The sequence below is a fragment of the Pseudoxanthomonas sp. PXM04 genome, from assembly GCF_014851695.1.
In the GTDB taxonomy this organism is placed as follows: domain Bacteria; phylum Pseudomonadota; class Gammaproteobacteria; order Xanthomonadales; family Xanthomonadaceae; genus Pseudoxanthomonas_A; species Pseudoxanthomonas_A beigongshangi.
This window is the reverse complement of the sequence record NZ_JACVAG010000006.1, coordinates 339,854-381,510: the sequence shown is the minus strand read 5'-3', so window position 1 is coordinate 381,510 and position 41,657 is coordinate 339,854. Positions and strand designations below refer to the sequence as shown.

Annotated in this window: 39 protein-coding genes (1 of these 39 cut by a window edge); 22 read left to right on the top strand and 17 right to left on the bottom strand. The window is 64.5% G+C overall.

What is annotated here, in order from left to right; translation table 11 throughout:
* Positions 1-584: 584 nt before the first annotated feature.
* Positions 585-1,325, bottom strand: coding sequence for an anti-sigma factor (locus IB228_RS16355; protein ID WP_192199213.1), 741 nt, complete (start codon positions 1,323-1,325; stop codon positions 585-587).
* Entirely contained in the window at positions 1,322-1,831 is a 510-nt protein-coding gene (locus tag IB228_RS16350) for an RNA polymerase sigma factor (RefSeq protein WP_192199212.1), read from the bottom strand. Before IB228_RS16350 ends, IB228_RS16355 begins: the two co-directional genes overlap by 4 nt.
* A 137-nt stretch (positions 1,832-1,968) precedes the next feature.
* On the opposite strand from IB228_RS16350, the gene IB228_RS16345 reads away from it, so the two are divergent.
* Positions 1,969-3,066: a catalase family peroxidase gene (locus tag IB228_RS16345; protein WP_343227099.1), complete on the top strand. Its 1,098-nt coding sequence runs from the start codon at positions 1,969-1,971 to the stop codon at positions 3,064-3,066.
* Positions 3,063-3,626 (top strand): cytochrome b, encoded by a 564-nt coding sequence (locus tag IB228_RS16340; protein WP_192199211.1) that lies wholly within the window; start codon positions 3,063-3,065, stop codon positions 3,624-3,626. The genes IB228_RS16345 and IB228_RS16340 overlap by 4 nt, the downstream gene beginning before the upstream one ends.
* A 36-nt stretch (positions 3,627-3,662) precedes the next feature.
* Here IB228_RS16340 and IB228_RS16335 read toward each other — a convergent pair whose 3' ends face one another.
* The 4 genes from IB228_RS16335 to IB228_RS16320 form a co-directional block, all read right to left on the bottom strand.
* Entirely contained in the window at positions 3,663-4,172 is a 510-nt protein-coding gene (locus IB228_RS16335; RefSeq protein WP_192199210.1) for a hypothetical protein, read from the bottom strand.
* A complete protein-coding gene (locus IB228_RS16330; protein WP_192199209.1) occupies positions 4,117-4,527 on the bottom strand; it encodes a hypothetical protein in 411 nt (136 codons plus the stop codon). Before IB228_RS16330 ends, IB228_RS16335 begins: the two co-directional genes overlap by 56 nt.
* Positions 4,520-5,194, bottom strand: a complete 675-nt coding sequence (locus tag IB228_RS16325; protein WP_192199208.1) for a hypothetical protein — start codon at positions 5,192-5,194, stop codon at positions 4,520-4,522. The genes IB228_RS16330 and IB228_RS16325 overlap by 8 nt, the downstream gene beginning before the upstream one ends.
* Positions 5,195-5,307: 113 nt before the next feature.
* Positions 5,308-6,150: an N-acyl homoserine lactonase family protein gene (locus IB228_RS16320; protein WP_343227098.1), complete on the bottom strand. Its 843-nt coding sequence runs from the start codon at positions 6,148-6,150 to the stop codon at positions 5,308-5,310.
* A gap of 270 nt (positions 6,151-6,420) precedes the next feature.
* Between IB228_RS16320 and IB228_RS16315 the strand changes: the two genes are divergently transcribed.
* From IB228_RS16315 to IB228_RS16300, 4 genes are all read left to right on the top strand, one after another.
* Complete coding sequence (locus IB228_RS16315) at positions 6,421-7,161, top strand: RNA polymerase sigma factor (protein ID WP_192199206.1); 741 nt, start codon at positions 6,421-6,423, stop codon at positions 7,159-7,161.
* Positions 7,162-7,173: 12 nt separating this feature from the next.
* Complete coding sequence (locus IB228_RS16310; RefSeq protein WP_192199205.1) at positions 7,174-7,518, top strand: hypothetical protein; 345 nt, start codon at positions 7,174-7,176, stop codon at positions 7,516-7,518.
* Positions 7,515-7,988 (top strand): DUF2231 domain-containing protein, encoded by a 474-nt coding sequence (locus IB228_RS16305; protein ID WP_192199204.1) that lies wholly within the window; start codon positions 7,515-7,517, stop codon positions 7,986-7,988. The genes IB228_RS16310 and IB228_RS16305 overlap by 4 nt, the downstream gene beginning before the upstream one ends.
* A 73-nt stretch (positions 7,989-8,061) precedes the next feature.
* Positions 8,062-8,325, top strand: coding sequence for a DUF6522 family protein (locus tag IB228_RS16300; protein ID WP_192199203.1), 264 nt, complete (start codon positions 8,062-8,064; stop codon positions 8,323-8,325).
* Between the two features lie 45 nt (positions 8,326-8,370).
* Here IB228_RS16300 and IB228_RS16295 read toward each other — a convergent pair whose 3' ends face one another.
* Positions 8,371-11,475, bottom strand: a complete 3,105-nt coding sequence (locus IB228_RS16295) for a TonB-dependent receptor (RefSeq protein WP_192199202.1) — start codon at positions 11,473-11,475, stop codon at positions 8,371-8,373.
* Positions 11,476-11,953: 478 nt separating this feature from the next.
* Here IB228_RS16295 and IB228_RS16290 point away from each other — a divergent pair, with 478 nt between their 5' ends.
* Complete coding sequence (locus IB228_RS16290; protein ID WP_192199201.1) at positions 11,954-12,823, top strand: AraC family transcriptional regulator; 870 nt, start codon at positions 11,954-11,956, stop codon at positions 12,821-12,823.
* Between the two features lie 43 nt (positions 12,824-12,866).
* Complete coding sequence (locus IB228_RS16285) at positions 12,867-13,370, top strand: hypothetical protein (RefSeq protein WP_192199200.1); 504 nt, start codon at positions 12,867-12,869, stop codon at positions 13,368-13,370.
* 24 nt (positions 13,371-13,394) lie between these two features.
* On the opposite strand, the gene IB228_RS16280 is transcribed toward IB228_RS16285, so the two are convergent.
* Positions 13,395-13,886 (bottom strand): hypothetical protein, encoded by a 492-nt coding sequence (locus IB228_RS16280; RefSeq protein WP_192199199.1) that lies wholly within the window; start codon positions 13,884-13,886, stop codon positions 13,395-13,397.
* Positions 13,887-13,988: 102 nt separating this feature from the next.
* Between IB228_RS16280 and IB228_RS16275 the strand changes: the two genes are divergently transcribed.
* Positions 13,989-15,440, top strand: a complete 1,452-nt coding sequence (locus tag IB228_RS16275; RefSeq protein WP_192199198.1) for a PLP-dependent aminotransferase family protein — start codon at positions 13,989-13,991, stop codon at positions 15,438-15,440.
* Between the two features lie 23 nt (positions 15,441-15,463).
* Here IB228_RS16275 and IB228_RS16270 read toward each other — a convergent pair whose 3' ends face one another.
* Positions 15,464-16,129, bottom strand: coding sequence for a type II CAAX endopeptidase family protein (locus tag IB228_RS16270; protein WP_192199197.1), 666 nt, complete (start codon positions 16,127-16,129; stop codon positions 15,464-15,466).
* Between the two features lie 549 nt (positions 16,130-16,678).
* Here IB228_RS16270 and IB228_RS16265 point away from each other — a divergent pair.
* From IB228_RS16265 to IB228_RS16245, 5 genes are all read left to right on the top strand, one after another.
* Complete coding sequence (locus tag IB228_RS16265; RefSeq protein WP_192199196.1) at positions 16,679-17,794, top strand: fimbrial protein; 1,116 nt, start codon at positions 16,679-16,681, stop codon at positions 17,792-17,794.
* A gap of 386 nt (positions 17,795-18,180) precedes the next feature.
* Positions 18,181-19,353, top strand: a complete 1,173-nt coding sequence (locus IB228_RS16260) for an MFS transporter (RefSeq protein ID WP_192199195.1) — start codon at positions 18,181-18,183, stop codon at positions 19,351-19,353.
* Positions 19,354-20,013: 660 nt separating this feature from the next.
* On the top strand, positions 20,014-20,700 hold the full coding sequence (locus IB228_RS16255) for a hypothetical protein (RefSeq protein WP_192199194.1): 687 nt from the start codon (positions 20,014-20,016) through the stop codon (positions 20,698-20,700).
* Positions 20,701-20,933: 233 nt separating this feature from the next.
* Positions 20,934-21,686: a hypothetical protein gene (locus tag IB228_RS16250; protein ID WP_192199193.1), complete on the top strand. Its 753-nt coding sequence runs from the start codon at positions 20,934-20,936 to the stop codon at positions 21,684-21,686.
* A gap of 49 nt (positions 21,687-21,735) precedes the next feature.
* The gene (locus IB228_RS16245; protein ID WP_192199192.1) at positions 21,736-22,767 is read left to right on the top strand and encodes a TraB/GumN family protein; all 1,032 of its coding nucleotides are present in this window, start codon (positions 21,736-21,738) and stop codon (positions 22,765-22,767) included.
* Positions 22,768-23,597: 830 nt separating this feature from the next.
* On the opposite strand, the gene IB228_RS16240 is transcribed toward IB228_RS16245, so the two are convergent.
* Positions 23,598-24,443 carry an amidohydrolase family protein gene (locus tag IB228_RS16240; RefSeq protein WP_192199191.1) on the bottom strand — a complete coding sequence of 282 codons (846 nt, stop codon included), beginning with the start codon at positions 24,441-24,443 and terminating at the stop codon, positions 23,598-23,600.
* 293 nt (positions 24,444-24,736) lie between these two features.
* Here IB228_RS16240 and IB228_RS16235 point away from each other — a divergent pair, with 293 nt between their 5' ends.
* Complete coding sequence (locus tag IB228_RS16235; protein WP_192199190.1) at positions 24,737-25,171, top strand: GNAT family N-acetyltransferase; 435 nt, start codon at positions 24,737-24,739, stop codon at positions 25,169-25,171.
* 370 nt (positions 25,172-25,541) lie between these two features.
* Here the strand turns inward: IB228_RS16235 and IB228_RS16230 are convergent, their stop codons facing one another.
* The 4 genes from IB228_RS16230 to IB228_RS16215 all read right to left on the bottom strand — a co-directional run bounded on the left by IB228_RS16230 (position 25,542) and on the right by IB228_RS16215 (position 31,052).
* Positions 25,542-26,645, bottom strand: coding sequence for a GTP pyrophosphokinase (locus IB228_RS16230; protein ID WP_192199189.1), 1,104 nt, complete (start codon positions 26,643-26,645; stop codon positions 25,542-25,544).
* A gap of 129 nt (positions 26,646-26,774) precedes the next feature.
* Complete coding sequence (locus IB228_RS16225; protein ID WP_183644974.1) at positions 26,775-27,641, bottom strand: NrdJb; 867 nt, start codon at positions 27,639-27,641, stop codon at positions 26,775-26,777.
* 118 nt (positions 27,642-27,759) lie between these two features.
* Positions 27,760-28,359 carry a hypothetical protein gene (locus IB228_RS16220; protein ID WP_192199188.1) on the bottom strand — a complete coding sequence of 200 codons (600 nt, stop codon included), beginning with the start codon at positions 28,357-28,359 and terminating at the stop codon, positions 27,760-27,762.
* Between the two features lie 539 nt (positions 28,360-28,898).
* Positions 28,899-31,052 (bottom strand): adenosylcobalamin-dependent ribonucleoside-diphosphate reductase, encoded by a 2,154-nt coding sequence (locus IB228_RS16215; RefSeq protein WP_192199187.1) that lies wholly within the window; start codon positions 31,050-31,052, stop codon positions 28,899-28,901.
* A gap of 534 nt (positions 31,053-31,586) precedes the next feature.
* Here IB228_RS16215 and IB228_RS16210 point away from each other — a divergent pair.
* The 7 genes from IB228_RS16210 (at position 31,587) to IB228_RS16180 (ending at position 38,790) form a co-directional block, all read left to right on the top strand.
* Complete coding sequence (locus tag IB228_RS16210; RefSeq protein ID WP_192199234.1) at positions 31,587-33,044, top strand: Do family serine endopeptidase; 1,458 nt, start codon at positions 31,587-31,589, stop codon at positions 33,042-33,044.
* Between the two features lie 239 nt (positions 33,045-33,283).
* Positions 33,284-33,649 carry a hypothetical protein gene (locus tag IB228_RS16205; protein WP_141454151.1) on the top strand — a complete coding sequence of 122 codons (366 nt, stop codon included), beginning with the start codon at positions 33,284-33,286 and terminating at the stop codon, positions 33,647-33,649.
* A 9-nt stretch (positions 33,650-33,658) separates the two neighbouring features.
* Positions 33,659-34,135: a phage holin family protein gene (locus IB228_RS16200; protein ID WP_183644965.1), complete on the top strand. Its 477-nt coding sequence runs from the start codon at positions 33,659-33,661 to the stop codon at positions 34,133-34,135.
* On the top strand, positions 34,132-34,569 hold the full coding sequence (locus tag IB228_RS16195) for a protein sip-5 (RefSeq protein WP_183644963.1): 438 nt from the start codon (positions 34,132-34,134) through the stop codon (positions 34,567-34,569). Before IB228_RS16200 ends, IB228_RS16195 begins: the two co-directional genes overlap by 4 nt.
* A gap of 836 nt (positions 34,570-35,405) precedes the next feature.
* Positions 35,406-36,506 carry an AI-2E family transporter gene (locus IB228_RS16190; RefSeq protein WP_183644960.1) on the top strand — a complete coding sequence of 367 codons (1,101 nt, stop codon included), beginning with the start codon at positions 35,406-35,408 and terminating at the stop codon, positions 36,504-36,506.
* Between the two features lie 182 nt (positions 36,507-36,688).
* Entirely contained in the window at positions 36,689-37,426 is a 738-nt protein-coding gene (locus tag IB228_RS16185; RefSeq protein WP_183644957.1) for an HAD-IA family hydrolase, read from the top strand.
* The gene (locus tag IB228_RS16180) at positions 37,423-38,790 is read left to right on the top strand and encodes a leucyl aminopeptidase family protein (RefSeq protein WP_192199186.1); all 1,368 of its coding nucleotides are present in this window, start codon (positions 37,423-37,425) and stop codon (positions 38,788-38,790) included. Before IB228_RS16185 ends, IB228_RS16180 begins: the two co-directional genes overlap by 4 nt.
* On the opposite strand, the gene IB228_RS16175 is transcribed toward IB228_RS16180, so the two are convergent.
* The 3 genes from IB228_RS16175 to IB228_RS16165 form a co-directional block, all read right to left on the bottom strand.
* Positions 38,781-40,487, bottom strand: coding sequence for a diguanylate cyclase (locus tag IB228_RS16175; RefSeq protein WP_318288443.1), 1,707 nt, complete (start codon positions 40,485-40,487; stop codon positions 38,781-38,783). The two genes, IB228_RS16180 and IB228_RS16175, sit on opposite strands and share 10 nt — an antisense overlap.
* Before the next feature lie 243 nt (positions 40,488-40,730).
* A complete protein-coding gene (locus tag IB228_RS16170; protein ID WP_192199185.1) occupies positions 40,731-41,333 on the bottom strand; it encodes a response regulator transcription factor in 603 nt (200 codons plus the stop codon).
* Positions 41,334-41,380: 47 nt separating this feature from the next.
* A protein-coding gene (locus IB228_RS16165; RefSeq protein ID WP_192199184.1) for a sensor histidine kinase crosses the window boundary here: on the bottom strand, positions 41,381-41,657 show its end. It continues 899 nt past the right edge of the window; the window shows 277 of its 1,176 coding nt (coding positions 900-1,176); its start codon lies off the right edge, out of view; its stop codon occupies positions 41,381-41,383.

The window sequence follows — 41,657 nt, the reverse complement described above, 5'->3', positions numbered from 1 at the left end:
CCCCGTCACCCGCTTCGCGGCTGCCCGCCCCCTTCTCCGAAGGGGGCTGAAGAGCCAGTGCCCTCCACAACGATGCATTTTTTTTACCTCCCCCTTTGAAAAAGGGGGACCGAGGGGGATTCGCTCTTGGCGCAAAAAGCAAATCCCCCGTCACCCGCTTCGCGGCTGCCCGCCCCCTTCTCCGAAGGGGGCTGAAGAGCCAGTGCCCTCCACAACGATGCATTTTTTTTACCTCCCCCTTTGAAAAAGGGGGACCGAGGGGGATTCGCTCTTGGCGCAAAAAGCAAATCCCCCGTCACCCGCTTCGCGGCTGCCCGCCCCCTTCTCCGAAGGGGGCTGAAGAGCCAGTGCCCTCCACAACGATGCAGTTTTTTTACCTCCCCCTTTGAAAAAGGGGGACCGAGGGGATTCGCTCTTGGCGCCAAAAGCAAATCCCCCGTCACCCGCTTCGCGGCTGCCCGCCCCCTTCTCCGAAGGGGGCTGAAGAGCATGCGATCTCCACGACCACGCAGTTTTTTACCTCCCCCTTTTTTAAAGGGGGATTGAGGGGGATTTGCCTTTGGCGCAGGCCCCCAACCCAAACTTCACCCACCCCGCAACAACGGCGCAATCTCGCGCATCCGCAACTGCGTGGCCGGCCCCACCAGCGCGAACGCGGTGTCGCCTTCGGCCCAGTACTGCGCCAGCAGGCGGCCGTCGCGGCGCTCGCCGGTGACGTTGCGCGGTGTGCGTGGACGCAGGTACAGGCCGATGCGCGCACCGTCCGCATCTTCGTAGACCAGCATCGCCGCGGCGCCTTCCGACGTGGACAGCAACCGGCCTGCACGCAGGCGGAAGCCCTGCGTACGCAAATCCGGCACCTCGCCGGCCGGGCCAAAATGCGTGCGCAGCCATCCCTGCAATGCATCCGGTGCGATCTCGCCCGTCATCGCATCGCCATCGCCGGCAAACAGGCGATACGCCGCCACCGCATCGGCCATCGGCAACTGTTCGCTGGCCAGCCGCGCATCGCGCCACTGCCAGCCCGCCATGCCACCCACGCCCAACGCCAGCAGGCAACTGGCGGCCATGCCCAGCCGCGCGCGTCGCCGGCGGCGCAGACCGGCACGCAACCGATGCGGCTGGAGCGCCGGTGGAACCGATGCCTCCAGATCGCGCGCCCAGCCTGCGCGCAGCGTCTCGGCGTCGCGCTTCCACGCGTCGATTCTGGCCTCCTGCCCGGGATGCTCGCGCAGCCATTGCCGCACCGCCTCGTGCCGTTCCGGCGCCAGCCGCCCATCGATATAGGCGTGCAGTTCCTCTTCGCTGGGAGACCATCGATTCATTTGAGTACCCTCAGGGTGCGCGCCGCCGGCGCGTCTTCATCGGTCAGCGTGCGCAGCCTTTCGCGCGCGCGTGACAGCCGCGACATCACCGTGCCCACCGGCAAGCCGAGCATGTCCGCCGCCTCGCGATAGCTGAAACCTTCCACGCTGACCAGCAGCAACAATGCACGGTGATCCGGCGGCAGGCGCGCGAACGCGGCCAGTACCGACCGTCCCTCGTGGATGCGTTCGGGCGAAGGCGCCATCTCGACCGGTTCGGCGCCAAACAGCTCCAGCGCCCGCTGCCAGCGCCGCGCGCGGCGATGCTCGGTGACGAACTGGCGGTAGACGATCGCGAACAGCCATGCCTGCAACGCCTCCTCGTCCCGGCGCGAATCCCAGCGCCGCAACGCCCGTTCCAGCGCCGCCTGCACGATGTCGTCCGCGCCATCGCCGGCCAGCGAGTGCGCGAAGCGCCGCAGCCGGGGCAGGAGCGCACTCAGGCGCGGGTCGTCGGAAGCATCCATCGTCATCGTTTCGGAACGGGTCGTGGGGTAAGACGCACCCGAGGCCCGGATTATTCCATCCGTCTCCGGAAAAAGATTCGGGAATAAATCCGCCGCCAGCGGCGTCTGATCCCCAGTCCCGTCACCAGGAGCCCGCCGTGCAAAGTCCTTCCCCGCCGCCTTCCCGGGCCAATGCCCGTCGTTGGTGGCCGCTGCTGGCCATCGGCGCGATCGCCGCGGCGCTGGCCGCCGCGTTCGCCTGGACCGCCGGCTGGCTGGGCGGCGCCTCCCGCCTGACCGCATCCGCGATGACCAACGCCATCGAAGCCGGCGGCCCGCCGCATCCCGGCTTCCGCCGCGCCCACGCCAAAGGTGTGTGCGTGACCGGTGTGTTCCGCAGTTCCGGCCAGGCCGCCGCGCTGTCGTCGGCGCGGGTGTTCCGCCAGGCGGAGACGCCGGTGCTGGGCCGCATGTCGATCGGCGGCGGCGATCCGCACGGCGCCGATGCACAGGCGCGCGTGCGCAGCATGGCGCTGCTGCTGCGCACCGACGACGGCCAGCAATGGCGCACCGCGATGAACAGCTTCCCGTTCTTCGTGGTCGCCACGCCGGAAGGCTTTCACGCGCAGACGCTTGCCGCGCGGCCGGATCCCGCCACCGGCAAACCGGATCCCGCGCGCATGGCCGCCTTCGTCGAACGCTATCCGGAAGCGCGCAGGTTCCAGGCCTGGGCCAAGTCGGCGCTGTGGTCGAACAGTTGGGGCAACACCCAGTACAACGGCGTCAATGCTTTCCGCTTCATCGCCGAAGACGGCAGTGAACACGCGGTGCGCTGGTCGATGCGCCCGCATCTTCCGTTCGCGCCATTGAGTCCGGAACAGCGCAAGCAGGCCGATGCCGATTTCCTCGCCGAGGACCTCGCCCAACGACTCGCGCAAGGACCGCTGCAATGGGATCTCGTGCTGACGCTCGCCGAACCAGGCGACCCGGTGAACGATCCCTCGCAGCCCTGGCCCGAAAACCGGCGGCAGGTCGTCGCCGGCACCCTCTCGCTGACCGCCGCCCAGCCGCAGGCCACCGGCGCCTGCCGCGACATCAACTACGACCCGCTGATCCTGCCGACCGGCATCCGTGGCTCGGACGATCCGATCCTGGCGGCGCGCTCGGCGGTGTATTCGCAATCGTTCAATCGCCGCGAACGCGAGATCGGCCGCGGCCAGGCGCCCGAAGCCAGCGGCAAGGGAGGTGCCCGATGAACCGCCCTGCTTCCTTCGACCTGATCGCGCGCGTGCTGCACTGGACCATGGCGCTGATGATCCTGGCGATGCTGTTCATCGGCGTGGCGATGGTCGCCTCGGTTTCGCAGCGGCCCTGGCTGATCGCCCTGCACCGTCCGCTCGGCGCGGCGATCCTGCTGCTGGCGATCTGGCGATTGATCCACCGCCTGCGTCACCGCCCGCCGCCGCTGCCGGCGGATCTGCCGCGCTGGCAGGCCATGGCCGCACTCGCCTCGCATTGGCTGCTGTACGCGCTGATGCTGGCAATGCCTCTCGTCGGTTGGGCCATGCTGTCGGCGGGCCACTATCCGATCGTGCTGTTCGGCGGCGTGCAATTACCACCGTTGCTGGCGCCGGATCCCGCCGTCTATGCCTGGCTGCGCGATGCGCACGGCTGGGGCGCCCGCCTGCTGTTCGCCACCGTGTTGCTGCACCTGTCGGCCGCGCTGTATCACGCCTGGGTGCGGCGCGACGGCGTGTTCGCGAGCATGGCGGGAACGCGCAAACAAGCTCCGGCCGAACCGGACGGCGACAGGTGATGCAACCTCGTGGAGGCGGCGAAACGCCGCCTCCCCTCAGGGCCGGACCTTCTTCCATTCCTCGAACTCGACCCGCTTTCCGTCCTTCCACCGCTCCAATCGCCAGACGTCACCTTCCACGCGATAGCGGAACGAGTACACGCCACTGTCCTCCGCAGGAAAGGAGCGCTGCATCAGCGTTTCGGTGTACTGCCCATCCCCGGCCGCGTACCTGCCAGCCCCACCCGCCCAGAACTTGTCATCGGACTGCATGGTGAAGGAAAACCGGCCATCGGCCAGTACCTTCTGCCCGTTGAACTTCATCTCCGCATAGCTCTTCGTCTGCCCGTCCTCGGTGACGTACTCGCCGCCCTGGAGTTCCCAGGCGCCTTCGAGGGACTTGTCGGCGGCGTGCGCGGGGGTGATGGCGAGCAGGATGGTCACGAAGAAAACACATGCCGCCGTAATCTTGTCTGCCATTTTCATCAAACCTTGGAAGAATGGAAGTTCGTCAAGACGCTCCGAATGCGCGCTGCATACCCGCACGATCGCCTTGCAGCGCAGCACGCATGCGCTCCTCGGTCAGCGGCCTGACGATCCATTTCAGATCCAGCCCGCTCCATCGATTGGCCAGCAACGGAACGACCAGGAAATAGGAGGGGCCTGGTCCGACGCAGTACCAGAAAGCGTCCGACGGCTGCGCGCCGACCTGGCGCCCCTCCCACATGGCACTCATGTACTTCTGCCGCTTGCTGACCACTGTCACGCGTTCTCCACTGACGCGGCCTTCAGGAGTATCAAACTCCAGTGCGGAAAACGACTCTTCCAGCAAGCGCTTGGCCTGCGCACGTCTCCGGATGGCAGCCCAGATGGCCAGTGCAACCATTGCCAGAAGCAGCACGGTTCCCCAGGAATCAGTCATGCCCCCCTCCTTTCCTCTCGATGGCGTTGGTCAGCAGTGTGTCGTAGAGATCCACACGGATTTTCATCAGTGCGCCAGCAGTGGAAATCAAATACAGCAGTACGACAAACGCCCCCAACATGGCCAGCCATCCAGGAATGGCGAGAAGGCTTTTCTGGTTCATCAGCAACAGGAACAGCGCCGCAGCAACCGGCAGAAAACCCAGTCGGGAGAAGCCTCCGGAAAGCAGCCCCAATTTCGTATCCAGTTGCTGCCGCCACAGAGATGTCATGCGCCGATGCTCAACCAGCTGGCTCTTGGGAAAAGTAACCAGCCAGTCCGTCAGTTCACGAAAGTGATCGACATCGTAGTCCAGTTGCGCGGCTTGCTCGCTCTTCCAGTTCCTGACGCTTCGAAGGACCACCCACAACGAACGCAGGATGAAGGGCGCCCAACCGGCAATCGCCGTGCAGGTTCCCGCCTGCGCCAGATACACCATCCACATCTGCGGACGGATGAACTGTACCAGCACCGAGGGGGTCAGCCCGACAATAACGCCGACGCTACCCAGCACATTCAGCCACAACACCCAACGAGGGGTGTTGAGAACCGCAGCGGGTCCGTCGGGAACTGCCGCCAGACGTCGTTCCATTGCTGCCAGCGAAAAGTTCCCGGTCGATTCGGCCATCCTGCCTCTCCCCGTTTCCTCAACGCATTATGCCGCTAGGCACTGGGGGGTCAAATCAAGCTACAAGGAGCGGTTTCCGGGCAGTTGTTCTACGGACGCACAGAGTCACGCCCCTACTCCGCCGCCTCCGGAAACATTGGCAACTTCCCCACATCCGCTTCCTCGTGCTGGATGATCAGCGTCGCCTTGAGGTTCCTCGCAAGACTGGCGAAGCGATCCATCGAAGCCAGCGACTGCGCGCGATCGGTATTGAACGAGGGCACGCCACGGGTATCGAGGTTCTCGTGCAAATGCACCACATCGCCGGACAGCAGCACCGGGCCACGCCTGGGCAGGTTCACCAGCAGGCCGTGGTGGCCCGGCGTGTGTCCGGGCAGATCCAGCATCACCACGCTGCCGTCGCCGAACACATCCAGATCCCCGCGCACCTTCTCCACCTTCGCGTCCTTGCCCAGCCACGGCGCGAACCGCCTGGTCCGCTCCTCATGGCCCGGCGTGCCCAATACCGCGTAGTCGCCCGCGCCGATCAGCAGCGTGGCCTGCGGAAACTCCGCCGCCTGGCCGATGTGATCGAAGTGGTAGTGGCTGATGCCCACCTTCGAGATCTGCGCCGGCTTCACGTCGATCTGCGCCAGCTGGTCCACCACGGTTTTCGCCAGCGCGGTGGAATCCTCCTTGCCCTGCGTCAACGGCTTGCCCAGATACTCGCGCGACAAGCCGGTATCCCACAGCAGGTAGTCGTTGCCGTGGCGGATCAGGTAGCAGCTGCCGACGAACAGCTTGCTCTGTCCCACGTAGGCGCGGGTATCGGACATCTCGTCCAGGTTGTAGGTCCACAGCTGCCCGCAATCCAGCCGCCACAGGCGCAGCTCGACCGGAGCCGAAGGTTCGGCGGCAGCCAGAGGCAACGACAACGCGAACAGCGCGAAAGCGAACCGGCGGAGACGTGCGTTCACGAGGCCTCTCGGGCAGGGAGTGCGATGGCGCGCAGTATGCCTTGGCATGGGGATTTCCGTCGCAGCCCCGGGTCAGGTGCCGGTGGAAGATGTACTGCAGCGACGCCGCTGCCGTACCGGCTCTCGGTGGGCGGAACGCCTCTCCGCGACCCGACCTCCCTCCACACTCCCATCCGGTCCCTGGGCGCAGAATGCCGCTGGCTTCCTGGCGCCCGTGCCGCGGGAACCTCGCCGCCCCTGCCGCATCCGATGGGTAAGAGAGGAGATCGCATGAGCCCTGTTCATACGCCACTGGCCGTGGACTATGCCGCCCTGGACGATGCCGCCCTGGTCGCCCTGGTCCAGCGTGGCGACCGCGACGCGTTCCGCCAGGTCATGCGGCGCTGCAACCAGCGCCTGTTCCGGGTCGCGCGCGGCGTGGTCAACGACGACGCCGAAGCCGAGGACGTGGTCCAGGAGGCCTATGTGCACGCGTACGAGAAGATTGAGGGTTTCCGTGGCGAGGCTTCGCTGCTCACCTGGCTGACCCGCATCGTGCTCAACGCCGCCTATGGACGCCTGCGCCAGCGCCGCGCGACGGTGGGCGTGGAACAGATCGAGGCCGCGCAGCACGACGAGCGGGTGGTGGTGTTCCCTTCCCGCTTTGGCCACGAGGATCCCGCCGCGGCCGCCACCCGCGCGCAGATCCGCGTCCTGGTCGAGCGCGCCATCGACGGGCTGCCCGAACCGTTCCGCGTCGTGTTCGTCCTGCGCGAAATCGAGGAGTGCACGGTCGAGGAAACCGCCGCCGCGCTCGACCTGCGCGAGGAAACCGTGAAGACCCGGCTGCATCGCGCTCGCCGGCAACTGCGGGCGGCCCTGCGCGACACCCTGGCGACAACCCTCACCGATGCTTTTCCCTTCCTCGGTTCCCGCTGCGAACGCATGACCGACGAAGTGCTGAGGCGGCTGGATCCGTCACCGGCCGAACCTTCCCGCTCCCACCTGCCCGATAGCCCGCCCGCCATCTGAAGGGAGAACACCATGTTGATCACCGCCTTGATCGTCTTCGCCATCGCCGCCATGGGCGGCCTGTTCCTGGCCAGCCGCGTGCTGCGCGGGCATCTCGCCCCATGGGCGATCTCCATCCTGCACGCCCTGCTCGGCGCCAGCGGATTGATCCTGCTGATTCTCACCGTGGTCCAGGGCGACGCCTCCGCACGGGTCACCGCCGCCCTGGCCATCCTCATCCTCGCCGCGCTCGGCGGCTTTTTCCTGGCCTCGCTCCACCTGCGCGGCCGGGTTGCGCCCAAGGCGGTGGTGTTCGTGCACGCCGGCGTCGCCGTCGCTGGTTTCCTCACCCTGTTGAGTGCCGTGCTGGCGGTATGAAACATCCGCTGCATCCCGCGCTGGTGCACTTCCCCATCGCCTGTTGGACATTGGCCACGCTCGCCGATTTCGGCGGCCGGTGGTGGGGCGAGCCGGCCTGGCAGTTCGCCGGCGGCCTGCTGCTGGTCGGCGCGATCAGCGCGCTCGCCACGATGGCGGCCGGATTCGTCGAACTGATGAAGATTCCCAACGACAGCCCCGCCCTGCGCGTGGCCAACCGCCATCTGCTGATGGCGCTGATCGCCTGGAGCAGCTACACCGCCAGTCTGATGCTGCGTTTGCACGGCAAGACCCTGCACCCGCCCGACGCGCTCGCGCTGGCCCTGAGCATGATCGGTTTCCTGGCCCTGTGCGTGACCGGATGGCTGGGCGGCAGCCTGGTCTACACGCATGGCGTGGGCGTGCAACGCGAGGGAAGCGATGAATCGCATGCGCGCGGACTCCCGCCATCGCACCACAAGCCCGGCTAGCCGCCGGCCTTGATGCAGGTCAAGACCCGCCACCTCGTCTCCGGGCGACAATGCGTCTCGCCCGGAGCCGACCATGACCACCCTGCCCCTGTCCTTCCAGCCCACCCGCATCAACACGCCCATCGAAGTGGACGCCACGGCGGTGGCGCGCGAACTGGGCCTGGACGTGGCGGTGTTCCGCAAATTGATGGACGCCGAAAAGATCACCGTGCTGTGCGAGCGCGGCACCGGCGAGGACGAGGGCACCTGGCGGGTCAGCTTCTATCACGCCGGCCATCGCGCCCGCTTCGTGGTGGATGCGCAGGGCCGGATTCTCGACACGCCCGCGGCGTCCTGAGAAGCACGGCCGTCCGAAGACGGCCATGCCCTGATCTTCGCCTGATCAGAAGTCGTACTGCACCATGAAGCGCACCGAGCGCGGAGTCTGGAACGAGAGCGGCAACAGATAGGTGTCCACCGGGATGCCGGTGGATCCGTCCTCGGCGCTCTCGCTGACCGAGGTGACCTTCTGCTCGTTGAACACGTTGAACACGTCCACCTTGAACTGCAATCCCTTCGCCCATGCCGGCGCGTAGCGCAGATTGAGGTCCAGCTGGCGCGTCCACGGCAGGCGTCCCTTGGTGCCGCGCGGAAACGCCTGCACCGGATTGGCCGGGTTGCCGTCCGGTCCCAGCGCCTGGCCGGCCTCGGTGGTGCCGCAACGCATGAACGACGAACCGTAGGGATGGAAGCCGGTCCTGCTCGGCCACGGCGCGTACACGCCGAAGCAGTTGAGCGGCCGTCCGGATTGCACCACCAGATTGGCGCCGATCGACCACTCCTCGTTGAACTCGTAGTTGCCGAACAGTTTCAGGCTGTGACGGCGGTCGTTGGGCAGGTAACCGTAGGTATCCGTGGTCAGCTCGATGTAGTCGAAGTCCTGGGTGGTGTTGGTGTTCGCCTGGCCGATGTCGGACTTCACCCCGCCTTCGGTGTTGCCGCGGCTGCGGCCATAGGTGTACGAACCCTGGAAGAAGAAGTTGTCCCAGCTTCCATCCATGAACAGCTCGATGGCGCTGTACGACCGCTTCGCCTCCGGTGATAGACGCGAGCCTTCCACCCGCACCGGGGTGAGGTTGCCGTCGCCGTACAGATCGGTCAGGAACACCGCGTCCTTGCCCGGATTGAAGATGCGGCAATACGGGAATCCTGCGCCCGGCAGCGCCGCGGCGCGACCCTGCGCGTCGAGCCAGCCATCTTCTTCGTCCAGATGGAAACCGGCCGATTCCAGGATGGCGGTGTAGTCGCAGTTGTCGTCGATGGCCGCCTTCAGCTTGCGGTAGATGCCACGCACGCCAAGATTCAGGTGCTCGGTCAGTGCCGCCTGGAAGCCGAGGATGAACTCGTCCTGGTACATCGGGTCCAGGTCCTTGGCCGCGATGGTCCGCGGATTCTTCGGTTCGCCGAACTCGCCGTTGATGTAGGTCAGGTCGCCTTCCGGCGTCAATCCGACGGGCGCGCCGGTGATCGGATCGACATCGGTGAAGCGGAACTCCTGGCGGGTGAACACCGAGGCAGAGGCGCCGCGCGTGGCGACGTCGGCGGTCAGCGGCAGCGCATAGCGGCCGGCGTTTCCGAAGATCTTCAGGGTGGAATCGCCGTTGACGTCCCAGGAGAAGCCCAGGCGCGGTCCCAGCTGGTTGCTTACCTTCACGAAGCTGTTGCCGAAACCGTCGCGGTTGTCGAAGGTGTCCCAGCGCAGGCCCAGGTAGGCGATGAAGGTGTCCGTGACGTTCCAACTGTCCTGGAGGTAGAAGGCGCGCTGCTTGATTTCGTTGGACGAGCCCTGGTTGACGATCTGCTCGCGCACGACGTCGTATTCGTCGCCCGTCTCCGGCTGCCCATCCGGGCCGTTGTTGGTCGCATACCGCCAGGTCCGGCCGCCTTCGATCGACGTGCCGGCCACGGACTCGTAGTTGTCGATGTCGATGCCGAACTGCAGGCGGTGGGTCGCCAGCTGCCATTCCGCATCCACCCGGAACTGGTGGCGGGTGTCCTCGTTGTTGGCGCCCTGGATCGCGCCGCCGGTGATGTTGCAGGTGCTGACGTAGGGCAGGCCGCCATTGGTCAGATCGCGGCGGTACTGCGGACGCGCGTCCACGATCAACGGGCAGCCGCTGGCAGGCTGGTCGAGGTTGCCGCCGTAGCGCACATCCCGTCCGTCGGCGGTGCGCAGATGCTGGGCGCGCGAGGACTTGCCCAGGCCGGCCAGCGCCGACAGGGTGAAGTTGTCGGTCAGGTAGCCGGTGTACTTGAGGATGTAGTTGTCGCCGCCGGCCTCCTGGAAGTTGGTGCCGATCAGCGCCTGCCGATCCAGCCGGCCCACGGTATTTCCGTACACTGCGGTCTCGACTTCCCGCTTGTCCGAAATGCCGGTGAATTCCAGCAGGTGGCTGTCGGTGATCTGCCAGTCCAGCTTGACCACCCAGTTCGGCGTCTTGGTGACCGCGCTGGTATTGGTGCTGGCCACCACACTGTTCCAGGTATCGGCTTCCTCGCGCTCGTACTGGATCAGGCCGTAGGCGAACAGGCGATCCTGGATCAGCGCGCCGCTGGCCCAGACCGAGGCGGTGGCCTGCCATTCCTTGTCGCGCGAATTGTCTTCCTGCACCCGTCCCAGGCTGCCAGGCACCAGCGGATTGGAATAGTGGACGTTCTCGGTTTCCTCGCGCAGCGACTTGGGTTCGTAAAAGATGTTGGCGCCGGCATGGAACTCGTTGCTGCCGCGCTTGGTGATCTGGTTGAGCACACCGCCAAGCGAACGACCGAACTCGGCGCCGTAGCCGCCGGTCTTGACCTGCTGTTCGGCAATCGCCTCGAACGGCACCTGGGTGAAGTTCAGTCCGCGAAAGGTGTTGGTGATGTTGAAGCCGTTGACGTAGTACTGGTTCTCGGCCACCGACGAACCGCCGAACGAGGCCAGGTTGCCGAACGCCGCATCGCCGCGCACCGTGCCCGGTGCCAGCAGCGCCACGCTGGTGGCATCGCGCGCCACCGGAATCCGCGCGATCTGTTCGGCGGTCAGGATGGTGGTGGACTCCACCGAGGACACGTCGATCGGATTGACCGCGCTGGACCCGACCACGGTGACCGCATCCAACGTGGTCGCGCTTCCGCCGCCGCTGGCGACGAGATCGGCGGTGGTCGCCGTGCCCACGCTGACGCTGACCGTGCGGCTCGCGCCGCCGGCGGTGGTCACCGTGTACTGGCCGGTCGGCAGAGCCGAGAAGCGGTAGCTGCCGTCGCTGCCCACGGTCACGCTGCGACTGAAGCCGGTGGCCGGATTGGTGATGGTGACGGTTTCACCGGCGGTGGCGCGTCCGGTGATGGCGCCGGACGTATTCGATTGCGCATGCACGCCGCCGACGAAGCACACGCCCAGCGCGGTGCTCAGGGCGGTGCGTTTCAGTCCCCGGTAAAAGCGGTGCATGTTTCGGTTGATGCTCATGGTTCGCACTCTCTGGTTCTCCTGCAGATCAAGGATCACGACCACGCGCCGGGCGCGTGATGCGGCGAATCAGGTGCCGGTCTCCCCCACGCCTGACGCGAGGAGGCTAACGATTCGTTTACTTTCGGGATGTGCGGAAATTGAGTTTTGTGGCGCGTCCACTAGCGGATGAGCCCGGTTCGGGTGCGGTCGCTTCCGCGCACCTGCGCAACCGGCGCATACGATTTGCGCGACGACGGCACAACGCGCGTCGATGCAGGGCCGCAGTATTCAGGCCGCCGGAACCCCGCTCTCTCTGCTCCGGCCTGAAGGCCACGACCGCGATTCGTGGCCTTCTTTTTTCCCTTGCTTCGCGAGAAAGGGATTGGCCTCCTCGCCGGCCGCGCGATTGGCTCTCGGTGAAGCACGCGCCAGCTCCTAGGGTGTGGCCGTTGCCGGCGGGCATCCCCGCATGCGCCGGCACGGAGAGAGAATCGCCATGTTCGAACTCGTCCCGCACCGGCTGCGCCAGTTCGGCCAGCTGGATCTGCATCGCGAAACCGCGCACGGATTGCACGTCGTGCTGGCCCAGGGACGGGGCAGCGGACTCATCGTGCCCGCGCAATGGATGAGCCTGTGCTGGGCCATGCGCGGCGATCTCCGCCTGCAATCCGGTGAACTGGAATGGCACCTCGGCGCGGGCCACGGCCAGGCCTGGGGCGATGGCGTGCTTCGCTGTCGCAGCGCCCGGCCGCAGGCGTGGCTGGTCGTTGCCGGCGCGCGCCAGGCGTGGCCGGGGATGCCGCAACGACATGCCGAGGCCGGGCCGCTGCTGCCTTGGCAGGCGTGCATGCCGCGCGGCCTGGCCCACGGATTGATCGCGCTGGCCGCCCCGGCCCGCGACCGTCCACGTGAACCGGCGCAGGATGCCGCCTCCGTCGTGATGGAGAACATCGCGCACTGGCAATCGGATCTGCACGGCCTGCTTGCGCGCTGCGCGGGACGCACGCAGCCGCTGCGCCACCAGACCATGACCCGGCTGTTGCGTGTCCGCCATGCCATCCATTGCGACCCCGGCCAGCGCCTGGATCTGGACGCGCTTGCCCGGCTGGCCAACTACTCGCCCTGCCACCTGCTGCGCATGCATCGCCGGGTATTCGGCGAAACGCCCTTCGAATACGCGTCGCGCCTGCGGGACCGGCGCGCGCTGGAACTCATCCGCGGCACCGATCTGTCCATCCTCGACATCTCGCTGCGGCTGGGCTATGAAAACCAGAGCGCGTTCTGTCGTGCGTTCAAGACCACGTTTGGCGTCACGCCCACGGGCATCCGCCGGCACGCTCTGTCGCGGGCTTCGCGGGCCGCCTGAAAGAAGCGACCCGTTCATACCATCCATCACAAGGGGAATTGCGATGCACCGCGAAGATTCACGCGTCTCGGGCTGGCCGCGCGTCGGCCTCGGCGCCCTGGTGGCGGGCATGGCCGATCTGGTGTTCGCGATGGGGTTCTGGTGGATCAGCCATGGCGTGCCGCCAATGCGCATCCTGCAATCCATCGCCGCCGGCTGGTATGGCGAAGCCAGTTTCACCGGCGGGGTGCAGACCGCCGGTGTCGGCGCGGTGTCCCACTTCGCGATCATGTTCCTGTTTGTCGCCGCCTACCGGCAAATGGCCACGCGCGTGACGCTGCTGCGGCAGCGTCCATTCGCGATGGGCGCGGTCTACGGACTCTTCCTGTATCTGTTGATGAACTTCGTCGTGCTGCCGCTGTCGGCCGCCGGCATGGCGAGCTTCAAGGACGCCGGCTGGGTCGCCGCCAGCGTCGCGATACACGCGCTGATCGGCGTGCTGTGCGCACGCTATGCGCTCGCGCCAGGCGCGCCCGGCGATGCCGGACTGGCGCACGGCCGGGCCTGAACCCGGGCGCGCCGCGCACCGCCGTCAGCGCGCCTGGATGCGCGCCAGCAGCGCGGCGGGAATGCCGACCAACAACACGTACGCCGCCACGCAGACCGCATGCCACTGCCACGCGTGGGTGGCGGGCGTGGCCGCGCTGAAGTGCGGCACGAACACCAGGAAGATCAACCCGTACATCGACGCGCCATACACCGCGCCCGCGCCGAACGGATGGCGTAACAGCACCGGCAAGCGCCGCGCCAGCAACCGGTAGGCGCCCATCACGCCCGACAGCACGCCCGCGTACAGCACCGCGCCGAGCGCGACCGTGCCCTCGCCGCCGGTGAAGGCCGCCGGCCCCAGCAGCCACGCGGCAATCGACTGGAAGATGCGGTCCGGCGCGACTCCGCGCGCGCCCCAGTAGGCCGCCGCCACCGCCAGATCCAGCATCGCCGCGGCGGTGCCGCCCATGACCGACCAGAACACCGCCGGCGGGACCGGCGGCAGCGGGTGGAACGCCTCGCTTCGACTGGCCATCACGGCCTCCCGATTGCCAATTTGGCCCTATCTGAAACAATGCGAATGGCTCCATCAAGGGCCAATCCACCCGGATCTAATAGGGCCATTGGGAGGAACCGGATGCTCACGCAACTGCAACTCGATGGAAATGGCCCCCTGCACGCGCAGCTGACCCGCGCGCTCAAGCAGGCGCTGGCGACCGGCCAGTTGCGCCAGGGCAGCCGGCTGCCACCGACCCGCTTCATGTCCCAGCAGATGGGTGTATCGCGCAACACCGTGCTGGCGGCCTACGAGCAATTGCGCATCGAAGGCTACATCGATGGCCGGGTGGGTTCGGGCAGCTACGTGACCCTGCCCGCGCGGCCCGCGCCCGCGCCGGTGGAAACACCGCCGCTGCCGCCGCAGACCCGCTTCACCGCGCGCGCGCGCCAGGCCCACGATCAGGACAACCTGCCCGGCAAGCGCGTGCCCGGCGTGCGCTTCTCGTTCCAGTATGGCGCGCCCTACACGCACCCGGCCGTGACCACCGCCTGGGCACGCGAACTCGGCCATGCCGCCCTGTACACCTCGCCCGGCTATCCGTGGGCGCAGGGCCTGCCGGAACTGCGCCAGGCCATCTGCGAATACGTGCTGCGGCGCGGCGTGGAAGCGCGCCCCGAGGACGTGGTGATCGTCGCCGGCACCCAGCAGGCGGTGTCGCTGTGCGCGCGCGTGCTGTTCGACCCCGGCGGTCCGGTCGCCATCGAGGAGCCGCAGTACTACGCCGCCCGGGTGATCCTGCAGGCCTACGGCGCGCAGCTGCAGCCGGTGCCGGTGGACGACCAGGGCCTGATCGTCGAGGCCCTGCCCAAGACCGCGCCGCGCGTCATCTACACCACGCCCTCCCACCAGTTTCCGCAGGGCGGCACCCTGCCGCCGGAACGGCGCGCCGCGCTGCTGGAGTACGCCGCGCGCAATGAGTGCTGGATCATCGAGGACGACTACGATGGCGAAATCCGCTACGACGCCCGCTCCCTGCCTTCGCTCAAGTCGCAGGACGAGCACGGCCGGGTGATCTATGTCGGCACGTTTTCCAAGACCCTGTTCCCGTCGCTGCGGCTGGGCTACCTGGTGGTGCCGCGCGGCTTGAGGCGGGACTTCATTTCCGCCAAATGGATGGAGGACTTCGGCGCCTCCGCCATCGATCAGGCCGCGCTAGCCGGCTTCATGACCTCCGGCGCCTGCGACCGCCACCTGCGCCGCTCGCTCATCGCGCTGCGCGAACGCCGCGACGCCTTGTTGAACGGCCTGCACCGGATGAACGAAGGCCGGTTGAGCTTCGTGGACTCGCAGGCCGGCATGCACATCCCGGTCTGGCTCAACCAGCGTGATCGCGAACAGGGCCGCCAGTTCGTCGACCGCGCCCGCCGCATGGGCCTGGGCCTGTACTCCATCGCCCCCTACTACCTCGACCCACCGGATCGCGCTGGCCTGATCCTCGGCTACGCCGGCCTGCCGGTCGGCGACATCGAACAGGCGCTGGAAGTGCTGCGGCAGTGCCTGGACGCGGAGTATGGGCCGCGCAGGCATTGAAGGGGGCGCGTCGCCGGTTTGCGTCAGTACCCCATCCCGAACCCCAGCAACGCCACCAGGTCCATCAACCCGTGCGCGATGATCACCGGCCATAGACGGCCCTTGCGGGCGAACCACCAACCCAGGATCAGGCCGACCACCGCCACGCCCAATGCGCCGATGGCGCCCTGGTACAGATGGTAGGACACGCGGATGGCGACGCTGGCGTTCACCGCGAACGCGATGCTTCGGGTGCGCTGCAAGGCGCGTATCACGTAGCCGCAGACAAAAACTTCCTCGAAGATCGGATTGACGATCGACACCGCCACGATGGCCGCCATCGACAACGGCGCACCTTCCATCCGCTCCCACAGCGTCCCCATGCCACCCGCCATCAGGGCCAGGCCCGTCATCAACAACGACGCGGAGATGATGCACGCGAGAAACAGCGCGCACCCCACGCCCACATCCTGCCAGGTGAATCCCAGCCCCAGCGCTTCCGGCCGCCAGCCACGCCACCACAGCAGGGGCGCCAACAGGGCAAACAGCACGAGTTCCACCAAGACCATCCCGATCACGCTGGCATCGCTGAACGCCAGATCGTCCGAGGGCTGCGCGAACCACGCCGCCCACACGCTGCCGGCAATGAAGTAGCCGAAGGCCACGGTCACCACCACCCAGAATTCGATCCGTCGAGACAATGCCGTCATGTGTCCTTTTTTCCTTTCTGGCGATGCGGCTCCCCTCCGGGCGCGGCGGCGCGTACTCCCCCAATCCGCCGGCGGATGCGGCTCGATGATACCCGAGGAACCGGATACGTCTGACAGTTCCGCGCGATTCAGTCACAAGGCAAGGGTGGACGGATCGCGGAGAAACGCGAACTGAATTCGCGCGAAAGTCAATCAGAAATGCGGACGAAAACGATGTCCTGTCAAACCCACAAATGTGGGAAGTGAAACTTTGAAACTTGAATCGTAAAAGTTAGTTGCCCTAATTTTCGTGGGCGTGACAGGCTTTGGCACTCTGAACCTCGGAATGCAGGCTCATGGAATAGAACCGCGCCACGTGCTGTTGCTCGATTTCATCATCATCGGTTGACCGTCTCGCATGCCCACCCGCTCGAAGCAGGTGCCAATATCCGGAGCCTTTCGGATTCGACGGGACCCGGATTTTCCTTCATCGCCGTCCGCGACGAGGGCAGTGAGTACACGCCGCCCACACGGCCCGATTCGCCAGAAAAGTGATTGAACATGCCTTCCATGAAGACGACTGCACGATCCCCCGGCAAGCACGCCACAACTTCGACCCCTGCCTCGCGCATGGCGACGTCCTTCCCGCGGAAAGCCGCCGCGTGCCTGTCGCTGCTTCTGATCGGAAGCGCGTGGACCGGCGCGGCGCATGCCCTTTGCGGCCGGCCCCACAACGGGATGACCTATCCCGACTCGACGCCCATCGCCCCTTTGCCAACCACCATCAAGCTGGACCACGTCGGCATTGGCCAGCCCATGACGAAGGACCCCATCACCGTCCCCCTGGCCCTCACCATTAGCATCGTCCCCAACTGGTCATGGTGCGGAAACGACGGTCAGTACGGCCTGACGACGCCTAAAACCACCTTGCAACCCTCGAACATACCTGGCGTGTACGAGACGGGCATTCCCGGCGTGGGCGTAAGAATCAAGCTCGCCAGCGATAGCAACAATGGCTTTTGGTCCTCCGCCGCTCCTTTCGAACGGTCAACTCCCAACGCGGGCGGGACGTTGTTCGCTCCCACAAAGGCCGTGTTCGAATTCGTCCGTACCGCCATGGGCGTAGGCAAGGGTTCCTTCTCCTTCGACTACGAGACCCAGTTCTTCATCGATACCAACTACACCACGCCCAAGCGCCCACATTATCGGATCGTGGGTACGTCCTTGCGGACGTCACTGGAACAGGACACCTACTTCACCAGTTGCCACACCCCCCGCACCGTCACCGACGTCAACATGGGGCGGGCAGTAGTTGCCGAAATCAAACTGGGCCAGGCCAAGGAACATGCGTTTTCCCTTGACGTCCAATGCGAAGGCATGAACCCTGCGACCAAGCCCCCCGTCAAGGTCTATTTCGAGGGAAACGCCGTTCGGGACGGCCTGCTGAACCTGGATGGCGGTGGCGCAGCCAATGTCGCCAAAGGCGTCGGCATCGCGGTGACCAGTGACAAAGGGATGGACGTGCCTTTCACGAAGGGAGGCGCGTTGCCGCTGACGTGGCAATCGAGCGGAACCAACCTTGAGCGGTACCGCTTCTCGGGAAAGGCGCGCTACGTGGCCACCACCGGCGAGATGACCGCCGGAAAAGCCGACGCCACCCTCACGTACGTACTGCAATACGAATGACCATCGGCGTGGCGCGGCGCCCGGAAGCGGTAGTCCTGCACGCCCCGGTGCGCGCGTGCATACCCGAGAGGGATCGCCTCGCTCTCGACCGTCTTGCCGATGCACGGGAACCGATCATCGCCGGTTTCCGCGAAACCGTTGAAGGTATATAGTCACGCACGGCCCCGCTTTGCACGGCCCTGACATCTCCGGCCACGCGGTTCCGCGTGCCGCCATCCTCCCGCTCCGACCTTCGTGCCAACGCGGCTCCGCTGCCTGCGTTGCGGCCACGATGTTGTCCGCGTCGCCGCGTTCTCTTCTTTCTCCCTGAATCGCCTCACCTGTCACACGACGGGCGCGGCGGCGACGCCGTGCGTCTTCATTCCCCTTGCTGCAAGGAGGGCTTCATGCCTTCACGATTCCTGTTGCCCACGCTGGCGCTGGCGGTGTTCTTCGTCGGCGCGTCCGAGTTCATGCTGTCCGCGATGCTGGCGCTGCTGGCGCATGTGTTCGCGGTTTCGCCCGCGCGGGCGGCGTGGCTGGTGTCCAGCTACGCGCTGGCCTATGCGCTGGCCGCGCCCGTGTTCGGGTATCTGTCCGACCGGATGGACCGACGGCGGTGGTTGCTGCTGTCGCTGCTGTTGCTGGCGGCGGATCATCTGGCGTTGACGCTTGCGCCGAATTTCGAAGTCGCGCTGGGCCTACGGATGCTGGGCGGGCTGGCGTCGGCGGCGCTCATTCCCACCGCCTTCGCGCTGGTGGCCGATACCGTGCCCGCGTCACGACAATCGGCCGCGATGGGCGCGGTGATGGCCGGGATGACCTTCGGCCTTGTCGCCGGCCCCGCGTTGGCCGGCGTGCTGGCGGAAACATGGGGCTGGCGCATGCCTTTCTGGACGATGGCGGCCGGATGCGTATTGACCTTCGGTGTGGCGTGCGGCGCGGTGACGTCCACGCCACCCGCGCGCGGCTTTGCCGGATCGGGCGCCGTCCGCTGGCTTGCCCAAGGCAGGCTGGTGCGCCTGCTGCTGGCCAAGGGGCTCTGGAACGGCGCCGCCGTCGCCGGCTTCCTGCTGGCCGGTGAAGTGCTCCGCCACCGGCATGACCTGGACACCGCTGCCGTCGGCCTGTCGGTCTCCGTCTTCGGCGGCGGACTGTTTCTCGGCAATCTCGGTATCGGCGCGGTACGCCGCCTGCTTTCAGGGGACGAGGCGGTATTGATGGCCGCGTTGTGGCTGCTCCTGCTGGCGATGGGTGCATTCATGGCCGCACCACTGACGCTCCCGGCCGCACTCGTCTGTCTGAGTTTGTGGGGATTCGCCCTCGGCCTGGCCGCCCCCGCCAGCACCGCCCTGCTCGCCCACCGCAGCGGCCCCGACAAGGGCCAGGTACTGGCCGTCTCGGAAAGCCTCAACAATGGGGTGCTGTTGATTGTCATGCCGATCGCCGCCGTGCAGTTGGAGGCCTCGGGTGCAGTGCGGGCGATGCTGGTTCTCGGCGCGCCATTGCTCGCTGCGCTTGGTTTGTTGTTGGCGAAGAGAAGAAGCGCGTCGCGGCGATGCGTGGATGGCGGAATGTGAGCGCACGCCCTGGATACGACGGCGATGATATCGGACGGGTCCCTTCGTCTCAGCGCACTAATTTAAAAGTGATAGAAGAAACATTGTTTCGCCAAGCGCTCAAAGTTAGTCGACTTGGCCCTCGCAACGTAGTAACTATTCATAACGCCATCCCTGATGGACTGCATCATGCAGCAGAATTCTCACGCAAAATTCTCCCGAATCAGATCGACCGAGTTCTTCAAGATGAGCAGGAAGCCCCAACCATCTAACCGTGCCCCGGGAGACCAGGACCTAAGCACACGTCGAGGATGAGCATTCGAAGCTCATTCTCCAAACAATTTGGACATCCGGTCCAAATTGGTGCGGCGAGCACGCCACGCCATTCTGTTGCGCAGATCTAAACGTAGAAATGGAGAAAAAATGAACACAATGACATTCAATATCAGCTCCCTGGAGGCCGACCTGGTGCAGTCTTCTCAGAATTCACTGTCCCTAAGGGGGCTATTCGAAGTAGCTAATGTGGTGCTCGCGTCGGTTGAAGGAAGCATGTGCTCGGACTGCTGCGGTTCAAACGGCAATAGCTGCTCCCCTGGCGTCGACACCAACCTCTTGTAACTGGCCGAATAACAAAGGGCGAGGTCTTAATACTTCGCCCTTTCGTCTACGGGGATCCACTTTATGGATATTGCAGTACTTCCTGAAGCTCTCTTTCATCATCAGGAATTCAAAAACCGGGTTTCCGGCCCAAAGAATTCCCGCCATGGTCCAGCGGCCTTCATTCTACCGACGACACCAGAAACCGTTAGCTTCGTGGGCCGCAATCCAGCAATCGGGTGTCCATCAATCGTGGGTGCGTTGAAATTGCCGGAGTCCGGAATTACCGCAGGAGAACTTCTATCCTTCCTGCCCCATAGCAATTGCCCCAACGTACTGATTTTTTCTGACCAACTCGTAAACCCGGTCGATGCAACCGTCATGTTGCGAACGCACTCCGGAAATTTCTTTGTATCTCCAATTGAACTCATACTTAACCAGCGCCATGGTTATCGGATTGTCTCGTGGCACGCAAGTGCTTTCATGGAAATAGAGCCCGCATGCTCGGACAGCTCAAGAATCTACCGAAACGTTATCGAACATCTCAAAAGTTGCGACGCGCTCGGTGACCAATGGCTGGCGCGCACTCATCAATTCATTCGGACGCCCGCAGCACGCGTCCACAACGCAAAACGAAAACTGCGGCTGTTCCATTCAGCGGTTCTCGACGCTTATCTCGAAGATCTTGATGACGAAGCCCTAAAGAAGGCCGTTGAACGCATAGAAGTCCTACGCCGCCAAGTAGGCAAATGGTCTCTACATACATGCTAACCCCTCATCTACTCACGCACTTCGCCCGACCTTTACGCCTAATCGACAGGCGCATAGGACTAATTGAGAAGTGGCTAAAAACTCCACTAAGCGAGGATGACGAGCACAGCATCAGGATCGCATGCGAAGAGTCAGGGAAACGTAGATTCGGCGCATATTATCACTGGTACCTGCAGAAGAAGATCGTTGCCGAAGCTGTGCGAGACGCGGATAGAGAGCGCTTCCTGGGGTTGATGCAAAGTTCCGACCACACGAACTACAGGGAAGTTATTGATTTACTGGATTCTGACGAAGGCCTGCTTATAGCTATCCCACATCATGCGCACTACATCCTATCCATCGCGATGCTTGCCGAAGTACTGAGGCCCCGACGCTCCGTCTACCTGTTCTACGGAAATCCGGAGAGCCATCCCGGAAATGAAGTATTCGACAAATTAAACAATTGGTTCTGGGGCAGGAACAGCAATGTCGCTTTTGCCCATGACACGCCAAAGGGATTGGCAACAGCGATGCGCCAATTAAAATCCGGAGCAGCTATATTCATCATGCCCGACGTCTTTAAGGACGTGAATCAAACCCTATCCATTCCATTCTGCAGCCGATCGCTTAACGTGATGCTAGGAACATCAATACTTGCTCGAAAGACTGGAGCAAGAATTCTGCCGATGATATCAACGCCGCACGGCAATGGCCTTGGGTTTAAAAGCGAGTTTGGCGAGTCTTTCTTAGTAGCGCAACCTTCACGCGGACGCCCGGAGATTGTCGAGGCAAATGATTACAGAATAGTTCGAAGAATATTCCATTTCTACGAGCAGTTCATGTCAGTCCAGATGCTCTACTGGCAAAACATGAGATCACATATATCGAGATCTCATTCCTTCGCTCGCCTGTCCAAAGACATGGTTTTACGAGCGTCCGAACTCATTCTTTCCGACCCTGACGTGCGTTCGCCTGAGCACGTTGTTGATTTGCGTGGGTTCGCATAGCAGCAAGCACGCCGTTACTTCACCCTTATCCCGCATGCTGAGGAAAACCATGCACTTTCTGCGAGCCATCAAGCTGGCTGTCCTTATCCTTGTCGCGCCAGCAGCTGGAGGCCAATCTATTTCCAACAACTCGATCGGCGCAGAATCCAGTCTGGATGAGAGCCTCCCGACGCTAGACACCGTCGTTGTGACCGGAACCAAGCCGGGGCCAGGCATGTGGCGGGTTACCAAAGGAAACCACGAGTTGTGGATATTTGGTACGTTGAGTCCTGTGCCGGCCACTATCGAGTGGAATGCTCAGCCTGTGCTGGACGTCGTATCAAACGCACAAGTTGTGCTATGGGAGCCTTATTTCACAGTTGATGTGAATGTGGGACTCTTCAAAAGACTGTGGCTTGGCTATGGATATTGGAAGGCGCAAAAGAATCCTGGCCAGAAACCATTGAAGGACGTTCTACCTGCACATGAATATGCACGATGGCAGGCGCTAAAGCAAAAGCACCTTCCATCTGATGGCAAGGTGGAGAAGGCACGACCGGCAATTGCGGCGGGAATCCTGCTCAATGCAGCCATCAAGAATTCCGGCCTCAGCAAAGAAAGGATCGTTGTTCCACCGGTATTGGCCGTCGCCAGGACAAAAAAGATCAAAATCAGTGCTCCTAGCTACGTGTTCGGCCTATCTGACGCAGAAGCGAGACGTATCCTTCAAGATGCGCGGCAGGAATCAATGAATGACATACACTGCTTTGCAGCCACCATGGATGTGATCGAGCATGACTTGCCCCAACTTATTACCAATGCTAACGCTTGGGCTACGGGCGATATTGATCGTATAGACCTGAATCGACTCGACCGTCGCGACCGATTGTGCTCGGCCGTACTAAGTGACACTAACTTCTCACGTAAGCATGGCATCTCTAACATCCAAGAAAGCGTTATCGCTGCCTGGATGGATGCCGCGAACTACGCTTTGGATAATAACACTACGACCGTTTCTTTTTTACCTATTGGCAGCGTCATTAGGGAGGGAGGGTACATCGATCGACTTCGCTCTGAAGGCTACGAAGTAGATCCCCCATAACGAACTCGGACCATTGCATCGACGTCACACGACTCGATCTCCTTTACCTTCTTGAAACATCATCTACTTCATTTTATCCAAAATACATTCCCTTTTGAGATTCGCTTCTCCAACACAATTTCAATCTAAAACGGATGAATTGTTATCAACATTCGCGGCGATAACTATAAACCTCATCCTCATTGTCTTCTTGCTGCGGACCGGAAACCCTACCGCGCCAGCGCGAACAGAGAGCATAGAGAGAACGCGCCTATTCTTTACATCGGCCCACCGACATGACACAGAAGCCCATGACGCTCGAGACATAAGAAGCATGGCTCTGCGCAGCAATGATGGCGCCGAATCCACGTTCGTGGGAAAGAGCGTTGTCACAACCAAGAGCGACGGCATAGCTTTCGAAGAGAATAAGGTATCGGCTGCTGATTCAGACATCTCGACCGAACCATTGAATCTTGGACCTCCAACGGAGCACATCACATTTTCTAGTAATGCGCTCGGACGCCCTAAGACTACTGACCTCCTAGAGGCAAGACCTGTTTTGCGAACGCAGGCTTTCGATAGTACGCTGATGGGGCGGCTTCAGAGGCTGCAAAGAAGAATGGATTGCGCTGATCTGCGGAAAGCGCTCTTAAAGGAACCAGATAGTTCAGGAACCATTCTGACAACGATGCGCGAGCGAGGGTGCGAGAGATGACCTTGTTTGAGCTTTTGTCCGCTGTACGTCCCGAATACAGTTCTTCGCGCAATCTCTCATCCCGCAGGACTGTGATCGCTAGTACTAGAGCAGACCTCCTGCATTGGCCACCACGCACTCGCTCGGCGTGGACTATTCAATCAACGTTGTCAAGCAGGGCATTTGCATTCTGATAGCGCACCTTGGCCAGCTCCTGCTCGTCCAGGCCCAAACGGTTGAGCGCGTCGGCGTTCTGCTCGAGCGAGAACTGCGGATAGTCGGACCCCAGCAGGATATGGTCGATGCCGACATTGCGCATGGTCCACACGAACTCCTGCTCCACCGGCGAGTCCGCCACCAGCGCCGCGATGGCCGAGACGTCGAAATAGATGTTGTCGCCCAGCAGGCCTTCGGCGGTGCGCGCCGCCTTGAGGGTATTCCAGAAGCGGAAGTTCATCCCGCCCATGTGGGCGAAGATGATCTTGGTACCGGGTGCGTGCAGCGCCAGATTGAACATCTTCTCGCTGTCGCCCGGCAGGATGTTGGCGTTGTCGATCAGCACGATGACGCCGAGTTCGCCTGCACGCCGGACCAGGGCCAGCACCCGCGGGTCATCGGCCTCGAACTTCTGGGTGTGCGGATGAATCTTGAGGATGCGCGCGCCCTGCTTGGCCACCCGCGCCAGCTCGTCCAGCGCCGCTTGGCCATCATAGGGGTGCACGGTCACCACCGCCGTCATCCGGGGATGCCTGGCCGCCAGGGCCAGGATGCCGTCATTGCCGGCGCGGATGGCCGCCGTGTCCCCGGCCAGCGCCTGGTTGGGGCCGCCAAACCACATCCCGGCGAAATCGGCCGGCCCCAGTTTCTGCGCTTTCAACTGCGCCTCGTAGGCTTGGAGCGACTTCTCGCCGTCCCACAGGTGAACGTGCGAATCGAACAGCGTGGATTGCGCGGCGGCGGCCGGCGCGAGGGCGGCCAGGACCAGCGCCAGGACGGCGCGCATGCGGTATGCCCGTGCGGCGACGGAGGTCTGAGCAGAATGACGTCGGGTGCCTCTGAACCTCATTGCGCTTCTCCAGAGTGTTTGACGCGGCAAGCACTTCATGTGGGCGACGCCACGACCGCAGATCGCCGATGGTATGGCTGCACGCGGTCGGGCTGAATAGGTCATAGGTTGGGAGCCAATCCGTCCATGGTCGGGATGACTACCGTGGGCCGGTTGGCACTGATTGACGGCCTTGCGGTGCCTGCCCAGAATCGCGACATCCCAGTCGTGTATCGCCAACACCCACGTCGATGACCCTTCATATCGAGCATGCCGTTTCGGACGAACAGATTGCCGCAACGTTCGACGTCATGCGCCAACTGCGGCCCCAGATCGAAAGAGCCAACTACGTCTCCCTCATCCGCGACCTGATGGCCAGCGACAACCTCAAGCTGCTCGCCCTCACGGACGACAACGTGGTGCGGGCCGTGGCCAGCTACCGCGTCATGAACATGATCTATTGCGGTCGCCTGCTCTATATCGACGACCTGGTAACGGACGAGCGCGTCCGCTCCAAAGGCTACGGATCAAGAATCCTCGCCAGACTACGCGCCGAAGCCGAAGCCCTGGACTGCTCCGAGATTCAACTGATCTCCCGAACCATCCGCGAACAGGCCCATCGCTTTTATTTTCGCGAAGGGTTTGGGATTGAGTGTTTTCAGTTCAGGATGCGGTTGAAGGAGTAGGTGGTTTGGGTTTGGCCGGGGCTGGTCGAGCCGCCTTGGCTAATCCGCGCTTCCGCTCAAATGAAACACTCCGCAGACCGATTTCCCTGCGGGCCTTGAGCGACTGTTTCGCCCAAATAGTCCTAGATGTCAGCGACATGCTGTCCGCCCTGCGCTACCACTACGGCGAGCCCGAAGAAGCGGCGGAAGAAGCCGTCAGCATCGCGTAACAAAAAACGCGGGCAGCCGGCGCCCGCGTTCTGCTCCGTCTGTTTGTCACGAAAACTCACTGCAACGGGTCAAACTCAACCAATCACACCGCCAAGGGGGTACAAGCGGCATCGCAACCCGCCTGCACGCCAGGAACCTGCTCTCGGCCAGCGACGACGGACTAGCGAGACTTACGTTGAGCGCCGGAATTAGGCCGCTTAAGCTTCGGCAATAGCTTCTGCTCCGCATCACGCTTTGCTCGTTGCTCAGCAAACTTCTCGTACATGAGAGCGAGCTCCTTTTCTGGTATGTACGAGGCTAGAAGTGACGCATACCTATCCTCAGAAGAGACGTACCAATTGATTTTTCCTGGTTCAACAATCTTTCGCCAGTCATGAATGAGCATCCAAAGACGAGAAATTCCAGTGGGCGTGAGGTTGTTGACACTGAATCTTCGGGCACGATCCGCAAACCCCTCTGGCTCAATTGTCTTAAGTTCACCGATGGTCCCAAGCCCAATCGAATTGAGTTCTCGAATTAGAGCATCAGCAACCGGATTGGTCTTTGTCTCGTACTTATTAGACTCTGCCCAGCGAGCGAAGAATTCACCAATGCTAAGAGAATCAAGAGCAGCGGCCTCCAACTGACCTTTGGAGTCATTTTTGAGATTTTTGGCGTACTCATCAATTTGCCTAGAAATCTCATCAAAACCCTTATCCGCTATTTCAAGCATGCCCGCATATAGATAGAGCTTCCTTTCTAGTTCGCGCGGGAGCTTTGCACCTAGCTTGTAGTTTCTATCATGAGCCAATTCTGCCCATGCATGCTGAAGAACTGTACGTACTTGGATTTCAAATTTTAGGCCTCCGAGATTATTGAACTCCGGGAGGCCAGCTCGTTGTTCACCCAAATCACATACAAAGTGAACCGAACGATAACCAGTCTGGTCAACACGGAGGACTGCATCGCGGTCCATAGAGTTCTTGAGATCCACGTTGAATGCCTTCGAGATCAACTCGGAGACGCGCTGGACCTGCGATTCCGTATAAACCACCACACGGAGACCCGACAGGTCCGTCAGCTGAAGCATTGGAGAGTCGTATGCTTTTCTATCAATCTTCTCTAGCGCGCCCGGTTTGGACTTGGTCCTCCCAGTTACGGTTAGGAAGTCGATCTCTGCACCAGACAAGAGGCTTTGTATAAGCCCTACTACTGCGGTCGTGAGCCTCAGATGTCGGGGCAGCACACCCTCAAGCCAATTAGTGACATCGACATCCGTAGTCATAGGTGTCTTCCCTGAACACGATGCTCAAAAATCAACTTAATTGGGGGATGAAAAGCTAGGCTAGCTGTGGCGGCAATAAGCAACGCACACTTGGATGATAGCAATTGATCTCCACCCCCTTGCACTTCCTCACCCGCACTTCGAATACCCACAGTTCAAGCACGTCGCGCAGCCGTCCATGATGACGAGCGCCTTGGTGCTGCACTTGTGGCAGAGGGTGGCGGAGGGCGGGAAGCTGGCGCCGTCGCCGGTGACGGCGATGTCTTCGGAGGCACCTGGGGTGTTGGTGGTGGTGTTTGAAGGGCCTGCGCCAGGAGCGCCCCCTTCTGCCCTTCGGGCATCTTCCCCCGCTTGGGCGGGGGAAGGGATGGGCGGGGGGGTTATTTCAGAGTTTTTTTTTGCGCGGTCTTCGTATTGCTTGCGCTTTTCGGCCAGGATGGCGCGCTGGTGGTCGCTCATTTCCGGGTCGTGGATGAGGCCGATCGACTTCATGTGTTCTTCGACGATGGCGCCCAGTTCGGCGACCAGGGACGGCATGTAGACGCCGCCGGCCTTGAAGTAGCCGCCGCGCGGGTCGAACACGGCCTTCATTTCATCGACCAGGAAGGTGACGTCGCCGCCCTTGCGGAACACGGCGGACATGATGCGGGTGAGCGCAACGATCCACTGGAAGTGCTCCATCGACTTGCTGTTGATGAAGATTTCGAAGGGGCGGCGCAGTTCGTGCTCGGTGCCGGCGTTGAGCACGATGTCGTTGATGGTCACGTACATGGCGTGTTCCACCAGCGGCGACTTGATCTTGTAGGTGCTGCCGACCAGCACTTCCGGGCGCTCGATGCGCTCGTGCATGTGGATGATGTCGGCCTTGGGCAGTTCGGCTTCGGCCTTGGCGCGGGTGATCGACTCGGCCTGCACCGGGGGCGCCGCTTCGCGCGCCTTGTCTTCCGGGGTGAGGACGCTGTAACCCTTGATTTTCTTGTCGATCTTGACGGCCATGGCGGGAAATCCTGTTGTGTCGTTGTGCGAGGTGATGAGGGGACCGCCTTCCGGGCGGTGGTGCCCTTAAAGCCTGTCCCCTCTCCCGGTCAGGGAGAGGGGAAGGCGGTGTTGCGGGTTACTTCCTGGCCGCCTTTTTGGCGGCTTTCTTCACGGTCTTTCTCGGGGCTGCTTTGCGGACGGCTTTCTTGGCCGCCTTCTTGGGTGCTACTTTCTTCGGTGCTGCCTTCTTGGCCGTGGCTTTCTTCACGGCTTTCTTCACCGCCTTGCGGGCGGTCGTCGCCTTCTTGGCGACCTTGCGCTTGGCCGTGGCCACGTCACGCTTCACCGTGCCCTTGGCCTTGGCGACATCCTTCTTGGCGGTGCGGCGCGCGGCCGACACCTTCTTGGCCGCCTTCTTCTTGGCGCCGGTGGCCTTGCGCTTGAGCGCGGCGGCTTCCTTCTTGGCGTTGGCGCTGGCGGCGGCCAGTTTCTTCTTGGCCTTGTCGACGGTCTTCTTCACCGCCTTGCTGGCCTTGCTGGTGCGCTTGGCGACGGCCTTCTTGGCCTTGGCGAGGTCGGCCTTGACGGTCTTTTCCGCCTTCTTGGCGGCCTTCTTCGCCTTGGCGACGGTGGCGCTGGCGGAGGAGGCGACCGCGCCGCCGATTTCCATCGCCTTTTCCTTCACAGTCTCGGCGGCGTCGGAGAGCGTCGCCGTGACACCATTACCGTTGCTCATGTGCCCTCCTGTGGGCGTTCTGTCGGATTACGTCGCCGATGCTATACCCAGCTTCGCGGTTTTGCAGCGGGGCTGGGGGTTGTGGGTTTTTGCCTTGTTGGGTGGGTGGTTGAAAAGCAAGAGCAACTCGCTGCGCTCGCCCCCCTCACCTGCCCTTCGGGCATCCTCTCCCGCAGGCGGGAGAGGGAACTTTCGGGTTGTTTCCTGGGCAAGAGCAACTCGCTGCGCTCGCCCCCCTCACCTGCCCTTCGGGCATCCTCTCCCGCAAGCGGGAGAGGGAACTTTCGGGTTGTTTCCTGGGCAAGAGCAACTCGCTGCGCTCGCCCCCCCTCACCTGCCCTTCGGGCATCCTCTCCCGCAAGCGGGAGAGGGGACTTTCGGGTTGTTTCCTGGGGAAGAGCAGCTCGCTGCGCTCGCTCCCCTCACCTGCCCTTCGGGCATCCTCTCCCGCAGGCGGGAGAGGAAGCTTCGTTCGGTTTTCTACTTGGGCGTAGTTCTTTCGGGTTTGGCGCGGTTGCGGGGGCAGCGCGCGCCGGCCGTCAGAACTTGCCGTAGTAGCCTTCCTTGAGCGCGTCGAACAGGTTGGCGGCGGTGTGCATTTCGCCGTCGTATTCGATCTGCTCGTTGCCCTTGACCTCCACCACGCTGCCGTCGTCCAGTTCGAAGCGGTAGGTGGTGTTTTCCAGGTCCGCTTCCTTGACCAGCACGCCCTGGAAGGCGGCGGGATTGAAGCGGAACGTGGTGCAGCCCTTCAGGCCCTGCTGGTGGGCGTAGCGGTAGATGTCCTTGAACTCCTCGTAGGGGTAGTCCGTGGGGACGTTGGCGGTCTTGGAGATGGAGCTGTCCACCCACTTCTGCGCGGCGGCCTGCACGTCCACGTGTTCCTTGGGCGAGATATCGTCGGCGGCGATGAAGTACTCCGGCAGCTTGGCGTCGGCTTCGTCGCTGAACGGCATGGCCTTGGGATTGACCAGTTCGCGGTAGGCCAGCAGCTCGTAGGAGTAGACGTCCACCTTTTCCTTGGACTTCTTGCCTTCGCGGATCACGTTGCGGCTGTAGTGGTGCGCGAACGAGGGCTCGATGCCGTTGGAGGCGTTGTTGGCCAGCGACAGGCTGATGGTGCCGGTGGGGGCGATGGAGCTGTGGTGGGTGAAGCGGCTGCCCACCTCGGCCATTTCATCGACCAGGTCCGGCGCGACCGAGGCCACGCGCTGCATGTAGCGGCTGTACTTGGCGTGCAGGACCTTGCCGGGGATTTCCTGGCCGACCTTCCAGCCGTCCTGCGCCATTTCCGGACGCTTGCGCAGCATCTCGGCGGTGACGGTGAACAGTTCTTCCATGATCGGGGCGGCGCCCTTTTCCTTCGCCAGCGCCAGACCCATTTCCCAGCCGGCCACGGCCATTTCGCGGGCGATGGACTCGGTGAACTCGCACGATTCCGGGCTGCCGTACTTGTGCTTGAGCATGGTCAGGGTGGAGCCCAGGCCCAGGAAGCCCATGCCGTGGCGGCGCTTGCGCAGGATTTCGGCGCGCTGCTGTTCCAGCGGCAGGCCGTTCACTTCCACCACGTTATCGAGCATGCGGGTGAACACGCGCACGACTTCCTTGTATTCCTCCCAGTCGAAACGGGCCTGGTCGGTGAAGGGGTCGCGCACGAACTTGGTCAGGTTGACCGAGCCCAGCAGGCAGGCGCCATAGGGCGGCAGCGGCTGCTCGCCGCACGGGTTGGTGGCGCGGATGGTCTCGCACCACCAGTTGTTGTTCATCTCGTTGACGCGGTCGATCAGGATGAAGCCCGGCTCGGCGTAGTCGTACGTCGAGACCATGATCATGTCCCACAGGTGGCGGGCGCGGATGTGGCCGTAGATCTTGCAGGCGACCAGGCCGTCGTCGCGGACCACGTAGTTCTTGTGGGTCGGCCAGTCGCGCCAGACCACCTGGTTGGCGTCTTCCAGGTCCAGGTCGCCCTTTTCCTTGATGTTGACCGGGAACACCAGCGGCCAGTCGCCGTCGTTGTTGACCGCGTCCATGAAGCCGTCGGTGATCAGCAGCGACAGGTTGAACTGGCGCAGGCGGCCGTCTTCGCGCTTGGCGCGGATGAAGTCCTTCACGTCCGGATGGGACACGTCGAAGGTGCCCATCTGGGCGCCGCGACGGCCGCCGGCCGAGGACACGGTGAAGCACATCTTGTCGTAGATATCCATGAAGGACATCGGACCGGAGGTGTAGGCGCCGGCGCCGGCCACGAACGCGCCGCGCGGACGCAGGGTGGAGAACTCGTAGCCGATGCCGCAGCCGGCCTTGAGGGTCAGGCCGGCTTCGTGGACCTTGTCCAGGATGCCGTCCATCGAGTCCTCGATGGTGCCGGAGACGGTGCAGTTGATGGTGCTGGTGGCCGGCTTGTGCTGCTGGGCGCCGGCGTTGGAGGTGATGCGGCCGGCGGGGATGGCTCCGCGGCGCAGCGCCCACACGAAACGCTCGTACCAGTAGGCGCGCTTCTCGTTGGTGGTTTCGGCATCGGCCAGGGCACGGGCCACGCGCTGGTAGGTACCGTCGATGTCGGCGTCCAGGGCTTCGCCCTGCTTGGTCTTCAACCGGTACTTCTTGTCCCAGATGTCCTGGGACGCCGGCTGCATGGGAATCTCGGTCCCGGTTGCCGCTGTCTTGACCGCCTCGAGGCGCACCGTGCTCATGTTGTGTCGTTCTCCTTGGTTCCTGAACCGGGTTCTTTTCTAGTTGTGTGTTACCGCAGCGTGCCCGGACGACGGGGACGACCGGCCCGCGCGCAGCGCTCCATCATGCGCGGCGCAGGTTGCCGGAGTGTGTTGGCGGGATTGCGGGAAACGTGCTCACGTAGGCTCACGCTAGTTTTCTCACACCCTTCCATCGCTTTGGCGCCCCTCCCCGGGGAGCCTTCCTTTGTCAAGCAAAAACACCAGTGCTTGGGCCGCTTTCGCACCGGACCGCTATATGTAGTGGCGGCACGAGGTAGCCAAGCTACCCCCGGCCGGGGGGTCTGTCAATCGGCTTATGGTGCTTTTTTTCATGACAATCCGGGGTGATCCGGTGAAACCGCGGACAGTCCTGGCGTGGAACTTCATTGCGGGTTTAGTGGTCGATGCGCACACTCGTTCAGGAACGGCGGACGCCCCTTGCAAGCCTCGCCGGGCGCCGCCATCCGAAGTCCCAGACCCTCACGACCTGCCGCGATACGACCGATGCGACCGATCCGACCGCTCCCCACCCTGCTGGCCCTGACCGCCGCCGCCGCCTTCGGCGGATTTGCCGCCACGGCCATCCACGAAACCTTCCAGCAGCCCGCGCAGGCGATGCCCGCGGCCGCCATTCCCGTCGCCGCCACGCTGCCGGCCGCCGTCGGCGGCCAGCCGGTGCCGTCGCTGGCGCCGATGCTCAAGCAGGTCACCCCGGCGGTGGTCAGCGTGTACAGCCGCCAGACCGTGCGGGTGGCCAGCCCGCTGGGGCCGTTCGCCGACGACCCGTTCTTCCGCCGCATCTTCGGCATCCCGGACATGCCGCGCGAGCGCGTGGAGCGCGCGCTGGGCTCGGGCGTGATCATCGATGCCCAGCAGGGCCTGATCCTGACCAACCACCACGTCATCGAGAATTCCGACGGCGTGTCGGTGACCCTCAGCGACGGCCGCACCATGGAAGCGGAGTTCCTGGGTTCGGACCCGGACACCGACGTGGCGGTCATCCGCATCCCGGCCACCAACCTGACCGCCATCCCGATGGCCAACAGCGACCAGTTGCAGGTCGGCGACTTCGTGGTGGCGATGGGCAATCCCTACGGCCTGGGCCAGACGGTGACCTCGGGCATCGTCTCGGCGGTGGGCCGCAGCGGCATCCCGATGGCGGGCTTCCAGAACTTCATCCAGACCGACGCCTCCATCAACCCGGGCAACTCGGGCGGTCCGCTGGTCAACCTGCAGGGCCAGCTGGTGGGCATCAACACCGCCAGCTTCAACCCGCGCGGCAGCATGGCCGGCAACATCGGCCTGGGCTTCGCGATTCCGATCAACCTGGCCCGCAACATCAAGGACCAGCTGATCGCCAACAACGGCGTGGTCAAGCGCGGCACGCTGGGGGTGGAAACCCAGAACGTGGACGAGCGCCTGGCCAAGGGCCTGGGCCTGGAGAACCCGCGCGGCGCGCTGGTGACCCGGGTATATCCGGGCTCGGCCGCCGCCGCCGCCGGCCTGCAGTCCGGCGACGTGGTGCTGGCCGCCAACGGCCAGCGCATCGACAACGCGCCGTCGCTGCACAACTTCGAGGGTCTGCAGGACGTCGGCAGCCGGATCAGCCTGGACGTGCGCCGCGACGGCAAGCCGTTGCAGCTGACGGCGACGTTGAAGGAAGGCCTGCGTTCGCTGGATGGTTCGACGGTGGATCCGCGCCTGACCGGCGCGACCTTCAAGGATCTGGACGAAGGCTCGCGCCAGCAGCTGCGCAGCATGGGCGCGGTCGGGGGGTTGCAAGTGGCCAATGTCGCTCGCGGCAGCCGAGCCTGGAACAGCGGCCTGCGTCCGGGCGATCTGGTGGTGGGTGGCAGCAGTGGCGATTTCGCCGATCTGGCCAGCTTCCGCGCCAGCTTCGATCGCAAGCCGCAGCAACTGGTGTTGCAGATTCTGCGTGGGCGCAGCTCCGGCAATCTGCTGATGCAGTAGGCGAAGCAGCGCAAAGCAGAAGCAAATCCCCCCTGCCCCCCTTTTTCAAAGGGGGGATCCTTCAGTGTTTTTCACTCGAACGGATGCTGCTTCCACCTCCCCCTTTGGAAAAGGGGGATTGAGGGGGATTTGCTTCTGATCCTGGGATTTGCGCAAAGCCCCCAATCGGCCACATAACAGCCCATTCATGCCCACCTGCTATAGAGTGGAGCGGCAATCCCTCACTGCTGGAGACGACGATGAGCAATCCCACCGCTACCGATGCGATGAAGAGCAATCTGGGCGAGGCTGGTTCGCACCTGAAGTCGGCCGCATCCGCCGCCGGCGAGGCGATCAAGGGCGCGGCCGGTGCGGCCGGCGACGAACTGAAGCTGGGCAAGGCCAACGTGAAGTCCGAACTGGCCGACAGCGCGCTGGCCGGCATCGCCGCCGCCGAAGTGGGTGGCGCCGCCGCCCGCGAACAGGTGGACGCGCTGATGGACAAGGGCCGCGATCTGATCGACAGCGCCGCCGACCTGATCCGCGAGCGTCCGCTGGCCTCGTTCGGCGTGGCCTTCGCCGCCGGCTGGATCATCGCCAAGCTGGCACGCAGCGGCGACAAGTAAGCCCCACGCGTGAGCGTTCCACCGGAATCTTCCGACACCGAAGCTCCCCGAGCCGCGAAGCCGGGGCTGGACGACAGCCTGCGCGAGGTCGGCGCGGCCGGCAAGGCGGCGCTGGCATCGGCCGGTGATACCGGTCGCGCGCTGCGCCGGCTGGTGTCGGCGGATCTGGCGCTGGCGCGCAGCGCGTTCGGCCGCGCGCTGGCCTGGGCCGGCGTGGCGATCATCTTCGGCGCCTCGGCCTGGCTGTTGTGCGCCGGTGCGTTGATCGCGTTGCTGCAGCGGCTGGGCTGGACCTGGCTGCAATCGTTGTCGGTGACCGCGCTGGTCAGCATCGGCGTGACCGTGCTGGCGGCGTGGAAGGTGGGGCAATATTTCGATCACACCGGACTGCATGCCACCCGACGGCAGTTGCAGCGGCTGGGCCTGTTCGACGAGCACGACGACGCCGACGAGGATGGCGACACCGACCCGGGAGCGGCGCGATGAATTTCGAACGCCTGCAACGCCGCGTGGATCGCGCCGAGCAATTGGTCGAGGGCCGCGCGCTGCAGACCCGGACGCACTGGCAAACCCTGAGCCAGGTCTGGCGCGACAGCTGGACGCCCGGACGCATCATGATTGCCGGACTGGTCAGTGGTTTCCTGGCCGGCCGCGCCGAACCGCTGCGCTCGATGAACGGCGCGCGCTGGTTGCAGATGGTGGGTTCGCTGAGCAGCCTGTTCGCCACCGTGCAGGCGGCCACCGCCGCCGATCAGGCCAGCGAGGCCGCCGACACCGCGCAGGCGGTGCAGGAAGAACAGGCGGGCTCGCAGGCTTACCCGCCGGAAGAGCCGCTGGTGGATGAAGCCTTCGACGAGGAAGAGATGCCCATCCGCCAGCCCATGCCGGCGGAAGCGGCGACCGAGATGTCCGAGCGCTAGGCTCGCGAAATCCGTCCAGTCGTTGCCCCCGCACGCCCTGATGTTGCTCTTGCCTCCCCCTTCGAAGAAGGGGGACCGAGGGGGATTGGCTCTTCCGCGCAAAAAGCAGGCGCTCCACAACCGCCGCATGGCGGGTCAATCCCCCGGTCGCATGCGGCGCCCACCCCCTTCTTCGAAGGGGGTAGCTCGCAACCACTTCTCGCGAACGCGCGGGGTTCTTCTTGTGGCTCTGCTTTGCCTCCCCCTTTGAAAAAGGGGGACCGAGGGGGATTGGCTCTTCCGCGTAAAGCAAATCCCCCGGTCGCCTGCGGCGCCCACCCCCTTCGTCGAAGGGGGTAGTTCACAATCACTTCTCGCGAACGCGCGGGACTCTTCCTGTGGCTCTGCTTTGCCTCCCCCTTTGAAAAAGGGGGACCGAGGGGGATTGGCTCTTCCGCGTAAAGCAAATCCCCCGGTCGCCTGCGGCGCCCACCCCCTTCTTCGAAGGGGGTAGTTCACAATCACTTCTCGCGAGCGCGCGGGGTTCTTCTTGTGGCTCTGCTTTGCCTCCCCCTTTGAAAAAGGGGGACCGAGGGGGATTGGCTCTTCCGCGTAAAAGCAGGCGCTCCACAACCGCCGCATGGCGGGTCAATCCCCCGGTCGCCTGCGGCGCCCCCCCCCTTCTTCGAAGGGGGTATGGCTTGTGTCGCCCGATGCCCGTCGATTCGGCGTGAACGAAACCCGCTTCCCCTTCACGCCATGACGATGACGCCTGCCGGAACCCGTCCGGCCACCGCGCCGGCCGTGCGGAACCGGCCTGGAGCGGCATAATCGGACTCCATTTCCGGAGTGCTCCGATGGCCCTTTCGCCCGCTGGCGACACCCCCGCTGCCGCCGCCGAATCCACGCCGCTGCCGCCGCGCCCGCGCGCGCCGATAGCGCTGGTGGTGCTGGCGACGCTGGCGGTCGGGTTCACCCTGTGGGCGGCGCAGGACGTGGTGCTGCCGGTGCTGCTGGCCGCGTTCTTCGCGCTGGTCGGCAATCCGATCATCCGCACGCTGCGGCGCCTGCGCCTGCCGCGCTTCCTGGCCGCGCTGATCGTGCTGCTGGGCGGACTGGCCGCCGCCGGAGCGCTGGGCACGCAGTTGTGGCAGCCGGCTTCGGTGTGGTTCCGCGAGGCGCCGAGCGAACTGCGCCAGCTGGCGCCGAAGCTGCGCGAGTGGACCAAGCCGGTGCAGGAGGCCAACCGCGCGGCGGAGAACTTCGCCCGCGCCGCCGGCGGCGAGACCGGCAAGCGCCCGCAGATCGTGCGCACCGCGCAGGACGATCCCTACCGCATGCTGACCACCACGCCCCGCTTGCTGGCCTCGATCCTGGCGGTGGTGCTGCTGACGTTCTTCTTCATGGTCTACGGCGAGAACCTGCAGCGGCAGGCCATCGCGCTGCTGTCCAGCCGGCAGCAGAAGAAGTTCACCGTGGACATCCTGCATTCCATCGAGCGCGAGGTCTCGCGCTACGTGCTGACCATCAGCGTGATCAACACGGTGGTGGGCCTGATCTTCGCCACCGCGCTGTACCTGCTGAAGATGCCACTGAGCGAGGCGATGCTGTGGGGCACGCTGGTGGCGCTGCTCAACTTCGCGCCGTATGTCGGCCCGCTGATCGGGGTGATCATGATGCTGCTGGTCGGCTTCATCACCTTCGACGATCCGCTGCATACGCTGCTGCCGGCCGGCATCTACCTGGTGCTGCATACGCTGGAAGGCCAGATCATCACGCCGATCATCCTGGGCCGGCGGATGGCGCTGTCCCCGCTGGTGCTGATCCTGGCGTTGATGCTGTTCGGCTGGGCGTGGGGCATCATCGGCCTGCTGCTGGCGGTGCCGCTGCTCGTCTGCGTGAAACTGGTGCTGGCGCGGGTGGAAGGCATGGAAGGCTGGGCCCGCCTGCTGGAGTAACCGCCCCGCCCCCTCCAACCTGTGGGAGCGACGTGAGTCGCGAGCTTTTGGCACGGAACCGGCCATACCCCGTCTGTGGCTTTCCTGGCGATGGTCGGGTATCGCGACTCACGTCGCTCCCACAAGAAGGGAGTGGGTAAGCGTTTTCGGCGGCTGGAAGCGTGGCGGGGTAAAATCGCCCCGTGAGCTTCCCCGTCCGCGCCATCACCCTCGACCTCGACGACACCCTCTGGCCGTTCGCGCCCATCGGCGCGCGGATTGAACGGGTGCTGCACGAGTGGCTGATCGAACACAGTCCGCGTACCGCCGAACTGTTTCCGGTCGAACGCATGCGCGCGCTGCGCGAGCAGGTGTTCACCGCCCATCCGGAACTGATCCACGACCTCAGCGCGTTGCGCCGCCTGACCCTGCAGCGCGCGCTGCACGAGAGCGGAGCGGATCCGGCGTTGCTGGAACCGGCCTACGAAGTGTTCTACGCGGCCCGCAACCAGGTCGAATGCTACCCCGACGCCATCGACGCGCTGCTGCGCATCGCCGCGCGGGTGCCGGTGGCGGCGGTCACCAACGGCAACGCCGATCTGGAGCGAATCGGGCTGGCCCGGCATTTCGTGTTCCAGCTGGGCGCGCGCGAGCACGGTTCGGCCAAGCCGGAACCGGGCATCTTCCTGGCCGCCTGCGATCGCCTGGGCGTGCCGCCCGCGCAGGTGCTGCACGTGGGCGATCACATCGATCTGGACGTGGTCGGCGCGGCGCGCGCCGGCCTGCGCACCTGCTGGCTCAACCGGATCGACCACGTCGATCACCTGGCCGGCTGGCCGCATCCGGATCCGTTGCCGGACCTGGAATTCGCCACCCTCACCGCACTGGCCGACTGGCTGGATGCCCATCCCGATTTCGCCACGGAGCATGCCCGCGCATGAACCTTTCCCCCGGCTACACCCAGGATTCCTCCCAGGCCCGACCCCTGCACGTCGTCGCGCGCGGCGGCTGGGAAAGCTGGCGCGATGCGCAGCCCGCCGCCGTGCGCGCGTGGCTGGAGGCGCAGAACTACAGCGCCGCGCCGGGCACGTTGGCGCTGCTGCCGGATGCCGATGGACTGGCCGGCGCGGTGATGGGCGTGGGCGACCCGCTGGACCCCTACAGCTACGCGCACGCGCCGTTCGCGCTGCCCGCGGGCGACTGGCGGATCGCGCATGACCTGGATGCCGACGCGCACGCGGCGCTGCAACTGGGCTGGGGCCTGGGCAGCTACCGCTTCAGCCGCTACAAGACGCCCTCGCGCGTGCCGGCGCGGCTGGTGCTGGGCGAGCCCGACGCCGAAGCGCAGGATCTGCTGACCGCCAGCCTGCGCGTGCGCGACTGGGTCAACACGCCGACCGAGGACATGGGTCCGGACGAACTGGAAGCCGCCGCGCGCGCGATCGCCGAGGCGCACGGCGCGGACATCGACGTCATCGCCGGCGATCAGCTGCTGGCGCAGAACTTCCCCGCCATCCACGCGGTCGGCCGCGCCTCGCATCGCGCGCCACGCCTGATCGCGCTGCAATGGGGCGACCCGGCGCACCCGCGCGTGGCACTGGTCGGCAAGGGCGTGTGCTTCGACACCGGCGGGCTGGACATCAAGCCGGCCGACGGCATGCGCAACATGAAGAAGGACATGGGCGGCGCGGCGCACGCGCTGGCGCTGGCCGGGCTGGTGATGGCGCGGGGGCTGCCGGTGCGCCTGACGCTGCTGCTGCCGGCGGTGGAAAACAGCATCGGTCCGAACGCGTTCCGCCCCGGCGAGATCATCGCCACCCGCAAGGGCATCAGCGTGGAAATCGACAACACCGACGCCGAAGGGCGGGTGATCCTGTGCGACGCGCTGACCTACGCCGGTGAGCAGTCGCCGGAGATCGTGCTGGATTTCGCCACCCTCACCGGCGCGGCGCGGATCGCGCTGGGTCCGGATCTGCCGGCCCTGTTCGCCAATGACGACGCGCTGGCCAACGACTGGATCGCCGCCGGCGATCGCATGCGCGATCCGGTCTGGCGGATGCCGCTGTGGCGTCCCTACCTGCGCTACCTGACCAGCAACGTGGCGGATCTGGCCAACGCCGGTTCGCGCATGGCCGGCGCGGTCACCGCCGCGCTGTACCTGGAACGCTTCCTGCCGGCCACCCAGAAGTGGGCGCACCTGGACGTGTACGCGTGGAACGACAGCGATCGTCCCGGCCGCCCGGCCGGCGGCGAGGCGCTTGCCCTGCGCAGTGCCTACGCGCTGCTGAAGGCGCGTTACGCCTGATGGACCACGTGGCCGCCTGATTCGGCGGCCGCTTCCACTCGATCCCGGCCATCGCGCTTGGCGCGGTAAAGCGCTTCGTCGGCGTGGCGGATCAGGCTTTCGCCCTGGCGCCCGTGCAGCGGGAAGCTGGCCACACCGATCGACACGGTGACCGCCGGCAGCTCCTGGCCCATGTGGCGGATGCGCATCGCGCCCACCGCCGCGCGGATGCTCTCGGCGCGCTCGCGCGCGGTGTCCAGATCGGTTTCCGGCAGTATCAGGGTGAACTCCTCGCCGCCGTAGCGGCAGGCAATGTCCTCGCTGCGCGCCAGCTTCTGCAGCAACTGGCCGAACCCGGACAGCAGGGTGTCGCCGCCGACATGGCCGTGCAGGTCGTTGAAGGCCTTGAAGTGATCCAGATCCATCATCATCACGCTCAGCGGCAGGCCTCGCCGTTCGCAGCGCGCCAGTTCGCGCGCCAGCGATTCCTCCAGGTAGCGGCGGTTGAACAGGCCGGTCAGCGGTTCGCGGATGGATTGCAGGCGCAGGCGTTCCTGCAGATCCAGGTTGGACAGCGCCATCGACAGCTGCTCGGCGGCGGTCTCGATCAGATCCTGGCGTGCCAGGAACCCGTCGTCATGGCTGGACAGGTACAGCAGGCCCAGTTGGGTGCCCTGGGCGATCAGCGGAATGCAGGCGGTGGTCGGCGAGGCGTGCAGCGCCGGCGACATGACGTGGGTGCAGCCCAGCATCTCGGCATGCGCGCGATGCACGTGCGGCTGGCCGCGGCGCAGCGCCCAGCAGGCTTCCAGCGGGAACATGGCGTCGCTGTGCAGCGCGTGTTCGCCCCAGTGCGCGGCTTCCTCGGCGTAGTCCTGCGAGGCGCGAATCCGGTAGAGCGTGCCGCCGACGTGCGGCAGCAGGCGGGCGAAATGCTGGGTGGCCAGCCGGATCGCCTCCTCGGTACGCACGCAGCTCTGCAGCATGCCGCTGTAGCGACTGAGTTCATTGAGGTCGGCGCTGTGGGTCTCCAGCTTGTCGATGGTCACCATCAGTTGCCGGCGGGCATCGCTGCTGGCTTCCTCCGCGCGGGCCCGGCGGCGGATCTCGCCCACCAGCAGCCAATAGACCAGTCCGGTCACCGCCAGTCCCAGCGGAATGCCGAGCAGCGCCAGGCCACGCAACAGGTTGGCACTGTCCTGGCTGGATCTGGCGCGCTGGGCCAGCAGTTCGCGCTCGGCGGCGATCAGCGTTTCGGCCTGATCGCGGATGCTGACGCTCGCCTGCCGCACTTCATGGTTGATGGAACGTTGTGCCGCCGCCAGGCCGCCGAGCCGGAAGTTGCCCACGGTGGCTTCCATCTGCGAGAGCCGGCGCAGGATTTCGATCCGCCACGCGACCACCCGCCGGGTCTGTTCGGGGTTGTCGCGGACCAGCAGTTGCAGGCGCTCGATCGCATCGGGCAACTGGTCGCGGCTGCGTCCGTAGTCGGCCAGGTAGTTGACGTTGCCGGTGAGCAGATAGCCACGCTGGGCGGACTCGCTGTCATGCACCGCCGCTTCGATGGCGCCGATGAGCGCGATGACCTCGTTGGTGTGGGTCACCCGGTTGGCGTCGGAAATGAAGCGTTGCGCCCCGTAGAACACGCCCGCACCGATGGCCACGAAGATCAGCGCGGCGGCGAAAAGACCGAGTCGGTTGGCTTGGCGGGGTCTCACGGGAATGCGTCAGTGCCGGGTCGGGACCGGCCCCAGCCTAAGCACAGGCACCGGACACGACAATCCCGCAGGCACCGTTATGGAACCAACGACACATCATGACGCGCGTCACGCGGACCGCATCGAAAGCGCGCGGGCGGCTTCCGTTGCGCTTTGCGAGGTTTCGCCGCGCCCGCTGACGGCGGGTTGTCGGCGCGTGAGAACGTACGCTGACGAATGTGGAAGCCGCGATTACAGCGGCGACTACAGCAGGCCGCGCTGGCGCGCCAGCCGATAGGCCTCGATGCGGTTGCTCACGCCGAGCTTGCCAATGGCCTCGGACAGGTAGTTGCGCACGGTGCCCTGCGAAAGATTGAGCTGGCGCGCGATGTCGCCGGCCGACAGGCCCTCGCCGGCCAGCCGCAGCACCTGGCGCTCGCGATCGTTGAGCGGGTCGGCTTCGTTCCAGGCCTCCAGCGCCAGCTGCGGATCGATCGCGCGGCCGCCGGCGTTGACCTTGCGCAACGCGGCGGCCAGCTGGTCGGCCGGCGCGTCCTTGAGCAGATAACCCGACACGCCCGCGTCCAGCGCGCGGCGCAGATAGCCGGCGCGGGCGAAGGTGGTGACGATCACCACCCGGGTGGGCCATTCGTGGCGATGGATGCGCTGGGCCAGTTCCAACCCGGTCAGGCCGGGCATTTCGATGTCGGTGACCAGCAGGTCCGGACGCAGCCGCTGCAATTCGCGCCACGCCGATTCACCGTCGGCGGCGGTGCCGACGACTTCGATGTCCGCTTCCAGGTTGAGCAACGCGGTCAACGCGCCGCGCACCATCGCCTGATCCTCGGCCAGCAACACCCGGATCATGCGCGCGGGGATTGCGCCGGATGCGGGGCGTGCGGCATGGGGCGTCCTCAGGTCTGCGCGGGCAGCAAGGATGCCGCGCCGGAGGCCTGTGGCGCCAGCGGGCCTGCCGGCAGACTGGCTTCCAGCACGGTGCCGCGGCCGGGGCGTGCATCGACGCGCAGGCTGCCGCCAAGTGCTTCCAGCCGCTCGCGCATGCCGCTCAGCCCGTTGCCGGGCACGATGGCGCCGCCGCGTCCGTTGTCCTCGATGCGTAGCCGCAAGCGTCCGTCTGCCACTTCCAGCTCCACCCGCGCGGCGCTGGCGCGGGCGTGCCGTTGCAGGTTG

Excerpts from the sequence above, each read along its gene's own strand:
- IB228_RS16355 (WP_192199213.1), bottom strand. The coding sequence starts at position 1,325 with ATGAATCGATGGTCTCCCAGCGAAGAGGAACTGCACGCCTATATCGAT.
- IB228_RS16350 (WP_192199212.1), bottom strand. The coding sequence starts at position 1,831 with ATGGATGCTTCCGACGACCCGCGCCTGAGTGCGCTCCTGCCCCGGCTG.
- IB228_RS16340 (WP_192199211.1), top strand. The coding sequence starts at position 3,063 with ATGAACCGCCCTGCTTCCTTCGACCTGATCGCGCGCGTGCTGCACTGG.
- IB228_RS16330 (WP_192199209.1), bottom strand. The coding sequence starts at position 4,527 with ATGACTGATTCCTGGGGAACCGTGCTGCTTCTGGCAATGGTTGCACTG.
- IB228_RS16325 (WP_192199208.1), bottom strand. The coding sequence starts at position 5,194 with ATGGCCGAATCGACCGGGAACTTTTCGCTGGCAGCAATGGAACGACGT.
- IB228_RS16315 (WP_192199206.1), top strand. The coding sequence starts at position 6,421 with ATGAGCCCTGTTCATACGCCACTGGCCGTGGACTATGCCGCCCTGGAC.
- IB228_RS16310 (WP_192199205.1), top strand. The coding sequence starts at position 7,174 with ATGTTGATCACCGCCTTGATCGTCTTCGCCATCGCCGCCATGGGCGGC.
- IB228_RS16305 (WP_192199204.1), top strand. The coding sequence starts at position 7,515 with ATGAAACATCCGCTGCATCCCGCGCTGGTGCACTTCCCCATCGCCTGT.
- IB228_RS16300 (WP_192199203.1), top strand. The coding sequence starts at position 8,062 with ATGACCACCCTGCCCCTGTCCTTCCAGCCCACCCGCATCAACACGCCC.
- IB228_RS16295 (WP_192199202.1), bottom strand. The coding sequence starts at position 11,475 with ATGAGCATCAACCGAAACATGCACCGCTTTTACCGGGGACTGAAACGC.
- IB228_RS16290 (WP_192199201.1), top strand. The coding sequence starts at position 11,954 with ATGTTCGAACTCGTCCCGCACCGGCTGCGCCAGTTCGGCCAGCTGGAT.
- IB228_RS16285 (WP_192199200.1), top strand. The coding sequence starts at position 12,867 with ATGCACCGCGAAGATTCACGCGTCTCGGGCTGGCCGCGCGTCGGCCTC.
- IB228_RS16280 (WP_192199199.1), bottom strand. The coding sequence starts at position 13,886 with ATGGCCAGTCGAAGCGAGGCGTTCCACCCGCTGCCGCCGGTCCCGCCG.
- IB228_RS16275 (WP_192199198.1), top strand. The coding sequence starts at position 13,989 with ATGCTCACGCAACTGCAACTCGATGGAAATGGCCCCCTGCACGCGCAG.
- IB228_RS16270 (WP_192199197.1), bottom strand. The coding sequence starts at position 16,129 with ATGACGGCATTGTCTCGACGGATCGAATTCTGGGTGGTGGTGACCGTG.
- IB228_RS16265 (WP_192199196.1), top strand. The coding sequence starts at position 16,679 with ATGAAGACGACTGCACGATCCCCCGGCAAGCACGCCACAACTTCGACC.
- IB228_RS16260 (WP_192199195.1), top strand. The coding sequence starts at position 18,181 with ATGCCTTCACGATTCCTGTTGCCCACGCTGGCGCTGGCGGTGTTCTTC.
- IB228_RS16255 (WP_192199194.1), top strand. The coding sequence starts at position 20,014 with ATGGATATTGCAGTACTTCCTGAAGCTCTCTTTCATCATCAGGAATTC.
- IB228_RS16250 (WP_192199193.1), top strand. The coding sequence starts at position 20,934 with ATGCAAAGTTCCGACCACACGAACTACAGGGAAGTTATTGATTTACTG.
- IB228_RS16245 (WP_192199192.1), top strand. The coding sequence starts at position 21,736 with ATGCACTTTCTGCGAGCCATCAAGCTGGCTGTCCTTATCCTTGTCGCG.
- IB228_RS16240 (WP_192199191.1), bottom strand. The coding sequence starts at position 24,443 with ATGCGCGCCGTCCTGGCGCTGGTCCTGGCCGCCCTCGCGCCGGCCGCC.
- IB228_RS16235 (WP_192199190.1), top strand. The coding sequence starts at position 24,737 with ATGACCCTTCATATCGAGCATGCCGTTTCGGACGAACAGATTGCCGCA.
- IB228_RS16230 (WP_192199189.1), bottom strand. The coding sequence starts at position 26,645 with ATGACTACGGATGTCGATGTCACTAATTGGCTTGAGGGTGTGCTGCCC.
- IB228_RS16225 (WP_183644974.1), bottom strand. The coding sequence starts at position 27,641 with ATGGCCGTCAAGATCGACAAGAAAATCAAGGGTTACAGCGTCCTCACC.
- IB228_RS16220 (WP_192199188.1), bottom strand. The coding sequence starts at position 28,359 with ATGAGCAACGGTAATGGTGTCACGGCGACGCTCTCCGACGCCGCCGAG.
- IB228_RS16215 (WP_192199187.1), bottom strand. The coding sequence starts at position 31,052 with ATGAGCACGGTGCGCCTCGAGGCGGTCAAGACAGCGGCAACCGGGACC.
- IB228_RS16205 (WP_141454151.1), top strand. The coding sequence starts at position 33,284 with ATGAGCAATCCCACCGCTACCGATGCGATGAAGAGCAATCTGGGCGAG.
- IB228_RS16195 (WP_183644963.1), top strand. The coding sequence starts at position 34,132 with ATGAATTTCGAACGCCTGCAACGCCGCGTGGATCGCGCCGAGCAATTG.
- IB228_RS16190 (WP_183644960.1), top strand. The coding sequence starts at position 35,406 with ATGGCCCTTTCGCCCGCTGGCGACACCCCCGCTGCCGCCGCCGAATCC.
- IB228_RS16180 (WP_192199186.1), top strand. The coding sequence starts at position 37,423 with ATGAACCTTTCCCCCGGCTACACCCAGGATTCCTCCCAGGCCCGACCC.
- IB228_RS16170 (WP_192199185.1), bottom strand. The coding sequence starts at position 41,333 with ATGATCCGGGTGTTGCTGGCCGAGGATCAGGCGATGGTGCGCGGCGCG.